Source organism: Saccharothrix coeruleofusca (genome assembly GCF_014648515.1).
Lineage (GTDB): Bacteria > Actinomycetota > Actinomycetes > Mycobacteriales > Pseudonocardiaceae > Actinosynnema > Actinosynnema coeruleofuscum.
Map to the genome: position 1 here is coordinate 284 of NZ_BMRG01000024.1, position 45,303 is coordinate 45,586.

36 protein-coding genes and 2 pseudogenes are annotated in these 45,303 nt (G+C 73.4%); 20 read left to right on the forward strand and 18 right to left on the reverse strand.

Translation table 11 applies throughout. The features are described from left to right. Nucleotides 1-238 precede the first annotated feature (238 nt). From IEZ00_RS32965 to IEZ00_RS32975, 3 genes are all read right to left on the reverse strand, one after another. Nucleotides 239-871: a ThuA domain-containing protein gene (locus tag IEZ00_RS32965; protein ID WP_229796342.1), complete on the reverse strand. Its 633-nt coding sequence runs from the start codon at nt 869-871 to the stop codon at nt 239-241. Between the two features lie 87 nt (nt 872-958). After that, nucleotides 959-1,252, reverse strand: coding sequence for a Rossmann-fold NAD(P)-binding domain-containing protein (locus tag IEZ00_RS32970; protein WP_229796343.1), 294 nt, complete (start codon nt 1,250-1,252; stop codon nt 959-961). Nucleotides 1,253-1,275: 23 nt separating this feature from the next. Beyond that, on the reverse strand, nt 1,276-1,476 hold the full coding sequence (locus tag IEZ00_RS32975; RefSeq protein ID WP_189227298.1) for a hypothetical protein: 201 nt from the start codon (nt 1,474-1,476) through the stop codon (nt 1,276-1,278). A 255-nt stretch (nt 1,477-1,731) separates the two neighbouring features. On the opposite strand from IEZ00_RS32975, the gene IEZ00_RS32980 reads away from it, so the two are divergent. The 5 genes and pseudogenes from IEZ00_RS32980 to IEZ00_RS33000 all read left to right on the forward strand — a co-directional run bounded on the left by IEZ00_RS32980 (nt 1,732) and on the right by IEZ00_RS33000 (nt 4,455). Then, entirely contained in the window at nt 1,732-2,586 is an 855-nt protein-coding gene (locus IEZ00_RS32980) for a helix-turn-helix domain-containing protein (RefSeq protein WP_268248880.1), read from the forward strand. 20 nt (nt 2,587-2,606) lie between these two features. Beyond that, nucleotides 2,607-2,801: a DUF397 domain-containing protein gene (locus IEZ00_RS32985; protein WP_189227300.1), complete on the forward strand. Its 195-nt coding sequence runs from the start codon at nt 2,607-2,609 to the stop codon at nt 2,799-2,801. A gap of 232 nt (nt 2,802-3,033) precedes the next feature. Further along, complete coding sequence (locus IEZ00_RS38240; protein WP_373293249.1) at nt 3,034-3,153, forward strand: DUF397 domain-containing protein; 120 nt, start codon at nt 3,034-3,036, stop codon at nt 3,151-3,153. Between the two features lie 116 nt (nt 3,154-3,269). Further along, nucleotides 3,270-3,701: pseudogene (locus IEZ00_RS38245) on the forward strand (MSMEG_6728 family protein); the annotation flags it as partial. Nucleotides 3,702-4,029: 328 nt separating this feature from the next. Then, nucleotides 4,030-4,455, forward strand: coding sequence for a DoxX family protein (locus IEZ00_RS33000; protein WP_189227303.1), 426 nt, complete (start codon nt 4,030-4,032; stop codon nt 4,453-4,455). 6 nt (nt 4,456-4,461) lie between these two features. Here IEZ00_RS33000 and IEZ00_RS33005 read toward each other — a convergent pair whose 3' ends face one another. Together IEZ00_RS33005 and IEZ00_RS33010 are read right to left on the reverse strand one after the other, a co-directional pair. Then, nucleotides 4,462-5,232: a putative protein N(5)-glutamine methyltransferase gene (locus tag IEZ00_RS33005; protein WP_189227304.1), complete on the reverse strand. Its 771-nt coding sequence runs from the start codon at nt 5,230-5,232 to the stop codon at nt 4,462-4,464. A 175-nt stretch (nt 5,233-5,407) separates the two neighbouring features. Further along, the gene (locus tag IEZ00_RS33010; protein ID WP_189227305.1) at nt 5,408-6,124 is read right to left on the reverse strand and encodes a TioE family transcriptional regulator; all 717 of its coding nucleotides are present in this window, start codon (nt 6,122-6,124) and stop codon (nt 5,408-5,410) included. Between the two features lie 124 nt (nt 6,125-6,248). On the opposite strand from IEZ00_RS33010, the gene IEZ00_RS33015 reads away from it, so the two are divergent. Next, nucleotides 6,249-7,481 carry an erythromycin esterase family protein gene (locus tag IEZ00_RS33015; protein ID WP_189227306.1) on the forward strand — a complete coding sequence of 411 codons (1,233 nt, stop codon included), beginning with the start codon at nt 6,249-6,251 and terminating at the stop codon, nt 7,479-7,481. 9 nt (nt 7,482-7,490) lie between these two features. Here the strand turns inward: IEZ00_RS33015 and IEZ00_RS33020 are convergent, their stop codons facing one another. The 4 genes from IEZ00_RS33020 to IEZ00_RS38040 all read right to left on the reverse strand — a co-directional run bounded on the left by IEZ00_RS33020 (nt 7,491) and on the right by IEZ00_RS38040 (nt 13,848). Next, the gene (locus IEZ00_RS33020) at nt 7,491-8,750 is read right to left on the reverse strand and encodes an RNA polymerase sigma factor (RefSeq protein WP_189227307.1); all 1,260 of its coding nucleotides are present in this window, start codon (nt 8,748-8,750) and stop codon (nt 7,491-7,493) included. 48 nt (nt 8,751-8,798) lie between these two features. Then, nucleotides 8,799-9,230 carry a YciI family protein gene (locus IEZ00_RS33025; RefSeq protein ID WP_189227308.1) on the reverse strand — a complete coding sequence of 144 codons (432 nt, stop codon included), beginning with the start codon at nt 9,228-9,230 and terminating at the stop codon, nt 8,799-8,801. Nucleotides 9,231-9,374: 144 nt separating this feature from the next. Beyond that, nucleotides 9,375-12,050, reverse strand: coding sequence for a helix-turn-helix transcriptional regulator (locus tag IEZ00_RS33030; protein WP_189227309.1), 2,676 nt, complete (start codon nt 12,048-12,050; stop codon nt 9,375-9,377). Nucleotides 12,051-12,579: 529 nt separating this feature from the next. Then, entirely contained in the window at nt 12,580-13,848 is a 1,269-nt protein-coding gene (locus tag IEZ00_RS38040; protein WP_189227310.1) for an isocitrate lyase/PEP mutase family protein, read from the reverse strand. Nucleotides 13,849-13,913: 65 nt separating this feature from the next. On the opposite strand from IEZ00_RS38040, the gene IEZ00_RS33040 reads away from it, so the two are divergent. Continuing rightward, nucleotides 13,914-14,585: an ArsR/SmtB family transcription factor gene (locus IEZ00_RS33040; protein ID WP_209622529.1), complete on the forward strand. Its 672-nt coding sequence runs from the start codon at nt 13,914-13,916 to the stop codon at nt 14,583-14,585. A 1-nt stretch (nt 14,586) separates the two neighbouring features. Here IEZ00_RS33040 and IEZ00_RS33045 read toward each other — a convergent pair whose 3' ends face one another. Further along, the gene (locus tag IEZ00_RS33045) at nt 14,587-15,300 is read right to left on the reverse strand and encodes a PP2C family protein-serine/threonine phosphatase (protein ID WP_189227311.1); all 714 of its coding nucleotides are present in this window, start codon (nt 15,298-15,300) and stop codon (nt 14,587-14,589) included. Between the two features lie 56 nt (nt 15,301-15,356). After that, a complete protein-coding gene (locus IEZ00_RS33050) occupies nt 15,357-16,409 on the reverse strand; it encodes an ROK family transcriptional regulator (RefSeq protein WP_189227312.1) in 1,053 nt (350 codons plus the stop codon). 54 nt (nt 16,410-16,463) lie between these two features. On the opposite strand from IEZ00_RS33050, the gene IEZ00_RS33055 reads away from it, so the two are divergent. Together IEZ00_RS33055 and IEZ00_RS33060 are read left to right on the forward strand one after the other, a co-directional pair. Beyond that, nucleotides 16,464-17,483 (forward strand): Gfo/Idh/MocA family protein, encoded by a 1,020-nt coding sequence (locus IEZ00_RS33055; protein ID WP_189227313.1) that lies wholly within the window; start codon nt 16,464-16,466, stop codon nt 17,481-17,483. After that, entirely contained in the window at nt 17,480-17,944 is a 465-nt protein-coding gene (locus tag IEZ00_RS33060) for a heme-degrading domain-containing protein (RefSeq protein ID WP_189227314.1), read from the forward strand. Before IEZ00_RS33055 ends, IEZ00_RS33060 begins: the two co-directional genes overlap by 4 nt. A gap of 38 nt (nt 17,945-17,982) precedes the next feature. On the opposite strand, the gene IEZ00_RS33065 is transcribed toward IEZ00_RS33060, so the two are convergent. Further along, nucleotides 17,983-19,092: a serine hydrolase domain-containing protein gene (locus IEZ00_RS33065; protein ID WP_189227315.1), complete on the reverse strand. Its 1,110-nt coding sequence runs from the start codon at nt 19,090-19,092 to the stop codon at nt 17,983-17,985. A 293-nt stretch (nt 19,093-19,385) separates the two neighbouring features. Here IEZ00_RS33065 and IEZ00_RS33070 point away from each other — a divergent pair, with 293 nt between their 5' ends. Continuing rightward, a complete protein-coding gene (locus IEZ00_RS33070; protein ID WP_189227316.1) occupies nt 19,386-21,005 on the forward strand; it encodes a glycosyl hydrolase family 18 protein in 1,620 nt (539 codons plus the stop codon). 73 nt (nt 21,006-21,078) lie between these two features. Here the strand turns inward: IEZ00_RS33070 and IEZ00_RS33075 are convergent, their stop codons facing one another. After that, the gene (locus IEZ00_RS33075; protein ID WP_229796344.1) at nt 21,079-22,833 is read right to left on the reverse strand and encodes a M14 family zinc carboxypeptidase; all 1,755 of its coding nucleotides are present in this window, start codon (nt 22,831-22,833) and stop codon (nt 21,079-21,081) included. Between the two features lie 141 nt (nt 22,834-22,974). On the opposite strand from IEZ00_RS33075, the gene IEZ00_RS33080 reads away from it, so the two are divergent. After that, entirely contained in the window at nt 22,975-23,217 is a 243-nt protein-coding gene (locus tag IEZ00_RS33080; RefSeq protein ID WP_189227317.1) for a DUF2630 family protein, read from the forward strand. A 66-nt stretch (nt 23,218-23,283) separates the two neighbouring features. After that, nucleotides 23,284-24,111, forward strand: a complete 828-nt coding sequence (locus IEZ00_RS33085; protein WP_189227318.1) for a MerR family transcriptional regulator — start codon at nt 23,284-23,286, stop codon at nt 24,109-24,111. Here IEZ00_RS33085 and recD2 read toward each other — a convergent pair. Next, nucleotides 24,108-26,291, reverse strand: a complete 2,184-nt coding sequence (recD2, locus tag IEZ00_RS33090) for an SF1B family DNA helicase RecD2 (RefSeq protein ID WP_229796345.1) — start codon at nt 26,289-26,291, stop codon at nt 24,108-24,110. The two genes, IEZ00_RS33085 and recD2, sit on opposite strands and share 4 nt — an antisense overlap. 576 nt (nt 26,292-26,867) lie before the next feature. Between recD2 and IEZ00_RS33095 the strand changes: the two genes are divergently transcribed. Then, the gene (locus tag IEZ00_RS33095) at nt 26,868-28,007 is read left to right on the forward strand and encodes a mechanosensitive ion channel family protein (RefSeq protein ID WP_189227319.1); all 1,140 of its coding nucleotides are present in this window, start codon (nt 26,868-26,870) and stop codon (nt 28,005-28,007) included. 41 nt (nt 28,008-28,048) lie between these two features. Further along, complete coding sequence (locus tag IEZ00_RS33100) at nt 28,049-28,459, forward strand: flagellar basal body L-ring protein FlgH (protein WP_189227320.1); 411 nt, start codon at nt 28,049-28,051, stop codon at nt 28,457-28,459. A 57-nt stretch (nt 28,460-28,516) separates the two neighbouring features. Here IEZ00_RS33100 and IEZ00_RS33105 read toward each other — a convergent pair whose 3' ends face one another. Next, nucleotides 28,517-31,765, reverse strand: a complete 3,249-nt coding sequence (locus IEZ00_RS33105; RefSeq protein WP_189227321.1) for a S8 family serine peptidase — start codon at nt 31,763-31,765, stop codon at nt 28,517-28,519. Between the two features lie 257 nt (nt 31,766-32,022). Between IEZ00_RS33105 and IEZ00_RS33110 the strand changes: the two genes are divergently transcribed. Both IEZ00_RS33110 and IEZ00_RS33115 read left to right on the forward strand, forming a co-directional pair. Beyond that, a complete protein-coding gene (locus IEZ00_RS33110) occupies nt 32,023-32,853 on the forward strand; it encodes a hypothetical protein (protein WP_189227322.1) in 831 nt (276 codons plus the stop codon). Nucleotides 32,854-33,105: 252 nt separating this feature from the next. Further along, nucleotides 33,106-34,758 carry an FAD-binding dehydrogenase gene (locus tag IEZ00_RS33115; protein ID WP_189227323.1) on the forward strand — a complete coding sequence of 551 codons (1,653 nt, stop codon included), beginning with the start codon at nt 33,106-33,108 and terminating at the stop codon, nt 34,756-34,758. A 269-nt stretch (nt 34,759-35,027) separates the two neighbouring features. Here IEZ00_RS33115 and IEZ00_RS33120 read toward each other — a convergent pair whose 3' ends face one another. Continuing rightward, nucleotides 35,028-37,754: an AfsR/SARP family transcriptional regulator gene (locus tag IEZ00_RS33120; protein WP_229796346.1), complete on the reverse strand. Its 2,727-nt coding sequence runs from the start codon at nt 37,752-37,754 to the stop codon at nt 35,028-35,030. A gap of 237 nt (nt 37,755-37,991) precedes the next feature. On the opposite strand from IEZ00_RS33120, the gene IEZ00_RS33125 reads away from it, so the two are divergent. From IEZ00_RS33125 to IEZ00_RS33140, 4 genes are all read left to right on the forward strand, one after another. Beyond that, complete coding sequence (locus tag IEZ00_RS33125) at nt 37,992-38,444, forward strand: hypothetical protein (protein ID WP_189227325.1); 453 nt, start codon at nt 37,992-37,994, stop codon at nt 38,442-38,444. A gap of 14 nt (nt 38,445-38,458) precedes the next feature. Continuing rightward, nucleotides 38,459-40,189 carry a WXG100 family type VII secretion target gene (locus IEZ00_RS37905; RefSeq protein WP_189227326.1) on the forward strand — a complete coding sequence of 577 codons (1,731 nt, stop codon included), beginning with the start codon at nt 38,459-38,461 and terminating at the stop codon, nt 40,187-40,189. Then, nucleotides 40,186-40,953 carry an ESX secretion-associated protein EspG gene (locus IEZ00_RS33135; protein WP_189227327.1) on the forward strand — a complete coding sequence of 256 codons (768 nt, stop codon included), beginning with the start codon at nt 40,186-40,188 and terminating at the stop codon, nt 40,951-40,953. The genes IEZ00_RS37905 and IEZ00_RS33135 overlap by 4 nt, the downstream gene beginning before the upstream one ends. Nucleotides 40,954-41,312: 359 nt before the next feature. After that, on the forward strand, nt 41,313-43,463 hold the full coding sequence (locus IEZ00_RS33140; RefSeq protein ID WP_189227328.1) for a putative bifunctional diguanylate cyclase/phosphodiesterase: 2,151 nt from the start codon (nt 41,313-41,315) through the stop codon (nt 43,461-43,463). A gap of 121 nt (nt 43,464-43,584) precedes the next feature. On the opposite strand, the gene IEZ00_RS33145 is transcribed toward IEZ00_RS33140, so the two are convergent. Continuing rightward, nucleotides 43,585-44,817, reverse strand: coding sequence for an SAM-dependent methyltransferase (locus IEZ00_RS33145; protein ID WP_189227329.1), 1,233 nt, complete (start codon nt 44,815-44,817; stop codon nt 43,585-43,587). 13 nt (nt 44,818-44,830) lie between these two features. After that, a pseudogene (locus IEZ00_RS37515) lies at nt 44,831-45,303 on the reverse strand (FAD-binding protein); the annotation flags it as partial.

Here is a 45,303-nt window from a genome sequence, read left to right on the forward strand (position 1 = left end):
CGGGCAAGTACTACCCGACGGGGTTGGCAGGGCCGGTAACTACTACCCGAGGTGCGGAAGCGCGCGGCGGGGCGCGACACGCGCGGGTCGAGGCCGCGAGAGTGTGGGTCGGGGTGCGCGAATGTTGAATTCGGGGGTTCTGAGCGTTCGACTCGCGGGGGCGACACGCCCGACACGCCCGCAGGGGGGCGACGCTGAGGGTGGGCGTGGCCGTCCTGAGCGTTCGACTTGCGCGGGGTCAGGGGGTGGCGGCCCAGAGGAGGCCGCGCTCGATGATGGTGCGGACTTGGGGGATGTCCAGGTCGGCGGGGGCGTGACCGATGGTGCAGGCGAAGACGCGGCCCGCGCCCCAGCGACGGGTCCACACGGCGGGGACGGTCACCGGTTCACGCCACGGGGTGTCGGGGCCTGGGGTGAAGGTGGTGGTGGCCAGGACGTCGTTGAGCCCGTCCGACAGCACCCAGTACTGCTCGGTGTGCAGGGAGAAGCCGTCGATGCCCTCCACGATCGGGTGAGACGACACCACCTCCACTCGGTGGTCGACGAACCCGCCGGGGTGAGCCACGAACTGGCCGCCGGTGAGCTGGAGGTAGTCGCGCGACGCCCGGAAGGCGTCCACGAGGCCGCCGTGCCAACCCGCCAGGCCCATGCCCCGGCGCACCGCTTCGACCAGGCCCGCCGACTGGGCGTCGGTCAACGTGCCGTCGCTCCAGCACTGGACCACCAGGTCGACGCCGTCCAGCGCCAGGTAGGCGTCCAGCGAGTCGGCCGTCTCCACGTCGAAGTGGTCGCGCAGGAACGGGACGAACCGGTCGGTGGCTTCCTCGGGGCTGTGGCCGGGCCACCCGCCCCGCACGATGAGCGCTCGCACGTCTCAAGGTCTACCAGCCAGACCCAGGCGGTGACGTGTCGTGGGGCCGGCGCGGTCCTCACGGGCGGCACCGCCCGGGCGCGCGGGCTACGTCAGCCAGACCAGGTGCGGCTTGACGTTCTGGGCGTTGGCGAAGCGGGCGAAGGTGGCGAGGGCGGCCTCTGGACTGGCGGAACTGGTGCGGAAGTCGCCTTCGGTGGAGACGACTTCGGCGCGGTCGCGGAACGCCATGCCGTAGGCGGCGATCCAGCCGTCGTGGCGGTCGCCGTACTCGTGCGCGATGGCGAACAGGCGCGGAGCGTCGTCCTGGGCCAGCCCCCGGAGGAATTCGGCGAACCCGGTCCGGTCCCACAGCGGTTCCAGGTCGGTCAACTCGGTCATGTGGCACGCCTTTCGGAAAGGGGTCAGGTAACCCGGCGGTGTTTGCCGCGTTGTCCTGTGTGGACGAAGGGAATCGATGGGTGCACGCCCCGGATGGCGGCTCGAACCTCGGCGTGGACGAGCCTTCGGACCCTGCGGACCGCGAGTACGGGGACGATCGTCGTGGAAACGGTGAAGCCCGCGATCATGCCCATCAGCAAAGTCACCCAGAACTCACCGTTCACCGCACCTCCAGGCCAATGGGGGTGGCGGGACGCCAAACCGCGTCCCACTGCCACTACTCCTCCGGCATTTCGCCGGAGCGCCCTGCTGAGCCTGCGGAGCGGCAGGGCTTCGCACCTCCCGCCCACCGCGTCGAGGTGCACAGGAAACCTATCGCAGGAAATTCCTACAGGCAGTTACCTGGACGAGTGAACCTGTGGACCACCGGGCGTGGGCGCGCGGCAAGATAGCCCCGTCCGTCGAGTCGAGGAGACGACATGCCCCGGAAGCCAGGCCCGACAGTCCTCCGGTGGAAGCTCGGCCGCGAACTGCGCGAGCTCCGGGAGGCCGCCGGGGTGGTCCTGCGCGACGCGGCGAAGGAGATCGAAGTCCAGCCCGGCACCATGTCGAAGATCGAGGCGGGCAAGCAGGCCATCAAAGCGAGCTACGTGAAACTCCTCGCCGCCCATTACGGTCTGTCCGACGTCGAACGGGCCAGGCTGCTCGACTTAGTGGAAGCCGCGAACCAGCCCGGTTACTGGGTCACCTACTCCAAGCTCGTGCCGGACTGGTTCCGGCTGTTCCTCGGGTACGAGCACGACGCCAGCGCACTCCGCTCCTACGAGTCCGAACTCGTGCCCGGCCTGCTCCAGACACCTGCCTACGCGAGAGCGGTCGCCCTGGCCAACAAACCGAACTCGACCGCCGCAGAACTCGACTCCCAGGTCGAACTGCGCCGCGCGCGTCAACAGCGCCTCGCGGAACCGGAGCCGCCGACGCTGCACGCCGTGATCAACGAGGCGGTGCTGCTCCGCAAGGTCGGTGGAGCCGAGGTGATGGCGGAGCAACTCCGGCACCTCGCCGTGCTCGCCGAACTGCCGCACGTCACGTTGCAGGTCCTGCCGTTCGAGGCAGGCGCGCACCCGGCGATGACCGCGCCGTTCCTGCTCATGGCGTTCGACGCCGAACCGAGGATGAACACCGTCTACCTGGAGAACGGCAGAGGCTCGCTCTACTTGGAAAAACGCGCGGACCTGAACCGCTACCAAACCATGTTCGACCAGCTCGCCGCTATGGCGCTCACACCGGAGAAGACGGCGGATTTCCTGGATACAGTTGCCGCGAACCTGTGAGAGCGCGAAGGAGGCACGGGATGTTCCCAACTCCGTCCCACGTTCTGTGGCGCAAGAGCGTCCGCAGCGGCGGCGAAGGCGGCAACTGCGTCGAGGTGGCGAACACGCTCGACGCGCTGCGCGACTCGAAGAACCCGGACGGCCCGGTGCTCACCTGGACGCCCGCAGCCCTGGCCGCGTTCTTCGCCGACGTGCGGAGCGGGCGGCTGGGCTGAGCCACCGCGCGCCCGAACGGTCAGTTCACAGATCCGCCGGTACCTGGCCGCGTTCGACCAGTTGGCCGCTGCCGCAGCCACTCCGGCGGAATCGCGCGACATGCTGGTTAGGGTTGTCGAGCAGCTGTGATCCCGACCAGCGAGGAGGTCGTGGGCGATGACTCCGGCCCTTGAACCACCGAGGTGGAGCAAGTCGAGCCGCTCGAACGCCAACGGGGGTGATTGCGTCGAGGTGGCGAACACGCTCGACGCGCTGCGCGACTCGAAGAACCCGGACGGCCCGGTGCTCACCTGGACGCCCGCAGCCCTGGCCGCGTTCTTCGCCGACGTGCGGAGCGGGCGGCTGGGCTGAGCCGCCGCGCGCCCGAACGCTCGGTTCAGGGGGTCTGGGCGTGCCGACGGGACGGCCACGGCCCCGGAATGGGTACTGCTGGTTCTCGGCGGTGGCCGTCGGGTAGCCCGTCGGGTGTGCAGACGTTCCTCCCGTGCCCGACGTTCGCCCGCAGCGCCGCCGTGCTCGACACCCGGCGGCTGGGCAAGCAGCGCGTGGAGACGATGCAGATCCTGCGCGCCCTGGTCTGGCCCTCGTACGGGTGGAAGAACCACCCGGCGGTGAAGATGTGGCGCGGCTTCACCCCGGCACTGGTGGCCTACGGGGTGGCCGTGTGCGACGAGTGGATCAGGCGCGGGCACCGCGACGGCGTGCGCGCCGCCCTGCTGCCCTACACCGGTGGCCGGGTGCCGGAGTGGTCGTGGTGCCTGCGGGAGGGGCTGCTACCGCCGTGGCTGGGTGAGGAGGCGCTGCACCGCAGCCACCAGTCCGCGCTGGTGCGCAAGGACCCGGAGCACTACCGGCCGCTGTTCCCGGACGTGCCGGACGACCTGGAGTACTTCTGGCCGGACCCGGTGTTCCCGATGGAGGTCGAGGACACGCTCGGGCTGGTGGCGTGTTGGCTGGACCAGCCGCCGTTGCCCGACGAGCCGCCCCTGGACGTGCCGCTGGACCACCGGCCCGGTCCGTCGCTGGCGCGGCAGCCCGACGAGGCGGACCTGGCCGCCATCCAGGCCGAGGCGGACGACCCGCGTCAGGTCCGCTTCTTCCGGCGCGGCCAGGTGCTGCCGCCTCCGACCAGGCGTTTCACCGTGTTCAAGAAATTTTGAGCGCGGATGTCGATCCGGCCCCTCCCCGTTCGTCGCATGGGTGAGACCACCGAGGAGGGGACCGAAGATGACCGACACGACCATCACCGCCACCACCGCCCGCGCCACCGGCAAGCTGAACGACCTGGTGCTCGCCGGGTTCCGGATCGTGGTGTCGTTCCTGTTCGCCTGCCACGGCGCGCAGGGGTTCGGGCTGTTGGGCGGGATCGACGGGCAGGGCACCGCGGTGCCGTTCGGGGTGTGGCCGGGCTGGTGGGCCAGCGTGATCGAGCTGGTCGGCGCGCTGCTGGTGCTGGTGGGCCTGTTCCCCCGGATCGCGGCGCTGCTGTGCTCCGGCGCGATGGCCTACGCCTACTTCGTGGTGCACCAGCCCGAGGCGCTGCTGCCGCTGCACAACATGGGTGAGCCCGCCGCCCTGTACGCGTGGGCGTTCCTGCTGATCGCCGTGCTCGGGCCGGGCGCGTTCACCGTCGAACGCGCCTTCCGCCGCTGAGCCCCGCTACGCCCTGGTGCCGGTGACGACCGTGGTGTGCCACTCGTCGGACTCGGTCACCTCCGGCACCAGCCCGGCCTCGGCCACGGCTTCGACGATCGTGGGCACCTGCCGACCGCCTGCCTCGAACAGCAGGTGCCCGCCGGGGGCGAGCCAGTCGGGGGCGCCCAGCGCGACCCGGCGCAGCACGTCCAGGCCGTCCGCGCCGCCGTCCAGCGCCACCTTCGGCTCGTGGTCGCGGGCCTCCGGCGGCATCATCCCGATGGCGTCGGTGGGCACGTACGGGGCGTTGACCGCCAGCACGTCCACGCGCCCGCGCAGCCCGGCGGGCAGCGCCCGGTACAGGTCGCCCTCGTGGACCCGGTCCGGCCCCAGGTTGCGGCGGGCGCACCGCACCGCGGCCGGGTCCACGTCGGCGGCGTGCAGCTCGGCCACGTCCAGTGCGGCGGCCAGCGCCGCGCCGACCGCGCCGGAACCGCAGCACAGGTCCACCACGACCGGGTGCGGCGGGGCCAGCGCGACGGCCCGGTGGACCAGGAACTCGGTGCGCCTGCGGGGCACGAACACGCCGGGGTCCACGGCGACGCGCAGGCCGCAGAACTCGGCCCAGCCGAGCACGTGTTCCAGCGGTTCGCCGCCTGCCCTGCGGTCCACCAGTGCGGCGAGGTCGTCGGGGGTGCTCGCGGCGGCGAGCAGCAGGTCCGCCTCGTCCTCGGCGAACACGCAGCCAGCGGCGCGCAGCCGGGCGATGACGGAGGAGCGGGGATCAGGGGTCATGAGCGCCTTCCACGAATGCCGTGCGGGCGCTCCCCCTGCGGGTCTAGGCCCCGCTTCGGGGTGGGAGCACCCGACCTGAACTGGCGTTGATCGGTCCCACCTCCTCAAGCCGGTCCGGTTGACGGCTCAACGATAGTCCTATGGACGCGTGGGCGTCCGAGCAGGCGGGTGGTGGTCAGCGGCCCGTGTGAGCGCGTCGGGTGGTACTTGCGGGCGTGGGGGACAGGTGGGTGTGGAGTTCGGCGGCGGCGGCGAGCATCGCGGTGCCGCGCCGGGTGAGGCGGTCGCGCCAGTCGGCGAGGGCGGCGTCGAGCGGGACTACGCCGCCTGCCTTGCGGACCTGGTCGAGCAGCGGGGCGATGCGGGCCAGCGGGTAGCCGCCCCGGCGCAGCTGGTGAGCCAGGTGGGCGTCCCGGACGTCGGCGGCGGTGTAGACGCGGTACCCGGTCGCCGGGTCGCGCTGGGGTCGGACCACGCCCGCCCGCTCCCACTTGCGCAGGGTCGCGGGCCGCACGCCCAGCTTCCCGGCCAGCGCCCCGACGAAGAACCGCCCCGACCGGGGCGTGGGCGGCGGGGACACGTCGCGCAGCGCGTCCTCGACGGCCGCCAGGGTCCGCCGGTCCTGCAGGAGCTGGGCGTGGCTCTCGTCGACCAGCGCCAGGGCGTCGTCGACCGCGCCCGCGTTCACGGCCCGCATGATCGCCGTCGCGGTCCGGTGGCCGTGGGCCGGGACCAGCGCCAGGAAGGCGCGCAGGGCGCGCGCGTGGGTCTCGCCGTAGACCCGGTAGCCGCTGGGCGTGCGCTCGGCGGGCGGCAGGACGCCCGCGTCCTCGTAGTTGCGCACCGCCTGCGTGGACAGGCCGTGGTCGCGGGCGAGGTCGATGGGCCGCATCTGCGCCGGCTTTCCCCTCGGTTGAGGCTTTTCAGGCACTAGTGCGCGAAAGCGCGGGAAGAGTTTAGACGAGTGGTTCAACGATACGGTTGAAGGTACCGAATCGCTGGGGAGAACCTTCACCATGACCGTTCCGCTTCAGGACGTGGGCCTGCCCTTCGCCGCCGAGGACGCCGGTCCCGCCTTCGCCAAGTTCCTGCACTCGCTGCCCGACCGGCCTCGGCTGCTCGGCCTGGGTGAGGCGCTGCACGGCGCGGAAGCGCTGCTGCGGCTGCGCAACCGGGTGTTCCGCCACCTCGTCGAGCACGAGGGCTACCGGTCCATCGCGGTCGAGAGCGACTGCCTGGCCGGTCTCGTGGCGGACGGGTTCGTCGCCGGGGCACCGGGTTCGCTGGACCAGGTGATGCGCGAGGGCTTCAGCCACGGGTTCGGGCGGTCGCAGGCGAACCGCGAACTCGTCGCGTGGATGCGGGAGCACAACCGGGGCCGCGCCGAGGCCGACCGGCTCAGGTTCTTCGGGTTCGACGCGCCGATCGAGATGATGTGGGCGCACAGCCCTAGGAAAGCGCTTACCGCGCTACACCGCTACCTCTCCGCGCACGCGGTCCGCGTGCCGTGCGAGGAGGGCGTGATCGACCGGCTGCTCGGCGACGACGAGCGGTGGACCGACGAGGCGGCGGCCCTGGACCCGTCCCGCTCCGTCGGGGCCCGCGCCGAGGTCGGCGAGCTGCGCCTGATCGTGGACGACCTGCGGGCGGCGCTGGTGGCCGAAGCGCCGCGGCTGATCGCGGCGACGTCGCGGCACGACTGGTGGGTGGCGTGCCTGCGCGGGCGCGCCGCGGCCGGGTTGCTGCGCTACCACGCGGGCATGGCCGACACCTCCGACGCCCGCCTGCCCCGGTTGATGGACTTGCGGGAGGCCATGATGGCCGAGAACCTGTGCTCCATTGTGGACGCGGAGTGGGAGCGCGGACCCACGCTGGTGTTCGCGCACAACCGCCACCTGCAGAAGGACCCGAGCCGGTGGCAGCTCGCGCGGCACGCGCTGGAGTGGTGGAGCAGCGGCGCGATCGTGGGCGCGCAGCGGGGCGAGCAGTACGCGTTCGTGGCCACCGCGCTGGGCACCGCGCCGGGCCAGGGGGTCGGCGCTCCCCCGGCGGGGACGCTGGAGGACGTGCTGGCCCGCCTGCCCGGCGAGGCCCACCTGGTCGACTCGGCGAGCCTCGCCGCGACCCTGCGCGAGGCGGGCGTGGAACCGGCCGCGCGGGTCGGGACTTCCCGCGACCACAGCTACTTCGCCCTCGACCCGGCGCGGCTGGACGGCTCGGACGCGATCGCGTTCCTCAAGCGGCTCTGAGCGTTGAGCTCAGGGGGTCTGAGCGTTCGACTCGCGGGCGCGGGTGAGCAGGAGGGCGCGCTCGCGCTCGTTGCGGGTCAGCGAGGCCGCGCGCTCGAACTCGGCCTTCGCCTCCTCGTGCCTGCCCAGCTTCGCCAGCAGGTCGCCGCGGACGCTGGGCAGCAGGTGGTAGTCCTTCAGCGCGGGCTCGTCCACCAGCTCGTCGACCAGCTCCAGCCCCACCGCCGGGCCGAACGCCATGCCGATCGCCACGGCGTGGTTGAGCTCCACGATCGGCGAGGGGGCGACCAGGGACAGCGCCTCGTACAGGCCGGCGATCCTGGTCCAGTCGGTGTCCTCGGGCCTGCGGGCGCGGGCGTGGCAGGCGGCGATGGCGGCTTGCAGGGTGTACGGGCGGTAGGTCCCGCCCAGCGACTCGGCGCGCTCCAGCGCCGCCAGGCCGCGGCGGATCAGCAGCTGGTCCCACTTGGCGCGGTCCTGGTCGAGCAGCAGCACCGGCTCGCCGTCGGGGCCGGTGCGGGCGCGGGACCGGGACGCCTGGATCTCCATCAGCGCCACCAGCCCGTGCACCTCGGGCTCGCGCGGCATCAGCCCGGCCAGCACCCGGCCCAGCCGCAGCGCGTCCGCGCACAGCTCCGGGCGCATCCAGTCGTCGCCCGCGGTGGCCGAGTAGCCCTCGTTGAAGATCAGGTAGATGACGCCGAGCACCGAGGCCAGCCGAGCGGGCCGCTGGTCCTCGGCCGGGACCTCGAACGGCACGCCCGCCTTGGCCAGCGCCTTCTTCGCCCGCGTGATGCGCTGCGCCACGGTCGGCTCGGGCACCAGGAACGCCCTGGCGATCTCCTCGGTGGTCAGCCCGCCGAGCACCCGCAGGGTCAGCGCCACCTGCGCCTCGGTGGACAGCACGGGGTGGCAGGCGGTGAACACCAGGCGCAGCAGGTCGTCGTCGATCTCCCCGACGCCGTCGCCCGCGTCCGGCGCGTGCTCCTCGGCCAGCCCCCGGCCGACCTCCTCCAGCTTGCGCTGGTAGTTCTGCCGCCTGCGGATGCCGTCCACCGCGCGGTTCTTGGCCGCGGTCATCAGCCACGCGCCGGGGTTGCGCGGGATGCCCGTGCGCGGCCACTGCTCCAGGGCGCTGACCAGGGCGTCCTGGGCCAGTTCCTCGGCCGTGCCGAGGTCGCGGACCATGCGGGCCAGACCCGCGATGAGCCGCGCGGACTCGATCCGCCACACCGCTTCGACGGCGCGGCGCGCGTCGGGAGCTGTCACGACCGTGATGAGATCAGCCCCGACGCGCGCCGACAAGGGCGGGGTGGCTCAGCCCCGCTGCCGGGCGTCGAACTGCTCGCGCAGCTCCTTCTCCCGCTCGACCAGGCCCTCCGGGGCGTTGTCGGCGAAGTCCTCGGGGTCGAAGACCTGGCGGATCTCGATCTCGGACTCCTCGCCGGTGGGGTTGGGCACCCGCTTGACCCACTCGATGGCCTCTTCCAGCGACTTGACCTCCAGCAGCCAGAACCCGGCGACCAGCTCCTTGGTCTCGGTGAACGGCCCGTCCACGACGGTGCGCTTGTCGCCGGAGAAGCGCACGCGCGCACCCTTGGAGCTGGGGTGCAGGCCCTCGCCCGCGAGCAGCACACCCGCCTTGATCAGCTCCTCGTTGAAGGCGGCCATCTCGGCCAGCATCTGCTCGCTGGGCATCACGCCCGCCTCGGACTCCGCCGTCGCCTTGACCATCACCATGAAGCGCATCGCTGTCCCCGTTCTTCGTCTTCGAGCCGGCTCATCCTGCCCTCTGCACGAGCGACGAACGAGTCGGCCTCCGGGACGACACCTCGGCCGAACTTTTTCCAAGATTTTTTACGGCCGGTGTTCCCACAGGTCAACGGCCTGGTGTCAGCCGACGCGGTGGCGGACGGCCTCGCGGGCGATGTCGGTGCGGGAGCGGACGCCGAGCTTGGCCAGCACGTGCGAGACGTGGGTGGCCACGGTGCGGCCGGACATGAACAGCCGCTCGCCGATCTGGCGGTTGGACAGGCCCGCGACCACCAGCTCGGTCACCCGCAGCTCGGTGGGCGTCAGCGAGTCCCAGCCGTGCGCGGTCCGCCGGTGCTTGACGTGCGGGCCGCGCCGGATGCCGTGCTCGCGCAGCCGGGACAGCAGCAGGTTCACGTCCCACTCGGCCCCCAGCGCGGTGTGCGCCTCGACGGCCCGGCCGAGCGCGGCGCGCGCGGACGCGCGCTCGCCCCGCGCCGCGAACCCCACGGCCGCGGCTCCCAGCGCCTGCGCCCGCAGCAGGGGGCGGCACGCCTGCTCGGCCACCGCCAGCAGGGCCGCCGGGTCGTCGTCGCACAGCGCCTGGCAGTACGCCGCCGCCGCGCGTCGGTGCGGCACGTCCAGCTCGTCGACCAGCTCCCAGGCGCGTGACCGGACCGCTTCCGCGATCTCCCGCTCGCCCAGCCGCACGGCCAGCCGCGCGGTCTCGGGCAGCAGGTCCTCCGCCGCCGGGTAGCCCGCGGCGAGCACCCGCAGCGCCTCGGCAGGCCGCCCGTCCTGCTCCAGCTCCAGGCTCCTGGCCAGCGCCAGCGAGCCGACGACGTGGCCGGTGCCGTCGCGCCCGGCCAGGTCCAGGTGCCGCCGCGCCTCGACCGGCGCGCCCCGGTGCAGGTGGATCAGCGCCGCCACGCCGTGGTCGCAGCGGGACACCAGCGGGTGCTTGAGGTCGTCGGCCAGCAGGTCGACCTCGACCAGCGCCTCGTCCCAGCGGCCCGCGTCGAGCAGCAGCTGGCCCAGCGCGCTCTGCGCCTGCGCCAGCCGCACCAGGTTGCCCGCCCGGTCGGCGGCCTGCCTGACCTCGGCCGCGGCGGCGATCGCCTCCTCGCCCCGGTCCAGCTCGCCCAGCGTCACGGCCTGGTTGATCTGCAGCAGCAGCCGCAGGTCGGCGGTGGCCGGGTCGCCCATCGCGACCGCGAGCGCCCGCTCGAACAGGGGCAGCGCGTCGGCCATCCGCCCGCGCGCCATGCCCACGATGGTGCGCACGTGCAGGGCCCAGCTGGTGGCCCACCGGTCGCCGATGCCGGTCGCCAGCACGGCGTCGGCCAGCCGCTCCGCGTCGTCGAGCTCGCCCAGGTCCCAGTGCGCCCGCGCGGCCAGCACCAGCAGCCGGGTCCGGTCGGCCTCGGTCAGGTCCGGGGCCTCCAGCGCCCGCCGCACCTCGGCCAGGGTCTGCGCGGAGCGGCCGGTGAGGCTGCGGCACTGCGCGAGCGTCCAGTGCAGGTCCACCGACGCGCCGTGCGCCAGCCCGGCCAGCGCGACGGCCTCGGCGCCGTGGTGGTCGCCCAGCCGGAACCGGGCCTCGGCCAGGTGCGACAGCAGCGCCGCGCGGCAGTGCTCCGCCTGCGGGGCCTCGACCACTCTGGTGAGCAGGTCGACCGCGGCCTCCGGGGCGTGCGCCACCAGCGTCGCGCCGTGCCGCACCACCCACGCCACCACCCACGGCGGCGCGTCGTCACCGCCCGCGAGCAGCTGGCGGGCCACCCGCCTCACCCCCGCCCCGCTGTCGACCAGCGCACGGGCCGCCTCCAGGTGCCAGGCGCCGCGAACGGCGACGGGCACGCTGTCGTACAGCGCGGTGCGCACCAGCGGGTGCCGAAACGACAGCCCTGCCGGGCCGTCCACCAGCACCCCGGTGACCGTCGCGTCCTGCAGCGCGGGCAGCAGGTCGACCACCCGCGCCCCCAGCACGGCGGCGAGGTCGGCGACGGGGAAGTCCACGCCCAGCAGCGCGGCGGCGGCCAGCACCCGGCGCACGCCCTCGCCCAGGAAGCCGACGCGGTCGGCGATGGCGGCCGACAGCGAGGCGGGCACGCCCGCGCCGGTGGACCGGGCGATGCCGGTCGCGTCCACCCGCACCGCGCCGCCGCGCAGCAGCGCCTCCACCAGCTCGACCAGGTAGAGGGGGTTGCCGCCCGCGCCCGCCGCCAGCCGCAGCAGCTCCCGGTCCGGGACGCCGCCGACCAGGTGCGCGACCAGCTCGGCCACGGCCACGTCGCTGAGCCTGCCCACGGTGAAGCGCGGCTCGCGCAGCGCGGCCAGCTCGTCGCGCCGGGGCAGCGGGCGCACCACGCCGATCAGCAGCAGGGGCAGCTGGGGCACCAGGCCCGCCAGCCGCCGCCACACCGCGATGGTCGCCGGGTCGGCCCACTGCAGGTCGTCCACCAGCAGCACGACCGGGCCGATCGCGCACAGGTCGTCCACGCGGGCCAGCAGCCGGTCCTCGGTGGCGGTGACCGGGTCGACGGCCGCGTCCTCCGCCCGCGCGGTGGCCAGCGCCTCCAGCAGCGGCAGCAGCGGCAGCGGCCTGCCCAGCTCGTCGCCCGCGCCGCGGCAGACCCGGAACCCGCGCGCCGCCGCGTTCTCGCACACCGCCCGCACCAGCGTGGTCTTGCCGATGCCCGGCTCGCCCTCGACGAGCAGCGCGGCACCCCGCCCCTGCGCCAGGTCCTCGACCCGTGCCAGCAGGCGTTCCAGCTCACGCTCGCGGCCGAGGAGGCGCAGGGTGACGGCGCGCATACCGGCAGGCTACAAGTCTCACTCGCTGTTAACAAGATTTCGGTGCGACGTGAATCGCTCGCCGATTCTTCTCCCGTTCACCCGCCGGGCCCCGCGTTTTCACCGGTTCCGCGCGGAACTGGTGACGTGAATCGTTCCACCGGCCCGCGGAGTCGCCCCGACGACCCGAGACGCCCGACGAAGGGACCGTCTACCAGGTCTTTCACGAAAAAGTGAGCGGCTGGAGCGGATGGCACGCCGCTGGACCGATTGATTCTGCAGGTTCTCCGCCAGGGGGTGTGCAACAATTCGGAATCGATCACACGTGGCCAGAACGGAATAATTCCTGGTCGCCGGGAATGCGCCATCAAGACCCGTTCGCCACCCCATCTTCGTCACTGTCCGTGTTCGACAGGGCGTTGACCCCGGTGGTGCCGACCACCGGACTCGCCCCATGCGTCGCGGAGCGGTCCTGGCGGTGGTCACGGCACCGGCGGCCGGATGCTGGCGCACCCCTTCGCCCCGCTGTCGCGCACACCCGAGCCGCACGTCAAACCCGAACTAGCGCCTGCACCTCCCGGTAGTCGGGCACCTCGCCGACCGGCTCGCCGTCCCGCACGGCGAGCGCGGTGGCGACCGCCGTGCCCAGGGCGGCGCGGAACAGCGTCGAGCCGGTGCTGACCCGCCGCACGCCCAACTCCGCCAAGGTGTCCAGGTCCAGTTGCGCCAGCACGTTCAGCGGCACGGGCAGCGCAGCGACGAGCGCCTCGATCGCCGAGGGCTCGCGCAGGCCGGGCACGAAGATCCCGTCCGCCCCGGCGTCGACGTACCTCAGCGCGCGGTCCAGAGTGGACGGCTGGTCCGCGTTCAGCCAGTAGGTGTCCACGCGGGCGTTGACGAACAACCCCGGCGCGCCCTCCTTGAAGCCGCGCACCACCCGCGCGTGCTCGGCCGGATCGCCCAGGGCGTCCTCCACGTTGACCCCGGCGACGCCGATCTCGGCCAGTCGCGCGGCCAGCTCGCGGGGATCGGCCCCGAAGCCGGACTCCACGTCGACCGTGACCGGCACCGGCAGCCGCACCAGCAGCCGGGCTAGGGCGAGGGTCTCCGCCAGCGCCACGCCCTCGCCGTCGGGCAGGCCGTGCGCGACGGCGACGCCGAGGCTGGTCGTGCCCACGGCCGGGAACCCGGCTTCGACCAGTGCGGCGGCGGAGGCGAAGTCCCAGGCGTTGGGCAGCAGCAGCGGCCGGTCGCCGTGGTGCAGGCGGTGGAACGCGGTCGCGCCCTCGGCGAGGGCGAGCGCGTGCGCGCGACCGGGGCAGGCGTGCCTGCCCGCGCCGAACGGGCGTGCCGCGAGGTCGACCTCGACCAGCGAGCCGTCCGGCGCGACCCGGCGGGTGCGCGGGACCGGCGGGGTGTCGCCCCGGATCAGCGCGGCGGTGGCGTCGCGGGCCTGCACCAGCAGGCCGATCCGGTTGGCCGTGGTCTCGTCCCACGCGCCGCCGCAGGTGGCGACCAGCCGCGCCACCGCGGCGTCCGCCGCCGGGGTGGCCGGGACGTGCGGCTGGTAGCAGGCGGCGACCAGGGCCACGTCGGAGGTGACCGAGCGCGGCAGTCCCATCGCCTCGGCCAGCGCGGCGACGTGGTCACCCGGCTTGGCCAGCGCGGCCGGGTCTATTGTGGACAATTCGCGCAGCACGAGCGCGCGCCTGCGCTCGTGCGCCTCGCCTTCGCTGAACCGCGCCACGTGGGCGCGCAACCACGCCACCCCGGACGCGGCGTCGGGCACGGCGGGGACGGGGAGTTCCAAGGGGTCCATGGCGGCCACGCTAGGGCGGGGACGCTTCGGCGTGGACCGAACTGTCCTGGGCGCACAATGGCGGGGTGGTCGCCGAGGAGATCGCCCGCCTGGCCGGGCTGCTTGCCGAACCGAGCCGGGCGCGGCTGTGCCTGGCGCTGCTGGACGGCCGCGCCTGGACGGCGGGCGAGCTGGCCGCCGAGGCGGGGGTCGCGCCGTCCACCGCCAGCGAGCACCTGACCCGGCTGGTCGAGGGCGGGCTGCTGGTCCAGCGGCGGCAGGGGCGGCACCGCTACGTCCAGCTGGCCCGCCCGGAGGTGGCCGCGCTGCTGGAGGCGCTGCTCTCGCACGTCGGCCCGGTGCCGCCCCGGCCCGCCCTGCGCGCGGTGCGCGCCTCCGCCGCGCTGGCCGAGGGCCGCACCTGCTACGACCACCTGGCCGGGCGGCTGGGCGTGGCGATCACCGAGGCGATGGCGGCCAGGGGCCTGCTCGGCGACGGCATGGCGGTGACCGACGCGGGACACGCCTGGCTGGCCGCGCTGGGGCCGGTGCCCACCGGCTCCCGCCCGCTGGCCCGCGAGTGCCTGGACTGGACCGAGCGCCGCTCGCACCTGGCGGGCCGCGCGGGCGCGCACGTCTGCGCCCACCTGCACGCCGAGGGCTGGGTGCGCCGCGTCGGCGGCACCCGCGCCGTCCGGGTGACCCCCGAGGGCCGCGCCGCCCTGCGCGCCCTGCTCGACCTCACGCCCGAGGGGTGAGTCAGGCGGGCAGGACGTCCACCAGCAGGCAGGTGATGTTGTCCGGGCCGCCCCGCGCGTTGGCCGCCGCGATGAGCGCCTCCACCACCTGCTCCCGGTCGCCCTCCGCCGCCAGCAGCTCGGCGATCTCCGACGGCGCGACCACGTCGCTGAGGCCGTCCGAGCAGATCAGGTACCGGTCACCGGCGAGCACGTCCTGGAAGAACAGGTCCGCGTCGTACTCGCCGCCCGCCTGCAACGCGCGCAGCAGCATCGACCGGCCGGGGTGCTCGGCGGCCTGCTCGGCGGCCATCCGGCCCTCGTCGACCATCGCCTGGACCATGGTGTGGTCCCTGGTGACCTGGCTGAGCTGCCCTTCGCGCAGCAGGTAGCAGCGCGAGTCCCCGATGTGGCACACGGCGAACCGCTCGCCGTCCCACAGCAGCGAGGTGAGCGTGGTGCCCATCCCGCGCATGTCGGGGTTCTCCTCTGCCAGGTCGGTCAGCCGGACCGCGATCTGCCTGGTCGCGCCTGCCAGCTCGGTGAGCGGGTCGTCGGCGTCCACGTCGAGGTCGGCCAGCACCGCCACGGCGATCGAGCTGGCCACCTCCCCGTACGCGTGGCCGCCCATCCCGTCCGCGACGGCGAACAGGCGCTCGCCGCAGTGCACCGAATCCTCGTTGGCCTCGCGGCGCAGTCCGGGATCGGTGCCGACGGCGTAGCGGAGCGAATACATGCCACACAGTGAATCACCCGCGCGAACAGCGGCGACGGGCGCTGTCCCCTTCGCGGTCAGCGCGGACGGCCGTAGAACTCGCTCAGGACGAGCATCGCGGCCCCCGCCGCGACCACATCATCACCCAGAGGTGTGATACCGACGTCGACCGGCAGCCAGTCGTCCACCGGCATCCGGGCGCGCACCGCGGCGGTGTACGCCTCCGGTTCGGACAGCACCGCGCGCCCCGCCAGCACCACGTGGTCCACGTCGAGCAGCTGCACCAGGTCCGCCACGGCCAGGCCGACCACGGCGGTGGCCCCGGCCAGGTCGCCGCGGGCGGCGGCCAGGTTGTGCACGGCCTCCACGCACCCGGTCCGCCCGCACACGCACGGCGGTCCGTCGAGCTGGATGGTGGTGTGCCCGAACTCCCCGGCGTTGGTCCGCGCGCCCCGGTAGACCTGGCCGTCGAGCAGCAGCCCGACACCCAGCCCGGTGCCGACCAGCACCAGCACCGCGTCGCGCAGCTGCTCGCCGCGCCGCCACGACTCGGCGACCACGGCGGTGTTGGTGTCCTTGTCCACGACCACGGGCAGGCCCAGCCGCCGCTCGGCCAGCGCGCGCAGCGGCACGTCGTGCCAGCCGATCAGGCCGGTGGCGTCGTGCACCACGCCGGTGCGGTGGTCCAGCGGGCCGACGAACCCGATGCCCACGCCGAGCAGCCGGTCGGCGGGCACCGGCGCGCGCATCCGGTCGACCAGCTCGGCCAGCGCCTCGACGAACGTGGGCGGGTCGAAGCCGCGCGGCAGGGGGGCCACGGCGCGGTCCACCACGTCGCCCGCCAGGTCGGCCAGCACCACCCGCAGCTCGTCGCGCTCCACCTGGGCGCCCAGCGCCAGCCCCCGGTCGGCGACCAGCCGCAGCAGGGTGCGGGGCTTGCCCACGCCGACGTTGCGGGTGCCGGACTCGACCAGCAGGCCGTCGGCGATCATCCGGTTGACGATCTTGGAGACGGCCTGGGGGGTCAGCCCGCTGCGCTCGGCCAGCTCCACCCTGGTCACCGCGCCGGACCGGGTCAGGCCCAGCACCACCGCGTCGTTGTAGCCGCGCAGGAAGCGCAAGTTCGGCACGTGGGCATCATCGCACGTCTAGCAATTAGTCAACAGTGTTGTTTTAATAATTCCATGTCCGTCCGAACTGGAATACTGGGTTACGGTATCGCCGGGAGGGTGTTCCACGCCCCCCTCATCGAGGCGACACCGGGAATGACCGTCTCGGCCATCGTCACCACCGACCCCGACCGCCGGGCCGCCGCCGCGGCGGCCCACCCCTCGGCGCGACTGCTGTCCACCCCCGAGGAGCTGTTCGCCGCCGGGGTCGACCTGGTGGTCGTCGCGGGCCCCAACCGCACCCACGTGCCGCTCGCGCTGGCCGCCGTCGAGGCGGGCATCCCGGTCGTGGTCGACAAGCCCTTCGCCGCCACCGTCGCCGACGCGCGGCGGGTGCTCAAGGCCGCCGAGCAGCGCGGCGTGCCGGTCACGGTGTTCCAGAACCGGCGCTGGGACAGCGACTTCCTCACCGCGCGAGCGCTGCTCGCCGAAGGCGCGCTGGGCCGCGTCGCCCGGTTCGAGTCCCGGTTCGAGCGCTGGACGCCGACACCCGACGACGGCTGGCGCGAGCGCGCCGACGCCGACGAGGCGGGCGGGCTGCTCTACGACCTGGGCTCCCACCTGGTCGACCAGGCCGTGCAGCTGTTCGGCCCGGTGGCGTCGGTCTACGCCGAACTCGACCAGCGGCGGCCCGGCGCGCGGGTCGACGACGACGTGTTCGTGGCGCTGCGGCACCACAACGGCGTGCGGTCGCACCTGTGGGCCAGCCACACCGCCGCGCACCACGGACCCCGGTTCCGCGTGCTCGGCTCCGAAGCGGCGTTCGTCAGCCAGGGCCTGGACGGGCAGGAGGGCGCGCTGGCCGCGGGCCTGCCCTTCGGCGGGCTCACCACCCCCGCCGTGCTGGGCGTGGCGGGCGGGTTCACCCCCGTGCCCGGCGTGCCGGGGGCGTACTCGGAGTTCTACCGGCTGCTGGTCGCGGCGCTGACCGAGGGCGGGCCGCTGCCGGTGGACCCGGAGTCGGCGGTGTACGCGCTGGGGCTGATCGAGGCGGCCTTCGAGTCCGCCCGCACCGGAGAGGTGGTCGCGGTATGAGCGCGGAACTGCTGGCGGAACTGGCGGCCCAGGAGGAGCGGCTGGTGTTCACCCGCTTCGACAACGAGACCGCGCTGGCGCTCGGGCTGTTCCTGGTGGACGCGGCCCGCGCGCGGCGGCTGCCCGTGGTGGTGTCGGTGCGGCGCGGGCAGCAGCGGCTGTTCCACGCCGCGCTGCCGGGCACCTCGGCGGACAACGACGCGTGGATCGACCGCAAGAGCCGGGTGGTGGACCGGTACGGGCACAGCTCCTACCACGTCGGCACCAGCTTCCGGGTCCAGGGCAAGGAGTTCGACGCCGACTCCCGGTTGGACACCGACCTCTACGCGGCGCACGGCGGCGTGTTCCCGGTGATCGTGCGGGACGTGGGCGTGGTCGGCACGGTCGGGGTCTCCGGGCTGCCGCAGGCCGAGGACCACGCCTTCGTGGTGGAGCAGCTGGCGGCGTTCCTCCAGCGGTGAGCGCGGGGCGCCCCCGCACCGGGGGCGCCCCGACGTGCTCAGCAGAACACCTCGTCGAGCAGCTCCCGCAGCCCTTCCACCTCACCCTCGTCGGGGCCGCTGCTGAACGACACGACCAGGCGCGTCCCGGTGTCGGCGGTGCTCAGCACCGCCGTCGAGTAGCCGAAGATGACCCCGTCGTGCCCCCACGCCGTCGTGCCGCACGACATCGGGTAGGCGGCGAAGCCCAGGCCGTACCCCTCGCTGAACGGCAGGGACTCCATCATCTCGGCGAGCTGGGCGGGCTTGAGCAGTTCCCCGCCCAGCAGCGCGTCCGCGAACCGGTCGAGGTCGGCGGTGGTCGAGATCATCGACCCCGCCGCGCCCGCCACCGACGGGTTGAACCGGGTGATGTCCTCGACCCGTCCGTCCAGGCGCACGTAGCTGTGCGCGTGCGGGCCGGGGATGCCCGGCCGGTCACCGGGCAGGAACGTGGCGCGCAGCCCCAGCGGACGCAGCACGCGGCGCTCGACCTCGACGTCGTACGGCCTGCCGGTCACCTCCTTGATCAGCATCCCGGCCACGGCGAAGTTGGTGTTGGAGTAGTCGAACCGGGTGCCCGGCGGGAAGTTCAGCGGCTTGGCCGTGGACAGCGCGACCAGCTCCGCGGGCTCCCAGTGCTTGTAGCGGATCTTCAGCTGCTCCACCGGATCGCTCGGCAGCGATCCGGTGTAGTCGTGCAGGCCGCTGGTGTGCTGCAACAGCATCCGCACGGTGATCCGGTCGCCGTCGGGCAGCAGTCCCGGCAGGTAGCGCCCCACCGGCGCGTCCAGCTCGACGCGGCCCTCGCCGACCAGTTGCAGCACCACGGTCGAGACGAACGTCTTGGTGACGCTGCCGATCCGGAACCGGCCGTCCAGCGGCACCGGCCGCTCCCGCCCCCACTCGGCCACGCCGCTGCGGGCGGCGAACTGACGATTGCCTTCGGTGATCCGAACTTGGACACCCGCCGCGCCCGTGCGGGTCATGGCGTCCAGCGCCCGCTGCACGGCGGCGCGGTCGATCCGCGCCGCCGCGTCCGCTGACGTGTCCGCCGTCGCCGTCGCCGCGCCAGTCGCGCCGAGCACTAAAGCCGTGACGACCGCCGCGGCCCATCCCCTCTTGCCCATCGGTGTTCCCTCCCTCGGCATCGGGCCACCGAGTCTGGCCGTTCGGGGAGATCACCTCGTCCATCCCCGGTAGGGGTGAGGAATGCGACTCCCGTTTGATGCGATGCGCGAGTCGCTGTGCGTGAACACCCGACTCGCACCGCAGGGAGGGCCGAATGGCGGTCGGGAGCGCTTTCACCGGCCTGCCGTTACGCCGTTCGAGTGACAAAAGTGGTCTAGACCTTGACCGTGAACTGGTCTGGACCAGATCTTCTCCCCACCCTGCCTCCCCTCCTCCCCTGCAAGGAGCATGGATGTCGAGAATCCGATGGCACCTCACAGCACTGTCCGTAGCGGTGGCCACGGCGGCCGCCGGCCTGGCCGCCGCCCCGGCCGCCAGCGGCGCGGCGGGCGTCTCCGCCACGTTCACCAAGGGCGCTGACTGGGGAACCGGCTACGAGGGCAAGTACACGATCGCCAACGGCAGCGGCGCGGCCCTGTCCAGCTGGACCCTCGAATTCGACCTGCCCGCCAACCACAAGATCAGCTCGCTGTGGGACGGCGCCTACACCGCCAGCGGCCAGCGCGTGACCGTCAAGAACACCTGGAACGGCAGCGTCTCCCCCGGTTCCACGGTCAGCTTCGGCTTCAACGTGACCTACACCGGCTCCTACGCCGGCCCGACCAACTGCAAGCTCAACGGGGCGTCGTGCGACGCGGGCGGGACCATCCCGACCACGACCACCACCACGACGACCACAACCACGACCACGACGACCACCACCACCACCAAGACCACCGACAACCCGTCGGTGGGCAGCCGCAAGAACCTGGGCTACTTCACCCAGTGGGGCGTCTACGGTCGCAAGTACTACGTCAAGAACATCCACACCAGCGGTTCGGCCGCGAAGCTGACGCACATCAACTACGCGTTCGGCGACGTGAAGAACGGCCAGTGCGCCATCGGCGACGCCTACGCCGACTACGACATGGGCTACACCGCCGAGACCTCCGTGGACGGCGTGGCCGACAGCTGGGACACCGGCGCCCTGCGCGGCAGCTTCAACCAGCTGCGCAAGCTGAAGAAGATGTACCCGCACATCAAGGTGCTGTGGTCGTTCGGCGGCTGGACCTGGTCCGGCGGCTTCGGCCAGGCCGCGCAGAACCCGGCCGCCTTCGCCGAGTCCTGCTACAAGCTGGTCGAGGACCCGCGCTGGGCGGACGTGTTCGACGGCATCGACATCGACTGGGAGTACCCCAACGCCTGCGGCCTGACCTGCGACACCAGCGGCTTCGGCGCGTTCAAGGACGTGTCCAAGGCGCTGCGCGACCGGTTCGGCCCCGGCTACCTGGTCACCGCCGCGATCACCGCGGACGGCAGCGACGGCGGCAAGATCGACGCGGCCGACTACGGCGGCGCGGCGCAGTACCTGGACTGGTACAACGTCATGACCTACGACTACTTCGGCGCGTTCAACGCGCAGGGCCCGACCGCCCCGCACTCGCCGCTGACCTCCTACCCCGGCATCCCGCAGCAGGGCTTCGACTCCGACTCGGCGATGCGCAAGCTCAGGAGCAAGGGCGTGCCGGCTGCCAAGCTGCTGCTCGGCATCGGCTTCTACGGCCGCGGCTGGACCGGCGTGACGCAGTCCGCTCCGGGCGGCACGGCCACCGGCGCCGCTCCGGGCACCTACGAGGCGGGCATCGAGGACTACAAGGTCCTCAAGAACACCTGCCCGGCCACCGGCACCGTCGCGGGCACCGCGTACGCCCACTGCGGCAACAACTGGTGGAGCTACGACACCCCCGCCACCATCGGCGGCAAGATGAGCTACACCAAGGACCAGGGCCTCGGCGGCGCCTTCTTCTGGGCGCTGGACGGCGACACGTCCGACGGCGAGCTCATCACCGCGATGAGCAACGGCCTGCGCTGACCCCCGCAGCACCCGGAGGGCCCCGCGGACACGACGTCCGCGGGGCCCTCCGCCGTTGTCAGATCAGCCGTTGTCAGATCAGCAGGCTCCACGAGTCCAGGCGGCCGGTGTCGCCCAGGTACACGTCCTGCACCCGCAGCTTCCACTCGCCGTCGCGGGCCTCGCCGGAGAGGTTGACGGTGTAGGTCGCGTCGATGTTGTCCGTCCCGTCACCGCTGGCGGGCTTGAGCTGGTACACCGAGCCGTCCGGCGCGATCAGGTCGAGCACCAGGTCGCCCCGGTAGCTGTGCTTGACGTGCACCTCCACCTGCGAGGAGGCCGAGGCGTTGCCCGCGCAGCCGGTCACCAGCACCGAGCTGGTCACCGCCGCGCCCCGGTCCGGGATGGCCACGTCGGTGTCGTTGACGCGCTTGTCGCACCCCGTGGGCAGCTCGGGCGCCGCGTACGGGGCGGCGGCCTTCTTGGCCGCGTACAGCAGCATCGGCTTGACCTTGGGCCAGAACGTGCTCTCCTGGCAGGAGTAGGGCGGGAAGAAACCGCCGCACGTGCCGCTGGACGGCCCGATCTCCCACACGAAGCTGGCCACGCCGAGGTCGTCGTAGACCCAGTCGTCCGTCGCGCCCGCGGCGTTGTAGAGCACCTCGCCGGGCTGCCCGTACTGCCAGCCGGAACCGGCCAGGCCCACCAGGTCCTGCGCCATCTTGCGCAGCGGCGCGTCGTTGCCCGTGCTGTACTGGGTCGTCCAGCCCCACGGGAACAGCACCAGGTTCGAGTAGCTGTGCATGGAGACCACCACGCCGGTGGTGTCGGCGGGCGCGGCGTCGGTGACCCCGGTGCCCCGGCGGTCCCGGTACAGGCCGCGCCAGAGCCCTTGCAGCGCCTTGGTCTCCGCCTCCGAGTTGGCGCTGGGGCCCTTGTAGCTCTGGTCGCACGGGTTGCTGGAGGTGCCGTCGCCGCCCCAGTGCGAGTCGGTGTTGCGGTTGAGGTCGACGCCGAGCTGGCTGCTGGACGTGCCCGAGCAGTTGGAACCGTTGGTGCCGTTGGCGTTCTTGCGCTGGTAGCGCGGGGAGTTGCCGCCCTGCTGCACGATCTCCACGCCGTCGGGGTTGGCGATCGGCACCACCCACACCTCGGTGCTGTCCAGCAGCGCCGTCACCTCGGCGTCGCTGCCGTAGCCCCGCGTCAGGTGGTCGATCCACCGCCACGCCACGTCACCGGTGGTCACCTCGCGCGCGTGCAGCTGCCCCATCACGAAGAACCTCGGCTTGGGCGCGTTCGGGTCCAGCGCGCAGTCGCCGTCGTTCTTCTTCGTGATGCAGACCGCCCGCAGGTCGTGGCCGCCCGCGCCCTGGGTCTTCTTCCACGAATCGCCGTAGTCCACCACCGTCGCCAAACCGGGGTACTGCGCGGCCACCTGGTCCAGGTGCGCCCAGTGGGCGTTGATCGTGCGGTAGCCGCCGTAGTACGTCTCGTCGATCGAGGCGGCCTTCGCCTCCCGCGCCGGGGGCTGCCACAGCGGCGGCGGCATCACCTCGTCCACGACGGCCTGGAACCCGGCCTCGCGCAGGCGCTGCCCGGTGGCCTGGTCGCCGAGCACGAACAGGTCCTCGCCCTCGCGGTGCTCCAGCACGTCGAAACCCCGGCCGAGCAGGTCCTGGGCGGCCTGCCCGAGGGGCGCGCGGACCTGGTAGACGTAGGTCGGGCCGGGCTGGTCGGCGGGCGGGGCGGGGGCCGGGCCCGCCGTGCTCGGCACGCCACCGGCGGCGACCGCCGCGGCGGCGACACCGGCGACGACCATGGTCACCACTGTTCGTCTGCTGGACTCCACGTGTTTTCCTTCCTCGCAGGGTGATCCGAGGATGGAGCACCCCGCCCCGCGCGCGACACCCGCCGAACGGCCACTCGTGCGCGTGTTTTGGTCACCGTGCGCGAGGTACCCGGAGGTTGCTCCGAACGGAGGTGGAACCACGTGACCGACGAAGAACTGGTCGCCCGGATCAACGAGCTGGTCGACGAGGAGCACAAGCTGGAGCGGTCCCGCACCGGCGAAGGGCTCTCCGACGACGACGCGCGGCGGCTGCGCGAACTGGAGGTGTCCCTGGACCAGACCTGGGACCTGCTGCGGCAGCGCCGCGCCCGGCGGGACGCCGGGCTGGACCCCGACGGCGCCCAGCCGCGCGACCCCGGCACCGTGGAGGGCTACCGCCAGTAGTCGCCGCGGTAGTCCTGGCGGCAGCGGCTTGACCCTGCCCCTGGGGCGCGCCCCAAGCTCTCCGGCGTGGAGGATGTGCGGGTGGCGGAGCTGCTGGGGACCGGCGAGTTCGCGCGCCGGTCCCGGCTGTCGCTGAAGGCGCTGCGGCTCTACGACCGCCTCGGCCTGCTGGTCCCGGCGCGGGTGGACCCCGGCAACGGGTACCGCCGGTACCGGGCCGACCAGCTGCCGGTGGCCAGGCTGGTGGCGCGGCTGCGGATGCTGGACATGCCGCTGGCCACCGTGGCGCGGATCGTGTCCGCCCCGCCCGACGAGCGCGCCGCCCTGCTCGCGGCGTACTGGGACGGCGTCGAGCAGCGGGTGGCCGCCCAGCGGACCCTGGCCGCGCACCTCCGCGTGGTGTTGTCCGGAGGGAAGGGGCTGTTGGAGATGTACGAGATCGCGCAACGATCGGTCGGCCGCCAGGTGGTGCTCACCGAGCAGCGGCACGTCACGCCCGAGCAGTTGCCGGAGTGGATCGCCGAGGCGACGGACCGGCTGGAGAAGGCGGCACGGGCGCACGGGGGCGTGGCGGGCGCGTCGTTCGTGGTCTACCACGGCGACGTCAACGAGGACAGCGACGGCCCGGCCGAGGTGTGCGTGCCGATCGAGGCGGACGAGGCGCCCGCCGACGCGGCCGCGCGGGTCGAGCCGGAGCACCGCGAGGCGTACGTGCGGCTGACCAAGGCGCAGGTGCGGTACCCGCAGATCCTGTCCGCCTACGACGCCGTGGCGGAGTGGATCAAGGCCAACGGGCACGAGATCGCCGCCGCGCCGCGCGAGGTGTACTTCGCGGGCTGGGGCGAGAACGGACCCGACGACGCGGTGTGCGACGTGGCGTTCCCCGTGCGCTAGATCGCGCAGGCGAGCCGGTGGTCCAGCGCCGTGTGGCGCCGCCCGGCGCCCACGGTGCGGACCGCCTGCCCGATCGCCTTGCGCGAGCCCACCAGCACGACGAGCTTCTTGGCGCGGGTGACCGCGGTGTAGAGGAGGTTGCGCTGCAACATCATCCACGCGCTCGTCGTGATTGGGATGACCACGCATGGGTACTCACTGCCCTGTGAGCGGTGAATCGTCATGGCGTAAGCGTGGGTCAGCTCGTCCAGCTCCCCGAACTCGTAGTCCACGTCCTCGTCCTCGTCAGTCCGGACCGTCAACTTCTGCTCCACCACGTCGAGAGCGGTGACCACGCCGAGGGTGCCGTTGAAAACCCCGTTGGCGCCCTTGTCGTAGTTGTTCCGGATCTGGGTCACCTTGTCCCCCACCCGGAACACGCGCCCACCGAACCGGCGTTCCGGCACGTCCTTTGTGGACGGTGTGAGAGCCTCCTGCAGCACCGCGTTCAGCGCTCCCGCGCCCGCGGGACCGCGGTGCATGGGGGTGAGCACCTGCACGTCGCGCCGCGGGTTCAGGCCGAACTTGCGCGGGATGCGCTCGGCCACCACGTCCACGGTGAGCGCCGCCGCCTCCTCGGCCTCCTCCACGGGGAACAGGAAGAAGTCCGGCAGCCCCCGCACCACCGGGTAGTCGCCGGAGTTGATCCGGTGCGCGTTGGTCACCACACCGGACTCCTGCGCCTGCCGGAAGATGCGGGTCAGCCGCACGTGCGGCACCGGGCTGCCCGGCGCCAGCACGTCGCGCAGCACCTCGCCCGCGCCCACCGACGGCAGCTGGTCCACGTCGCCGACCAGCAGCAGGTGCGCGCCCGGCGCGACGGCCTTGACCAGCTTGTTGGCCAGCAGCAGGTCCAGCATGGACGCCTCGTCCACCACGACCAGGTCCGCGTCCAGCGGCCGGTCCCGGTCGTAGGCCGCGTCACCGCCGGGCCGCAGCTCCAGCAGCCGGTGCACGGTGCGCGCCTCGTGCCCGGTCAGCTCGGTCAGCCGCTTGGCCGCGCGCCCGGTCGGCGCGGCCAGCACCACCTTGGCCCGCTTGGCCAGGGCCAGCCGGACGATCGAGCGGACCGTGAAGCTCTTGCCGCACCCCGGCCCGCCGGTCAGCACCGCCACCTTGCGGGACAGCGCCAACCGCACCGCCTCGCGCTGCTCGTCCGCCAGCTCCGCGCCCAACCACGCGAAGGCCCGGTCCCAGTCCACGTCCTGGAACGCGGGCATCCGCTCGGCGTCGGTGCCCAGCAGCGACCGGAGCTGGTTGGCCAGCGAGATCTCCGCCCGGTGGAAGGGCACCAGGTAGATCGCGGGCTCGCCGTCGGGCAGCAGCTCGCGCACCACCCCCTCCTCGGCGACCAGCTCGGCCAGGCACTCGATCACCAGCCCCGCGTCCACCTGGAGGATCTTGATCGCCGCGCCGATCAGCTCGTTCTCCGGCAGGAAGCAGTTGCCGTCGCCGGTGGCCTCGGACAGCGTGAACTGCAGCCCCGCCTTGACCCGCTGCGGGCTGTCGTGCGGGATGCCCACCGCCTTGGCGATCACGTCGGCGGTGCGGAACCCGATGCCCCACACGTCGGTGGCCAGCCGGTAGGGCTCCTCGCGCACCACGTCGATCGACTTGTCCTGGTACTGCTTGTAGATCCGCACCGCGAGCGAGGTGGACACGCCGACGCCCTGGAGGAAGACCATGACCTCCTTGATCGCCTTCTGCTCCTCCCAAGCGGCGGCGATCATCTTCGTGCGCTTGGGCCCCAGCTTGGGCACCTCGATCAGCCGTTCCGGCTGCTGCTCGATCACGTCCAGCGCGGCCACCCCGAAGTGCGAGACGATCCGGTCGGCCAGCACCGGCCCGATTCCCTTGATCAGCCCCGAGCCCAGGTAGCGGCGGATGCCCTGGACCGTGGCGGGCAGCACGGTCGTGTAGTCGTCCACGTGGAACTGCTTGCCGTACTGCGGGTGCGACCCCCACCGCCCGCGCATCCGGATCGACTCGCCCGGCTGCGCGCCCAGCAGCGCCCCCACCACGGTGACCAGGTCACCGCCGCGCCCGGTGTCCACCCTGGCGACGGTGTAGCCGGTCTCCTCGTTGGCGTACGTGATGCGCTCCAGCACCGCTTCCAGCACCGCACCGCCACCAGCAGTCACCCCGCCACCCTAACCACGCCCCCCGACACCCACCCCTCCCCCCGCGAGTCGCCCCCGCACCCCCAGCCCCCGCCCACGCCCTCACCACGCCCGCCCCCGGTGTCACCCACCTACGGGCGTGTTGGGCGTGTCGCCCCCGCGAGTCGAACGCTCAGACACCCCGAATTCAACATTCGCGCACCCCGACCCGCGCTTCCGCACCCCGACTCACACTCTCGCGGCCTCGACCCGCGCTTGTCGCGCCCCAGCCCGCGCCCGCTTCCGTGCCTCGGGTGGTAGTTACCGGCCCTCCCGACCCCGCCGGGTGGTACTTGCCGACGCACCAGGGGGGCGCGCGGAGCGCGCGCAGCGGGACGGCGCGACCCGCCGTCCTTGGCGACCTGCCGCGCGGCGAGCGCACGCCCTTGACCCGCTCCGAACGTAGAACTCGGGGGTCCTGAGCGTTCGACTCGCGGTACCTGAGCGTTCGACTCGCGGGGAGGGGGCGCACGGTGACGGAAGTCGCACGAAGGGCTGAGTTCGTCCGTTCGCGGGTACGCAACACCAGTCTGTACCCGCAAAAAGGAGGTGCCACACGTGCCCGCCCCCGTCACGGCGATCCTCACGTTCGCCGGATCGGTGCTGATCGCACTGCTCGTCGTCGCCTCGGTGCACCGGGTGGTCGCCCGCATCGGGCACCGGTCCGCCCTGTTCGCGGGCATCGCCCAGCACCTGCACCGGCCCGCGCTGGTGGTGGCCGTGCTGGTGGCCGTCCAGTTCTCGCTGGGGGTGGTCGCGCACGGCGACTGGCGACCGGTCGCGCTGCACGTGGTCGGGATAGCGCTGATCCTGGCCGGGGCCTGGCTGCTGGCGGCGCTGCTGGTGGTCATCGAGGACGCGACGCTGGCCCGCATCCGGGTCGACGTCTCCGACAACCGGCACGCCCGGCGCGTGCACACCCAGATCACCCTGGTCCGCCGGGTCACCGTGGTGGTGGTCGGCGTGCTGGCCGCCTCCGCCGTGCTGATGACCTTCCCCAGCGCCCGCGCGGCGGGCACGTCGCTGCTGGCCTCGGCCGGTGTCATCGGCGCCATCGCGGCGCTGGCCGCGCAGTCCCTGCTGGGCAACGTCTTCGCGGGCGTGCAGATCGCGTTCAGCGACGCGCTGCGGCTGGACGACGTGGTGATCGTGGAGAAGGAGTGGGGGCGCATCGAGGACATCACGCTGACCTACGTCGTGGTGCACCTGTGGGACGACCGGCGGCTGATCCTGCCCACCTCCTACTTCCTGCGCACCCCGTTCCAGAACTGGACCCGCACCCAGTCCGCGCTGCTGGGCACGGTGGAGCTGGACGTGGACTGGACCGTGCCGGTGGAGGACATGCGCCAGGAGCTGCGGCGGGTGCTGGAGGGCAGCGACCTGTGGGACGGCCGGGTCTCGGTGCTGCAGGTGACCGAGGCGGTCAACGCCTTCGTGCGGGTCCGCGCGCTGGTCTCGGCCAGCGACGCGGGGCACCTGTGGGACCTGCGGTGCCTGGTGCGCGAGCACTTGGTGAACTGGCTGCGGCAGCACCACCCGGCCGCGTTGCCGCAGGTGCGGCTGCGGGAGCTGCCGCGCACGGCGGGCCGGACGACCAACGGGGCGGTCAGCTCCGGCGACAACCGGGTCTTCGGCGACAGCCCGGACGGCGAGGAGCGGGTGCAGGCGTTCAGCGGCCCCGACCAGCAGCGCGGGTGAGCCCGTGCAACCCGCACGCGCGGACCGTCCGTCCTGGGGACGTGCGGAAGCTGCTGGTGGTGGGGTGCCTGGTGCTCGCGGGCTGCGGCGCGCGGGCGGAACACGCGGGTGAGGCGCCGGTCGCCGTCCCGCCCGCGTGGAGCGGGACGGCCACGTCGAAGGTGGAGGTGCCGGTGCCGCAGCTGAGCCCGGAGGGCAAGGAAGCGCTCACGCGGGCGCGACGCGACGGGGCGGACTCGGTGGTGCTGCTGCTGTCCACCGCGCCGGGCGCGACCGAGCGGGTCGCCGCGCGACTGCGCGACCTGGGCGCTTCGGTCGAGGCGTCGGACGCGACCGTCGGCTACGTGCGGGCGTCCGTGCCGCTGGAGGCCGTCCAGCGCGCCACCACCGTCGACGGGGTGAGCCGGGTGGACGTGGACGAACCCGTCGACCGGGTCGAGCCGACCCCCTAGAACGGCGACGGGGCCACCTCCGCGAAGGAGGTGGCCCCGCTCATGCCCAACCGGTCGTCACACGACGTTCTCGACGATCACGACGCCACGACCGACCACGACGTTCTCCGCGGTCTGCACGGTCAGCTCGCCGCGCAGCACGCGGCCCGCGCCCGCCTGGCCGTTGGCGGTCACCGTGCCGGGCACCGTCCAGGACGCGCCCGGCGTGCGCTCGGCGTTGGTGTCGGTCACCGACACCGCGCCCAGGCTCGGCGCGACGTAGACGTCGACGTAGTCGTACTCCGTGGTGCCCGCGGGCACCTCGAAGCCCTCGACCTGCACCCTCCACGCGCCCGGTGCCGGGTTGGCCACCGAGGTCGACTCCTCGGAGTCGCCGTCGGCCTGCTGGGCCGCCAGCACGCAGGTGCCGGTGGTGCAGTTGAACAGCGCCAGGTCCAGGTCCGCGCCGACGTCGGCGGGCTTGCCGATGGTGGCGCTGAGCGAGGTCGCCCCCGCCGGGACCACCACGTCGAACGTCTGCGACGCCCCGTCGGCGACGCTGGGCCGGGCGGTGCGGGCGCTGCCCAGCGGGCCGCCGACCAGGCGGCCGTTGAACGACGCCAGCGCGTTGCTGACGGTGTAGCCGCGCTCGACGGGGGTGCCCGCGGTGGCCGACGCGATCACGTCGGGGTTCGGGCTGATCGCGGTGCCCAGCACCGAGGCGGTCACCGAGTACGGCGCCGAGTCGGCGTCGGAGGTTCGCCGGGCGTCGACCACGATCTCCCACAGGCCCGGCAGCGGGTTGGTCACCGTGCGGCTGGTGGGCGTGCCGCCCGCGCAGCCCGCGCCCGCGTCGGGGTTGTAGCAGCTGGTGGAGCCGGTGGTGTCGAACGGCGTGCCGTACGGGTCGAAGCGCAGGAACCGCACCTGGCCCTTGCCCTTCTCCGCGCCGCCCGCGACCATGTCGACCTTCAGCGCGCTGGTGCCCGCGGGCACGTTCACGAAGAAGCTCTGCGACTGGTTGCGCGCGATGCTGCCGGTCTTGGTGGCGGTGAACTTGCCCGCGGCGGTGAACTCGGCACCGGCGAAGACGGTGTTGAGGGTGAACAGGTCCACGCCCGGCGTGGCGGGGTTGTCCAGCTTCAGCACCGCCGAGTGCGCGCCCGCGGTCCTGGGCCGCACCTTGACGTCGAACTTCACCGGCGTGTTCAGCGGCAGGCTGACCAGCGACTTGGCCGAGAAGGTGCCGTCGTTGCCGTCCCAGTCGACCAGGAACTGCTGGTTGCGGTTCGGGCCGGTGGTGCGGGTGAGGGTGTAGGTGCGGGTGTACTCGCGGCCGACGGTCACGCCCTCGCGGTCGTGGATGCCCACGCCGGTGTCGGGGGTGGCCAGCAGGTTCGACAGCGCGGTGCGCACCGGCACCGAGGCGGTCACCGACTGCGGCTGCGGGCCGCGGTCCAGCAGCGACCACGCGCGCTTGACGTCGAACAGGCCCGCGCCCTGCTCGTAGGCGCCCAGGGTGGACACCCAGTCCGCGCCGGACTGGATGGCGTTGCGCAGCGCGGCGGCGTTGGGCCGCTCACCGCCGTGCTTGGCCTTGTAGGCGCTGACCAGCAGCGCGGCCGCGCCGGTCGCCTGCGGGGCGGCCATCGAGGTGCCGTTGAGCATGGCGTAGCCCGCGGGCAGCTCGTAGGTGCCCGGCACCGGGCCGGGGGTCTGCCACTGCGGCACGGTCGAGATCGCCGAGCCGGGCGCGACGATGTTCGGCTTGAACCCGCCGTCCTCGCGCGGGCCGCGCGAGGAGAAGCCGTGCAGGCTCTCCGCCTGCTTGGTGACCGAGCCGTAGTTGGCCAGCCAGGTCTCCTTGGTGATGTAGGAGCCGACGCTGACCGCGTCGGTGGCCACCGAGGGGTCGCCGACGGTGTTCGCGCCCGCGCCGCTGTTGCCCGCCGAGATGAACAGCTGCACGTTGTACTCGGCGATGGTGCGGTTGTAGAGCTCCGCGCGGGCGTTGTTGCCGTCGTTGAGCGCGGGCAGGCCGCCGATGGAGATGTTGACCACGTCGGCGCCGTTGCGGGCGGCGTAGAGCACGCCGTCGATCAGGCCGCTGGAGGTGCACGACGGGGTGGACAGGCAGACCTTGACCGCCATCAGCTTCGCGCCGGGGGCCGCGCCCGCCATCTTGCCGCCGAACAGCTTGTGCGCCGCGGTGATGCCCGCGACGTGGGTGCCGTGCGCGCTGCCCGCGATGCCGATGTTGACGTACGGGGTGCCGCCGTTGTCGTAGACGGACTTGTCCGTCTGCACCACGAAGGCCACGGTGTCCAGCACCGGCGTGGCCGGGTTGTCCACGCCGAAGTGGCCGACGTCCTTCTTGTACTTGTAGTCCAGCATCGCGGCCTGGTCGGTGAAGTCGCCGTCCAGGTCCGCGTCCACCCGGACCTGCTTGGTGGAGATGTCCTGGAGCACGCCGAAGGTGTCCGCGCGGTCGCCGTCGCGGTTGATGTCGCCGCCGGTCTCGCTGTTGGCCAGGCCCAGGTCGCCCCCGCTCTCGCGGAAGGTGCCGAAGCTGTAGGGGCCGCCGGTGGCGGGCGCCTTGTAGGTGACGCCGCCGACGGTGAACGAGCCGGTGTGGCGGCCGGACATGGCCACCCAGGTGCCGTCGCCGGAGTTGGTGGCGTTGGCGTTGTACCAGTCGACGACCTTGCGCTCACCGGTGGTGGTGGTCGCCAGCGCCGGGTGGTCCAGGTCGACCCCGCTGTCCAGGATGGCGATGGTGGTGCCGCGGCCGTCCCACTTGGCGTGCTCGTCGGTGAACTGCGCCGCGTTGGTGTCCTGGGTCGGCATGTAGGGGTTCTTCTTGGGCGTCCTGGCGTCGGGCGCCTTCTGCGGCAGCGGGGTGACCGCGCCGTCCGGGCGCGGGTCGTCCAGCGCCACCAGGCCGTCGACGTCCACGGCGTTGACCGAGGCCAGCTTCGCGGCCTTCTCGGCCTTGTCGCGCGGCACGGAGACCTTCAGGTACTCGACGTCGCGCTCGGTGGACTCGACCACGCCGCCCAGCGCCTTGAGGTCGTCGGCGGCGGCGTCGAGCCTGCCCTCCTCGGCCGCGACCAGCAGGGTGACGTTGGGCCTGCCCGCCTGCTCGGCCTCGGCCAGGCGGGCGAGGTCCTGCTTGTCGAGCTGCTTGTCAGCGGGGGCGGGGGAGCCCTGGGGGGCCTCCTGCGCGGCGGCCGGAGCGGCGGCGAAGCCGAACCCCGAGGTGCCCAGCACGGCGGCCAGCACGGCCGCACTGGTCCGGTGTCTCCACCGGTTTCCCGAGTTGATCACGGCGCAAAACCCTTCGTGGGGAAAGATTGGCGCAAGCACATCTCCCCGCACCGGCTCCGACAATCGTGCGAACAGCCCAAGGAAGAAATCCACATTGGACCGAAAGGGCTATTGCGCGAGCACGCCGGAAATGCCGCGGAATCGCCGGAGGGCCGCGACAGGTCAAGTCAAGAGACGACCAGCCGGTATGTCAACCTCTGTCAACGGTGAACCGCGTGATCGCGGCCGCACCGGCTAACGAATCGCCCGCGCACCCGATGTCGAGCACACTGGTCGGCATTGTGGAGCCCGCGCCGATCGACCGGATAGCCGACGAGCTGTACGCCCTGCCGCCGGTCCGCTTCACCGCGACCAGGGACGCCCGCGCCCGCGAGGCCGCCGCGCTGGGCGACCGCGCGCTGGCCGAGCGGGTGGCCGCGCTGCGCAAGCCGACGCGGGCCGCGTGGGCGCTGAACCTGCTCGCCCGCGAGGCCGCCGACGACCTGGCCGAGGCCGCCGAACTGGGCGGGCTGCTGCGCGCCGCCCAGGAGGAGCTGCGCGGCGGCGCGCTGCGGGAGCTGGGCGAGCGCAGGCGGGTCGTGCTGGGCGAGCTGGTGCGTCGGGCGGAGGAGCTGGCCGTCGCCGCCGGGCACCCGCTGGGCCCGGACGCGGTGCAGCAGGTGCGCACCACCCTGACCTCGGCGCTGGTGGACGCGGTGCTGGCGGCGCGGATCAGGGCCGGGCGGCTGGTGCGGCCGGTGGAGCGGTCCGGGTTCGGGCCGGAGCCCACCGGCGGCGCGCCCGTGCGCGACGACCTGGCGCCGCGCCGCGAGCAGCGGCGGGAGCGGTCGCTCATGCGGGCGCGGGAGGACGTGGTCGCGGCCCAGGACGGGCTCCGGCACGCGGAGTCGGCCGTCACCGAGGCCGAGGGCGTGCTGGCCGAGCGCCAGGAGCGCGCCGCCGAGCTGCGCGCGGAGCTGCGCCGGGCGCAGCGGGACGAGCACGAGGCGGCGACGCGGGCGGAGCGCGCCCGACGCCGCGCGGAGATGGCGCGGAACAAGCTGGAACGCGCCCGCGAACGGCTGTCCGAGCTGCGGGGTGATGCCTGACACGCCGGGAACACCCATCCGACACCACCCGTTCTACTAGTGGTCGGCGAGCGGACGCCGCGCCCGACGTCAGGCCCGCCGGGTTCTCTTCCCCCCAGGAACCCGAGCGGCACCTCTCCCCGAGACGTTGCCGGTGCGCCCGCACACGCCCGACCGCCGTCGGCCGAACGGAACCTCCCCCCATCCGGACGGCCGACGGCCCCATTACATGAAATCTTTTCAGATTCGACCTCGCCGCTCTAGACTCGCCCGATGGCACAGGACGCAGATGTCATCGTCGTCGGCGCGGGTCTCGCAGGGCTGGTCGCCACCTCCGAACTGGTGGCCGCCGGCCGCAAGGTGATCCTGGTCGACCAGGAGCCCGAAGCCTCGCTCGGCGGCCAGGCGTTCTGGTCCTTCGGCGGGTTGTTCCTGGTCAACAGCCCCGAGCAGCGGCGGCTGCGGGTCAAGGACTCCGCCGAGCTGGCACTGCAGGACTGGCTGGGCTCGGCCGCGTTCGACCGCGACGTCGACGCCTGGCCGCGCAAGTGGGCCGAGGCCTACGTCGACTTCGCCTCCGGTGAGAAGCGCGCCTGGCTGCACGCGCTGGGCGTGCGGTGGTTCCCGCTGGTCCAGTGGGCCGAGCGCGGCGGGTACCTGGCCTCCGGGCACGGCAACTCGGTGCCCCGCTTCCACGTCACCTGGGGCACCGGGCCGGGGCTGGTCGAGCCGTTCGAGCGGCGGGTGCGCGAGGGCGTCGAGCGCGGCCTGGTCACCCTGCGGTTCCGGCACCGCGTGACGTCCCTGCTCACCACCGGCGGCGTCGTCGACGGCGTGGCGGGCGACGTGCTGGCCGCCGACCCGGCCGAGCGCGGAGCGCCCAGCTCCCGCACCGCCGAGGGCGCGTTCGAGCTGCGAGCCCAAGCCGTGGTGGTCACCTCCGGCGGCATCGGCGGCAACCACGAGATGGTCCGCCGCAACTGGCCCGCGCGCCTGGGCACACCGCCCGCGCGGATGCTCTCCGGCGTGCCCGACCACGTGGACGGCAAGATGCTCCAGGTGGTCTCCTCGGCGGGCGGGGAGATCATCAACGAGGACCGGATGTGGCACTACCCGGAGGGCATCGCCAACTACGCGCCCATCTGGAGCGCGCACGGCATCCGCATCCTGCCCGGCCCGTCGTCGCTGTGGCTGGACGCCACCGGCGCCCGGCTGCCCATCCCGCTGTTCCCCGGCTTCGACGCGCTGGGCGCGCTGGAGCACATCGTCAAGACCGGGTACTCGCACTCCTGGTTCCTGCTCAACCAGCGCATCATCGGCAAGGAGTTCGCGCTCTCCGGCTCGGAGCAGAACCCCGACCTCACCGGCAAGGACGTCCGCCAGGTGCTCCGCCGCGCGCTGCCCGGCGCGGTGGCCCCGGTCGAGGCGTTCGCCCGCAAGTCCCCGGAGTTCATCTTCGGCTCGTCCGTGGCCGAGGTCGTCGCCGGGATGAACGCCCTGGTCGGCGAGGACCTGGTGGACCCGGTGGCGCTGGAGCGCCTGGTGGTCGAGCGGGACCGCCAGGTGCTGTCCGGGTTGGGCAAGGACATGCAGGTCAACGCCATGCGCGAGGCGCGGCACTTCCTGACCGACAAGCTGATGCGGGTGGTCGAGCCGCACCCGCTGCTGGACCCCAAGGCCGGTCCGCTGATCGCCGTGCGCCTGTCCGTGCTGACCCGCAAGACCCTCGGCGGCCTGCACACCGACCTGTCGTCGCGGGTGCTGCGCGCGGACGGCACCCCCCTGCCCGGCGTCTACGCGGCGGGCGAGGCGGCCGGTTTCGGCGGCGGTGGCGTCCACGGCTACCGGGCCTTGGAGGGCACCTTCCTCGGCGGCTGCCTGTTCTCCGGCCGCGTAGCCGGCCGCGCCGTCGCCGCAGCCCTCTAACCCCCCGCGAGTCGAACGCTCAGAACCCCCGAATTCAACGCTCAGGACGCACGCGCCCGCCCCCGGCGTCACCCGGTCGCGGGCGTGTCGGGCGTGCCGCCCCCGCGAGTCGGCCTCGGGTAGTACTTGCCGACGCACCAGAGGGGCGCGCGCGAAGCGCGCGCAGCGGGGCCCGGCGAGCGCCGCTTTGCTGGATAACCCAACCCGAACGACGAACTCGCGGTACCCGAGCGTTCGACTCGCGGTACCCGAGCGTTCGACTCGCGGGGTCAGCGGGGGGCGGGGTGGAGGGGGTTGGGGTGGAGGGGGGTGGGGTCGAGGCGGCGGGCCAGGTCGTCGGCGTCGGCCAGGCGCAGGTCCCGGTACAGCCGCAGCGCCGACACCCAGTGCGGCAGCGCGGCCTCCGCGCTCTCCTGCTGCTCCAGCACGTCGCCGATGGCCCGGTGGCACAGCGCCTCCTGGTACCGGTCACCCAGCCGCTCGGCCAGGGCCAGCCCGGCCCGGTAGGACTCCAGCGCCTCGTCCAGCCGCCCCAGCCGCTGGTTGGCCGCGCCCACCGTGTGCAGCGTCGCGGTGTGCGCCTTCGTCGGCGCCACCGAGCCGAACAGGCCCAGCGCCTCGGTCGCGTGCCGCAGCGCCTCCTCCGGCCGGTCCTTGGCCAGCAGCACGTTGGCCAGGTTGTTCAGCCCGCTGGCCTGCGACCGGGTGTCGCCGACCTCGCGGGCCAGCTCCAGCGCCTCGGTGATGCGCTCCTGCGCCTCGTCGAGCCTGCCGTCGGCCATCAGGCAGTAGCCGAGGTTGGCCAGCGCGGCCAGCTCCAGGTGCCGGTCGCCGCTCGCCAGCCGGGCCGCGTCGGTGCACGCCCGCACCGCCTCCTCGATGCGGCCCATGTCGGCCAGCGTGGAGCCCAGCCGCAGCAGGAACGTGGCCTCGGCGTGGGCGTCGCCCAGCTCGCGCGCGGCGGACAGGCCGATGCGGCACAGCGCCAGCCGGTCGAGCCGGTTGCCGCGGCGGAAGTGGAACGCGTCCAGGCACAGCGCCAGCTGCCAGGTGCGCTGGTGCTGCCCGCCACCCTGCGCGATGTCCAGCGCCAGCCCCAGGTTGGCCTCCTCCAGGGTGAACCACTCCAGCGCGGCGGCGTGCGAGGACAGCTCCGGCGAGCTGGCGGGCCGGTGGGCGGGCGGGGCGAACGGGCGGACGTGGTCGGACAGGTGGGCCCGCGCCGCGTCGGCCACGTGCAGGTAGTAGTCCAGCAGCCTGCTGGTCGCCTCGGCGTTGTCCGCCTCGGAGTCGGTGGCCGCCAGCTGGTGGGTGAAAAGGCGAACCAGGTCGTGCCGGGAGTACCGGTCCGGCATGGACTCGTGCAGCAGGTTCGCGTAGGCGAGGGTGCGCAGGTGCGTGCGGGCTGTCACCACGTTGATGTCCATCAGCGCCGCGGCGGTGTAGCTGTCCAGGTCCGTGCCGGGGTGCAGGCCCAGCCTGCGCAACAGCCGCGCGGCGGCCTCGGGCAGCTCGCGGTAGCTCACCGCCAGCGCCGCGTGCACGCCGCGACCGGCCTCCAGCGACAGGCCCGACAGCCTGCCCTGCTCGTCGCGCAGCTCGTCCACCAGCGACTGCACGGTCCACCGGGGCCGTGACGCCAGGCGGGCGCCCGCGATGCGCAGCGCCAGCGGCAGCCGGTCGCACAGCTCCACCAGTTCGGCGACCGCTTCCGGCTCCTGCTCGATGCGCTGCCTGCCCAGCGCCGCGGCCAGCAGGTCCTCCGCGTTCTGCTCGGGCAGCGTCTGCACCTGCAGCGACGTCGCGCCCTCGGTGACCACCAGGTCGTCGAGCAGGTGCCTGCTGGTGACCAGCACCAGGCAGCGCGACGAGCCGGGCAGCAGGGGGCGCACCTGCTCGGCCGAGCGCGCGTTGTCCAGCACCACCAGCACCCGCCGCCCGGCCAGCAGCGAGCGGTACTGCGCCGCCTGGTCCTCCAGGTCCGCCGCGATCTGGGAGTCCGACAGCCCCAGCGCGCGCAGGAAGCCCACCAGCGCCGCGCGGGGGTCCAGCGGCTCGGTCTCGTCGAACCCGCGCAGGTTGACGAACAGCTGCCCGTCCGGGAAGTCGCCCGCGGCCCGGTGCGCCCAGCGCAGCGCCAGCGCCGTCTTGCCCACCCCGGCGGGCCCGACCAGCAGCCCGATCGCCGAGTCCTGGCCGGTCAGCGCCTCTTCGAGGGCGCACAGCTCCGCGTCCCGGCCGACGAAGCCGCGGTGCTCGCGGGGCAGCTGCGCGGGCACCGCGGTGGGCCGCTCCACCGGGGCGGGCGGGGACGGCGGCGGGGACGGCGGCGGCGCGTCGCCCGCCAGCACCGCCTGGTACGCCTCGCGCAGCTCGGGGCCGGGGTCCACGCCCAGCTCCTCGGCCAGCTGCTCGCGGGTGCGGTGGAACAGCTCCAGCGCCTCGGCCTGCCGCCCGGTCCGGTGCAGCGCCAGCACCAGCCGGGCCACCAGCGGCTCGCGCAGCGGGTGCCCGTCCACCGCCTCCCGCAGCCCGCTCACCGCCTCGCCCGCCCGGTCGAGCCGGAACAGCCTGCTGGCCAGGTCCTGCACGGCCACCAGCCGCAGTTCCTCCAGCCGCGCGGACACCGCCTCGCGCAGCTGGTCGGCGGGCACGTCGGCGAGCACCGGGCCGCGCCACAGCCGCAGCGCCGAGGTCAGCTGGGCCGCCGCGGCCTCGTCGTCGGCCTCGCGGGCGGCGGCGATGAGGTCTTCGAAGCGGAACACGTCGACCGCGTCGCGGTCGCCGGTGAGCACGTAGCCGGGTGCGCGGGTGACCAGGGAGACGCCGTCGTCGAGCACCTTGCGCAGCTGCGCGATGTGGCCCTGCAGGGCGGCCTTGGCCTGCGGGGGCGGCGCCCCGTCCCACACCAGGGCCAGCAGGCGGTCGCCGGAGACGACCCGGTTCAGCTCAAGGGCGAGCGCGGCCAACACCGTGCGGCGCTTCGCCGCGCCCACGCGAACAGCTTCCCCACCGGCCGAAACGAGCTCAACGGGGCCCAGCAGGTTGACCCGCATCAGAAGACCTTCCGGCGTTGTGAGCGTGTAGTCAGCGCGTAGTCAGCGTGTAGTCGCAGAGTTTCCCACAGCCGTTCGGGCTTTCGTCCCGGCCGCATTGGCGGCGCGTTGGCCGGGCGTTGGCGCGGCCGGGAAGGGTTGGTTCCGTCCACCATGCTGCCTCCGCGAGGGAAGCCGATGTACATCGCCGATGCAGGCAACGAGAACGAGGTCTCAGGCCAGCGCGTCCCCGCCACCGCCGCGAGCGTCACGGCCACCAAGGCCGCGCTGGGCGCGCAGGTCCAGGCGCTGCAGGAGACGGTGAACTCCGGCCGGGTCTCCCTCGACCCGGTGGTCGGCGAGCAGCTGCGCCGGATGCTGCTGGAGCAGATCGACCAGGTCGACTCCTGGCTGGAGCGCGCGGGCAGGCTGGCCCGCCCGGCTCCGCTGGGCGCCAACCCCGTCGGCGACCGGATGGCCCACAAGTTCGAGACCCGCGCCGACGGCGACCCGCTGTCGTTCGTGTCGGTGATGACCGCGTACCGCGAGGTGCTGCAGCAGACGCACGACTCCGTGCAGAGCGCGATCCGGAACTTCCAGCTGGTCGACGAGGAGCACGGCTCCGAGCTGACCAGGCTGAGCGGCAACTGAGAGGCGAGAGGGTCATGGCGGAGGAACTGGACCTGGTCCTGACGGACGCGCAGAACTGGGCGTCCCGCTCGCACCGCGAGCTGTACGAGGCGGTGCACAACAACAACGATCCCGGTCAGACCGGTGAGATCGGCTCGGAGTGGGGGCAGTTCGGCACCGAGCTGACCGAGTCCGCGCGGGTGATCAACGAGCGGGTCGCGTCGAGCGAGTCCGGCTGGACCGGTGACGCCGCGGACAGCGCGCGGGCCGCGATCAGGCTGCTGTCGGACTGGGTCACCAAGACCGCCGAGACCGCCGTGGTGGTCGGCACCAGGGTGCAGGCGCAGAGCCAGATCATGCAGAACGCGCGGGCCAGCATGCCCGAGCCGGTCGAGTTCAGCTGGGACCAGGCCACCGGGGTGTTCACCGCGGGCGGCATCTCGGGCCTGCTGTCCTCCGCCGCGGACGTGGAGGCGGCCAACAGCCACGCCCGCGCGCTGCACGAGCACGCCGTCACCGTGATGACGACGATGGAGAACGAGTCGCGCGGGGTCGACCAGACCACGCCGAAGTTCACCGCGCCGTTCAACCCGGTGACCGGCCGCACCGAAGAGCCGCAGCCGATGATGATGCGCACGCTGAGCGCGCCCACCCTGGGTGACGCGCAGGCCGTGTCGATGCCCAGCGGCACCACCTCGGCCTCGGCGGCCACCGCGTACGCGCCGACCCCGCAGAGCACGGGCACCCCGATGAGCGGCGCCGCGCAGCCCGCTGCCGCGGCCTACACCCCGCCGTCGGGCGCGGGCGCGTTCACCAGCAGCGCCCCGGCGGCGCAGCTGAGCCCGATGACCCCGGTCACGCCCGCCTACCGGCCGGAGGGCACCACGGCGGCGGCCGCGGCGGCCTCGGTGCCGGTGGCGAACCCGTACACCCCGTCCAGCTACACCCCGCCCAGCGGCGGCTACACCCCGCCCAGCAGCTACACCCCGCCGTCGAGCGGCTACACCAACCCGGCGGGCGGCGGCTACGTGCCGCCGTCGACGACGCCGAGCTACCAGCAGCCGACCCGGTCCACGAACCCCAACACCTACACCCCGCCGACCGGCGGCTACGTGCCGCCCGCGAACCGGCCCGTCACCAACACCCCGACGCAGTACACGCCGCCGCAGAACAAGCAGGGCGGTGGCTACGTGCCGCCGAACCCTCAGGGCGGCTACAACCCGAACATCAAGCCGCCGGTGCCGGGCAGCTACCAGGGGCCCAACGTCCCCGGCAGCTACCAGGGCCCCGGCGGGCCCGGTGTCCCCGGCGGCGGCGCGGGCGGTCCCGGCGGCGCCAACGCGGCGCGCTTCGGCGGCGGCGCGGGCGGCTTCGGCGGCGGCGCCGGTGGCTTCGGCGGCGGTGCCGGTGGCTTCGGCGGCGGCGCGGGCGGCTTCGGCGGCGGTGCCGGTGGTTTCGGCGGCGGCGGCGCGGGCGGCACGGGCGGCCAGCTGGCCGCAGGCGGCTCGACGGGCGCGGTGGCGCCCAACCGCGGCCCGATGCCCACCGGCGGTTTCGGCCCCACCGGCCCGGCGGGTCCGACCGGCATGCCGATGGGCGCGGGCGCCCCGATGGCGGGCGCGCACGGCGGGCAGGGCGGCGAGGACAAGGAGCGCCGCTCCGCCGCGTACATCCGCGGCGAGGACATCTTCGAGGTGCCCGGCGAGAACCTGCCCCCGTCGGTGATCGGCGGCGCGAAGCCCAAGAAGAAGGGCGAGCAGTCGTGATCGAGCCCCAGTACCTGCTCACCCCGGTCCAGCTGGACGTGCTGTGGCACCACCTGGGGCTGGGCAGGCTGCCCTACCCGCTGGACGTGCCCAGCGTGGGCGAGACCGGCGAGGAGCGGGCCCGGCTGCGCGCCGAGGTGCTGGCCGAGCTTGGCGAGCCGGACGAGCGGCTGGTCGAGCTGCTGCGACTGCTGGCCGACCACCGGGTGGCGGTGGACGCGGTGGCGCACATCGAGCGCCCGGTGCGGGCGCTGGCCGCCGCGGGCGGCGACCGCGCGGTGCTGGCGATCATCGACAGCGGCAAGGTCGGCCTGGTGGAGATCCGGCCGACCGCGCTGGCCCGCGAGATCGTCGAGGTGCTGCCGGAGGGCACGGCCGGTCCGGGCAACGCGCTGTCGCTGCGGCTGAAGTCGCTCAGCGCCGCGGTGGCGTTCCAGCAGGAGTCCGACGAGGACGACGAGGACGACCCGTGGGGTTCCTCCTCGGACGTCGACGAGCGCACCGCGCTGCAGAAGGCCGGGCTGTCCCGCGACGACGCGGCGGCGGTCAGCGAGCTGGCCGCCAACCGGGTGGCCGGCGGCCAGTTCGGGGTCAGCGTCGGCGGCGGCTACCGCAGCACGCGGGCGGGCACGCTGATCACCTGGTTCGACACCCACCAGGGCCGGTACCTGATGGTGCGCGAGGACGGCTGGCTCAGCCTGGCTCCGACCGACAACGACCGCATCGCCACGCGCATCGCGTCGGTGCTGTCGGCGGTGGCCTGACCACGCGGACCACGCGGACCACACGGCGTTCCGCCCCCGCGGACAGCCCCGACCGGGGTTCTCCGCGGGGGCGGACCGCTGTGCGGAGGCGAATTCCACACCCCCTTGAATAGGGCTGGCAGAGGCCATTCCGGCGCAGCATCCCCGCGCCATCCCCGCGCCACCCCCCGCGTCATCCGCCGAGCGGTCCGCATCGCCCCCCGAGCGGGTGAGGCGTGCTCGGGGTCAGCCAAAAGATCGCTTGCGCGCGCACGCACCGGCCCCAGTAAGCTCATCGCGACCAGCGGACCACAGCCGGTCAATTCGAGCGACAACCACCGGAATGCGTGAGCGATCGGCCCCCGCAGAACTGAGTGAAGATGGTCGAGCAGGCAACAGCCGCACAGCAGTCGCGCGCGGAACTCGGGGCGTACGAACTCGCCCGCGAGGACTTCGCGCACCGCTGGGCCGCCGCCATCGGCTCCACCGTGCTGAGCGCGATGTCGCGCGAGGAGGTGGTGCGGCTGCTGGCGGGTTTCACCGACGAGCTGCACGCCGCGGTGGCGGGCGAGCACCCCGGCGTCGCCCAGGCGCAGGCCCTGGGCCGCGCGATGATCGAGAACGACTTCATCTCCACCGTGACGCTGGAGCGCACGCTGGCGTTCGTCGGCGAGCACCTGCTGCCCCACTTCGGCCTGCCCGCCGACCGCACGCACCGGCTGATGGCCGTGCTGGGCGGCATCGCCGCCGGGTACAGCGACGCGCTGCGCGACCGCACGCTGGAGCAGCAGGAGCTGAGCAAGAGCGCGGCCATCATGTCCATCCGCGAGGCGGAGGCGGCGCTGCGGGCCAGCGAGGCGAAGTTCCGCGCGGTGTTCCGCACCTCGGCGGTGGCCATCGCGGTGACCTCCCCGGACGGGACGCTGCTGGACTTCAACGAGGCGCTGCTGTCCCTGCTGGGCTACACCGCCGACGAGATCCGCGGGATGACCTCGCGCGACCTGGTGCACCCCGACGACCGCGGCGCCATCGACGAGATCGCGGGCACGCTGGCCACCGGCGGGCGGGACCACGTGCGAGTGGAGAAGCGGCTGGTGCGCAGCGACGGCGAGACCATGCCCGCGCTGGTGGCGATGTCGCTGGTGCGCGACGAGCTGGGCGAGCCCGCCTACCACGTCGCCATGATCGAGGACCTGGACGAGGTGCGCGCGCTGCAGACGCAGCTGCTCAAGCAGAGCCTCAACGACGCGCAGACCGGGCTGGCCAACCGGGCGCAGTTCCTGGGCTGGCTGGAGGGCGCCTCCGGCTCCCAGGGCCCGGACTCGGCGGCGCTGCTGGTGTTCAACGTCGACGGCTTCCGGGTGCTCAACGACGCCTTCGGCTACGAGGTGGGCAACCGCCTGCTGGCCTCGGTGGCCGGTCACCTGCGCGCGGTGTTCGACGGCGTCGGCGAGCTGGCCCGGATCGGCCCGGACGAGTTCGGCGTGCTGATCCGCGACCCGGCCGACCTGCGGTCGGTGATCGCGCTGGTCGAGGAGGTCGTCGAGCTGCTGGCCGAGCCGGTGTGGGTGGACGGCGCGCACGGCGTCGGGGTGAGCGTGAGCGTCGGCATCGCGGTGCGCCGGGGTCGCGGCTGGGACGCCGCGGAGCTGCTGCGCTGCGCCGACGTGGCGGTGGGCTGGGCCAAGGCCGACGGCAAGGCCCAGTGGGTGCTGCACGACCCCGAGCGCGACCAGCGCGACCGGGCCAGGTTCGCACTGGCCGCGTCCATCCCCGGCGGGCTGGAGCAGGGCGACTTCCGGGTCGACTACGCGCCGGTGCACTCGCTGGCCGACCGCTCGCTGGTGGCGGTGGAGGCCAAGCTGCGCTGGGACCACCCCGAGCACGGGCTGCTGGACCCGCACTCGCTGACCTCGGTGTGCGCCAGCAACGGGATGGCGGTGCTGCTGGGCCGGTGGGCGCTGGAGCAGGCGTGCGCCCAGGCCGGTCGCTGGCACGCCGCGCTGGGCGATGCCGCGCCCGCGCTGCAGATCGACCTGAGCACCCGGCAGTGCCAGGAGCCGGAGCTGGTCGGCAGCGTCCTGGAGGTGCTGCGGGCCAGCGGGCTGCCCGCGGCGAAGCTGCTGCTGGAGCTGAACGAGCACCTGATCCTGACGATCAACGACGAGCAGGTGGAGAACCTGGCGATCCTGCGCGAGCACGGCGTGCGGCTGCTGCTGGACCGGCAGGGCAGCGGCGCGCTGCCGCCGGAGCGGCTGCGGGAGCTGGGGCTCAACGGCGTGAAGTACCAGAGCTGGCCGGTCAGGAGCCTGGCCGCGGACGCGAACCGGCACGACGACAGCGCCGCCGTGGCGCTGTTCACCTGGGCGCGGACGCTGGGGATGCCGCTGTACGCGGCCGACGTGGACGACGAGCACAAGGCGGCCCGCCTGGCCGAGTTCGGGGTGCGGGCGGCGCAGGGCCCGCTGTTCGGCCCCGAGCTGCTGACCGCCGCCGAGGTCGACGCCCTGCTCGCCCTCCCCTCGTCCTGACGCCTGCAAGTACCACCCGCCCCCTCCCCGCGAGCGCATCGCTACTACCCGTCCCGACGAGCCCGCCTGCCGGGTAGTAGGAATGCGCTCGCGGGGGCGCCACGGGTGGTACTTGCGGACGTCAGGGCCAGGTGGGGCGCAGGGGCATGTGGGCGTCGGTGCCGTCCAGGCGGACGCCGAGCACCTGGTGCAGCTGGATGTCGTTGCGCTCGAACCCGAGCCGGGACACCGCCAGGTACAGCCGCCACACCCGCGCCCGACCCAGCCCCACCTCCTCGACCGCCTCGTCCCAGTGCTCGTCGAGGTTGCGCGACCAGGCCGCCAGGGTCAGCGCGTAGTGCTCCCGCAGGTTCTCCGCGTGCCGCACCTCGAACCCGGTGTCGTGCATCAGCGACACCACGTGGCCGGGGCCGACCAGCTCCCCGTCGGGGAACACGTACCGGTTGATGAACCCGCCGGTGCGCGCCCGCTGCCGGTTGTCCGGCCGGGTGATGCAGTGGTTGAGCAACCGCCCGCCGGGCCGCAGCTTGCGCAGCAGCGCGCGGAAGTAGGCGGGCAGCTTGGCCTTGCCGATGTGCTCGGTCAGCCCGATCGAGCTGATCGCGTCGAACCCGCTCTCGCGCACGTCCCGGTAGTCCAGGTAGCGCACCTCGGCCAGGTCCGACAGCCCGGCCTCGACGATCGCCTTCTGCGCCCACTCGGCCTGGTTGCGCGACAGCGTCACGCCCAGCGCCCGCACCCCGTAGTGCTTGGCCGCGTGCAGGACCATGCCGCCCCACCCGCAGCCGACGTCGAGCAGGCGCATCCCCTCGCGCAGCCCCAGCTTGCGCGCCACCAGGTCGTGCTTGGCGAACTGGGCCTGCTCCAGGGTGGACTCGGCGGTCGGGTACACCGCGCAGGTGTAGGCCATGGACGGTCCCAGCAGCCACTCGTAGAACGTGTTCGACACGTCGTAGTGGTGCGCGATGGCCGCGCGGTCGCGCGTCTTGGAGTGCCGCAGGCCGCGCAGCCGCCGCTCCTGCGGCGGGGGCTCCACCCGCGTGCCGAGCCGGACGCGCCCCAGTTCCGCCAGCAGCGCCGCCCGCTCCGGGAGCGGGATCGCGCGCAGCGACAGCCCGGACAGCTGCGCCACCGCCTCGTGCACGTCGCCGACGATCTCCAGGTGCCCGGTCACGTAGGCCCGCGCCAGCCCCAGCTCCCCCGGCGCGGAGGCCAGGTAGGCCAGCGCTTCCGGCGAGCGCACCTCGATCCGCGTCGCCGCGTCGCGGGGGCCGGCGTGACTGCCGTCGAACGCGCTGAACCCGACGGCCGGTCCGCCGCCCGTCACCCGCTGGAACACCTCCGCCAACCGCAAGGCCCGGCTCCCTTCACCTTCGCAGGACACACTTGGCGTACAAGTCGGGCAACCGTCCCGCCGAGTCGTACCGCCGCTTGAGCGCGCGGTAGGCCTCGCCGTTGTAGTGCGCCCAGAACTCGTCCTCCGGGTAGTAGGAGTCCGAGTACAGCGACTTGTGCCCGCCGAGGGAGGAGACCCGCTCCTCGATCATCCGGTTGCGGCTGCCCACCGGCTCACCGGGACGCAGGTCCACTGTGGACCAGAAGCCGACGTTGACGTAGAGCACGTCCGGGTCCATCGGGTACAGCGGCCAGCCCGCGCGGTCGCGCAACCGCACCGGGCACAGCCACACCGGGCTGATGCCGATCTCGCGGTGGAAGAAGTCCAGGAACTCGGCCAGCCCGCGCACCGGGATCTCCACGTCCTGGATCACCGGCTCCTGCACCGCCCTGCCCAGCCGGGCGCCGAGCCGGGCGCTGAACCGGTGCCTGCGGTCCCAGGCGA

Bases quoted from the DNA above. Each gene is read 5' to 3' on its own strand.
- IEZ00_RS32985 (WP_189227300.1), top strand. From the start codon at position 2,607: ATGTTCCCAACTCCGTCCCACGTTCTGTGGCGCAAGAGCGTCCGCAGC.
- IEZ00_RS33000 (WP_189227303.1), top strand. From the start codon at position 4,030: ATGACCGACACGACCATCACCGCCACCACCGCCCGCGCCACCGGCAAG.
- IEZ00_RS33055 (WP_189227313.1), top strand. From the start codon at position 16,464: ATGTCCGTCCGAACTGGAATACTGGGTTACGGTATCGCCGGGAGGGTG.
- IEZ00_RS33070 (WP_189227316.1), top strand. From the start codon at position 19,386: ATGTCGAGAATCCGATGGCACCTCACAGCACTGTCCGTAGCGGTGGCC.
- IEZ00_RS33065 (WP_189227315.1), bottom strand. From the start codon at position 19,092: ATGGGCAAGAGGGGATGGGCCGCGGCGGTCGTCACGGCTTTAGTGCTC.
- IEZ00_RS32970 (WP_229796343.1), bottom strand. From the start codon at position 1,252: ATGACCGAGTTGACCGACCTGGAACCGCTGTGGGACCGGACCGGGTTC.
- IEZ00_RS38040 (WP_189227310.1), bottom strand. From the start codon at position 13,848: ATGGACCCCTTGGAACTCCCCGTCCCCGCCGTGCCCGACGCCGCGTCC.
- IEZ00_RS33060 (WP_189227314.1), top strand. From the start codon at position 17,480: ATGAGCGCGGAACTGCTGGCGGAACTGGCGGCCCAGGAGGAGCGGCTG.
- IEZ00_RS33030 (WP_189227309.1), bottom strand. From the start codon at position 12,050: ATGCGCGCCGTCACCCTGCGCCTCCTCGGCCGCGAGCGTGAGCTGGAA.
- IEZ00_RS33125 (WP_189227325.1), top strand. From the start codon at position 37,992: ATGTACATCGCCGATGCAGGCAACGAGAACGAGGTCTCAGGCCAGCGC.
- IEZ00_RS33025 (WP_189227308.1), bottom strand. From the start codon at position 9,230: ATGCGCTTCATGGTGATGGTCAAGGCGACGGCGGAGTCCGAGGCGGGC.
- IEZ00_RS33005 (WP_189227304.1), bottom strand. From the start codon at position 5,232: ATGACCCCTGATCCCCGCTCCTCCGTCATCGCCCGGCTGCGCGCCGCT.
- IEZ00_RS33115 (WP_189227323.1), top strand. From the start codon at position 33,106: ATGGCACAGGACGCAGATGTCATCGTCGTCGGCGCGGGTCTCGCAGGG.
- IEZ00_RS32980 (WP_268248880.1), top strand. From the start codon at position 1,732: ATGCCCCGGAAGCCAGGCCCGACAGTCCTCCGGTGGAAGCTCGGCCGC.
- IEZ00_RS33010 (WP_189227305.1), bottom strand. From the start codon at position 6,124: ATGCGGCCCATCGACCTCGCCCGCGACCACGGCCTGTCCACGCAGGCG.
- IEZ00_RS33015 (WP_189227306.1), top strand. From the start codon at position 6,249: ATGACCGTTCCGCTTCAGGACGTGGGCCTGCCCTTCGCCGCCGAGGAC.
- IEZ00_RS37905 (WP_189227326.1), top strand. From the start codon at position 38,459: ATGGCGGAGGAACTGGACCTGGTCCTGACGGACGCGCAGAACTGGGCG.
- IEZ00_RS33045 (WP_189227311.1), bottom strand. From the start codon at position 15,300: ATGTATTCGCTCCGCTACGCCGTCGGCACCGATCCCGGACTGCGCCGC.
- IEZ00_RS33110 (WP_189227322.1), top strand. From the start codon at position 32,023: ATGTCGAGCACACTGGTCGGCATTGTGGAGCCCGCGCCGATCGACCGG.
- IEZ00_RS33140 (WP_189227328.1), top strand. From the start codon at position 41,313: ATGGTCGAGCAGGCAACAGCCGCACAGCAGTCGCGCGCGGAACTCGGG.